42 protein-coding genes (1 of these 42 running past the window's edge) are annotated in these 57,671 nt (G+C 40.2%); 26 read left to right on the top strand and 16 right to left on the bottom strand.

The genetic code is table 11. From position 1 onward, the window contains the following. A protein-coding gene (locus ACO6UW_RS06300; RefSeq protein ID WP_017399397.1) for a pirin family protein crosses the window boundary here: on the top strand, positions 1–252 show its 3' end. It extends 471 nt beyond the left edge of the window; only the last 252 of its 723 coding nucleotides appear in the window; the start codon falls outside the window, past its left edge; it ends in the stop codon at positions 250–252. Positions 253–329: 77 nt separating this feature from the next. Here the strand turns inward: ACO6UW_RS06300 and ACO6UW_RS06295 are convergent, their stop codons facing one another. Further along, a complete protein-coding gene (locus tag ACO6UW_RS06295; RefSeq protein ID WP_002163161.1) occupies positions 330–950 on the bottom strand; it encodes a TetR/AcrR family transcriptional regulator in 621 nt (206 codons plus the stop codon). A gap of 524 nt (positions 951–1,474) precedes the next feature. Here ACO6UW_RS06295 and ACO6UW_RS06290 point away from each other — a divergent pair. The 4 genes from ACO6UW_RS06290 to ACO6UW_RS06275 all read left to right on the top strand — a co-directional run bounded on the left by ACO6UW_RS06290 (position 1,475) and on the right by ACO6UW_RS06275 (position 5,868). Then, positions 1,475–2,434 (top strand): metal-dependent hydrolase, encoded by a 960-nt coding sequence (locus ACO6UW_RS06290; RefSeq protein WP_057062412.1) that lies wholly within the window; start codon positions 1,475–1,477, stop codon positions 2,432–2,434. 65 nt (positions 2,435–2,499) lie between these two features. Then, complete coding sequence (locus ACO6UW_RS06285) at positions 2,500–3,333, top strand: SDR family NAD(P)-dependent oxidoreductase (RefSeq protein WP_017386375.1); 834 nt, start codon at positions 2,500–2,502, stop codon at positions 3,331–3,333. A 22-nt stretch (positions 3,334–3,355) separates the two neighbouring features. Continuing rightward, the gene (locus tag ACO6UW_RS06280; protein ID WP_057062413.1) at positions 3,356–4,879 is read left to right on the top strand and encodes a flavin-containing monooxygenase; all 1,524 of its coding nucleotides are present in this window, start codon (positions 3,356–3,358) and stop codon (positions 4,877–4,879) included. Between the two features lie 113 nt (positions 4,880–4,992). Then, entirely contained in the window at positions 4,993–5,868 is an 876-nt protein-coding gene (locus ACO6UW_RS06275) for a class I SAM-dependent methyltransferase (protein WP_057062414.1), read from the top strand. Positions 5,869–5,879: 11 nt separating this feature from the next. Here ACO6UW_RS06275 and ACO6UW_RS06270 read toward each other — a convergent pair whose 3' ends face one another. After that, complete coding sequence (locus ACO6UW_RS06270; protein WP_081037784.1) at positions 5,880–6,893, bottom strand: AraC family transcriptional regulator; 1,014 nt, start codon at positions 6,891–6,893, stop codon at positions 5,880–5,882. A 137-nt stretch (positions 6,894–7,030) separates the two neighbouring features. Between ACO6UW_RS06270 and ACO6UW_RS06265 the strand changes: the two genes are divergently transcribed. From ACO6UW_RS06265 to ACO6UW_RS06250, 4 genes are all read left to right on the top strand, one after another. Continuing rightward, the gene (locus ACO6UW_RS06265; protein WP_057062416.1) at positions 7,031–8,518 is read left to right on the top strand and encodes a flavin-containing monooxygenase; all 1,488 of its coding nucleotides are present in this window, start codon (positions 7,031–7,033) and stop codon (positions 8,516–8,518) included. 44 nt (positions 8,519–8,562) lie between these two features. Beyond that, positions 8,563–9,417: an SDR family NAD(P)-dependent oxidoreductase gene (locus ACO6UW_RS06260; RefSeq protein WP_039208380.1), complete on the top strand. Its 855-nt coding sequence runs from the start codon at positions 8,563–8,565 to the stop codon at positions 9,415–9,417. Positions 9,418–9,487: 70 nt separating this feature from the next. Beyond that, positions 9,488–10,381 carry an alpha/beta hydrolase gene (locus tag ACO6UW_RS06255; protein WP_057062417.1) on the top strand — a complete coding sequence of 298 codons (894 nt, stop codon included), beginning with the start codon at positions 9,488–9,490 and terminating at the stop codon, positions 10,379–10,381. Between the two features lie 27 nt (positions 10,382–10,408). After that, entirely contained in the window at positions 10,409–12,079 is a 1,671-nt protein-coding gene (locus ACO6UW_RS06250) for a GMC family oxidoreductase (protein ID WP_057062418.1), read from the top strand. Positions 12,080–12,143: 64 nt separating this feature from the next. Here the strand turns inward: ACO6UW_RS06250 and ACO6UW_RS06245 are convergent, their stop codons facing one another. From ACO6UW_RS06245 to ACO6UW_RS06235, 3 genes are all read right to left on the bottom strand, one after another. Further along, on the bottom strand, positions 12,144–14,342 hold the full coding sequence (locus ACO6UW_RS06245; protein ID WP_057062419.1) for an OsmC domain/YcaO domain-containing protein: 2,199 nt from the start codon (positions 14,340–14,342) through the stop codon (positions 12,144–12,146). A 252-nt stretch (positions 14,343–14,594) separates the two neighbouring features. Further along, positions 14,595–15,875, bottom strand: a complete 1,281-nt coding sequence (locus tag ACO6UW_RS06240; RefSeq protein WP_057062420.1) for an OprD family outer membrane porin — start codon at positions 15,873–15,875, stop codon at positions 14,595–14,597. Positions 15,876–15,906: 31 nt separating this feature from the next. Then, positions 15,907–17,253, bottom strand: coding sequence for an MFS transporter (locus ACO6UW_RS06235; RefSeq protein ID WP_032056764.1), 1,347 nt, complete (start codon positions 17,251–17,253; stop codon positions 15,907–15,909). 373 nt (positions 17,254–17,626) lie between these two features. On the opposite strand from ACO6UW_RS06235, the gene ACO6UW_RS06230 reads away from it, so the two are divergent. The 5 genes from ACO6UW_RS06230 to ACO6UW_RS06210 all read left to right on the top strand — a co-directional run bounded on the left by ACO6UW_RS06230 (position 17,627) and on the right by ACO6UW_RS06210 (position 23,756). Beyond that, positions 17,627–19,312, top strand: a complete 1,686-nt coding sequence (locus ACO6UW_RS06230) for an arylsulfatase (RefSeq protein WP_032056765.1) — start codon at positions 17,627–17,629, stop codon at positions 19,310–19,312. Positions 19,313–19,337: 25 nt separating this feature from the next. Beyond that, on the top strand, positions 19,338–20,291 hold the full coding sequence (locus ACO6UW_RS06225; RefSeq protein ID WP_080777042.1) for a formylglycine-generating enzyme family protein: 954 nt from the start codon (positions 19,338–19,340) through the stop codon (positions 20,289–20,291). Between the two features lie 12 nt (positions 20,292–20,303). Further along, on the top strand, positions 20,304–21,491 hold the full coding sequence (locus ACO6UW_RS06220; protein WP_057062421.1) for an OprD family outer membrane porin: 1,188 nt from the start codon (positions 20,304–20,306) through the stop codon (positions 21,489–21,491). A 231-nt stretch (positions 21,492–21,722) separates the two neighbouring features. Then, positions 21,723–22,799 (top strand): aromatic ring-hydroxylating oxygenase subunit alpha, encoded by a 1,077-nt coding sequence (locus tag ACO6UW_RS06215; protein ID WP_057062422.1) that lies wholly within the window; start codon positions 21,723–21,725, stop codon positions 22,797–22,799. Positions 22,800–22,811: 12 nt separating this feature from the next. Further along, positions 22,812–23,756, top strand: a complete 945-nt coding sequence (locus ACO6UW_RS06210; protein WP_057062423.1) for a PDR/VanB family oxidoreductase — start codon at positions 22,812–22,814, stop codon at positions 23,754–23,756. Positions 23,757–23,799: 43 nt separating this feature from the next. On the opposite strand, the gene ACO6UW_RS06205 is transcribed toward ACO6UW_RS06210, so the two are convergent. The 3 genes from ACO6UW_RS06205 to mhpT form a co-directional block, all read right to left on the bottom strand. Then, positions 23,800–24,492 (bottom strand): GntR family transcriptional regulator, encoded by a 693-nt coding sequence (locus ACO6UW_RS06205; protein ID WP_005802836.1) that lies wholly within the window; start codon positions 24,490–24,492, stop codon positions 23,800–23,802. 123 nt (positions 24,493–24,615) lie between these two features. Next, entirely contained in the window at positions 24,616–25,071 is a 456-nt protein-coding gene (locus tag ACO6UW_RS06200) for a MarR family winged helix-turn-helix transcriptional regulator (RefSeq protein ID WP_017386391.1), read from the bottom strand. 70 nt (positions 25,072–25,141) lie between these two features. After that, positions 25,142–26,374: a 3-(3-hydroxy-phenyl)propionate transporter MhpT gene (mhpT, locus tag ACO6UW_RS06195; protein ID WP_017386392.1), complete on the bottom strand. Its 1,233-nt coding sequence runs from the start codon at positions 26,372–26,374 to the stop codon at positions 25,142–25,144. Positions 26,375–26,622: 248 nt separating this feature from the next. On the opposite strand from mhpT, the gene ACO6UW_RS06190 reads away from it, so the two are divergent. The 8 genes from ACO6UW_RS06190 (at position 26,623) to ACO6UW_RS06155 (ending at position 36,274) form a co-directional block, all read left to right on the top strand. Next, positions 26,623–27,462 (top strand): p-hydroxycinnamoyl CoA hydratase/lyase, encoded by an 840-nt coding sequence (locus ACO6UW_RS06190; RefSeq protein ID WP_169538806.1) that lies wholly within the window; start codon positions 26,623–26,625, stop codon positions 27,460–27,462. A gap of 37 nt (positions 27,463–27,499) precedes the next feature. Next, positions 27,500–28,951, top strand: coding sequence for an aldehyde dehydrogenase (locus ACO6UW_RS06185; protein ID WP_057063014.1), 1,452 nt, complete (start codon positions 27,500–27,502; stop codon positions 28,949–28,951). Between the two features lie 82 nt (positions 28,952–29,033). Beyond that, a complete protein-coding gene (locus ACO6UW_RS06180) occupies positions 29,034–30,920 on the top strand; it encodes a feruloyl-CoA synthase (RefSeq protein ID WP_171252603.1) in 1,887 nt (628 codons plus the stop codon). A gap of 74 nt (positions 30,921–30,994) precedes the next feature. Further along, a complete protein-coding gene (locus ACO6UW_RS06175; RefSeq protein ID WP_057063012.1) occupies positions 30,995–32,134 on the top strand; it encodes an acyl-CoA dehydrogenase family protein in 1,140 nt (379 codons plus the stop codon). An 81-nt stretch (positions 32,135–32,215) separates the two neighbouring features. After that, positions 32,216–33,466, top strand: a complete 1,251-nt coding sequence (locus ACO6UW_RS06170) for an OprD family porin (protein WP_057063011.1) — start codon at positions 32,216–32,218, stop codon at positions 33,464–33,466. Between the two features lie 56 nt (positions 33,467–33,522). Then, on the top strand, positions 33,523–34,059 hold the full coding sequence (locus tag ACO6UW_RS06165; protein ID WP_057063010.1) for a DUF3237 domain-containing protein: 537 nt from the start codon (positions 33,523–33,525) through the stop codon (positions 34,057–34,059). A 40-nt stretch (positions 34,060–34,099) separates the two neighbouring features. Continuing rightward, positions 34,100–34,489, top strand: coding sequence for a PaaI family thioesterase (locus tag ACO6UW_RS06160; RefSeq protein WP_057063009.1), 390 nt, complete (start codon positions 34,100–34,102; stop codon positions 34,487–34,489). Between the two features lie 33 nt (positions 34,490–34,522). After that, positions 34,523–36,274 (top strand): tannase/feruloyl esterase family alpha/beta hydrolase, encoded by a 1,752-nt coding sequence (locus ACO6UW_RS06155; protein ID WP_057063008.1) that lies wholly within the window; start codon positions 34,523–34,525, stop codon positions 36,272–36,274. Between the two features lie 65 nt (positions 36,275–36,339). Here the strand turns inward: ACO6UW_RS06155 and ACO6UW_RS06150 are convergent, their stop codons facing one another. The 4 genes from ACO6UW_RS06150 to gudD all read right to left on the bottom strand — a co-directional run bounded on the left by ACO6UW_RS06150 (position 36,340) and on the right by gudD (position 41,425). Further along, complete coding sequence (locus tag ACO6UW_RS06150; RefSeq protein WP_000092887.1) at positions 36,340–37,053, bottom strand: FadR/GntR family transcriptional regulator; 714 nt, start codon at positions 37,051–37,053, stop codon at positions 36,340–36,342. 242 nt (positions 37,054–37,295) lie between these two features. Continuing rightward, the gene (locus tag ACO6UW_RS06145; protein WP_057063007.1) at positions 37,296–38,882 is read right to left on the bottom strand and encodes an aldehyde dehydrogenase (NADP(+)); all 1,587 of its coding nucleotides are present in this window, start codon (positions 38,880–38,882) and stop codon (positions 37,296–37,298) included. Positions 38,883–38,912: 30 nt separating this feature from the next. Continuing rightward, the gene (gene kdgD / locus ACO6UW_RS06140; protein WP_005077071.1) at positions 38,913–39,824 is read right to left on the bottom strand and encodes a 5-dehydro-4-deoxyglucarate dehydratase; all 912 of its coding nucleotides are present in this window, start codon (positions 39,822–39,824) and stop codon (positions 38,913–38,915) included. A 266-nt stretch (positions 39,825–40,090) separates the two neighbouring features. Then, positions 40,091–41,425, bottom strand: coding sequence for a glucarate dehydratase (gudD, locus tag ACO6UW_RS06135; protein ID WP_009387747.1), 1,335 nt, complete (start codon positions 41,423–41,425; stop codon positions 40,091–40,093). A gap of 285 nt (positions 41,426–41,710) precedes the next feature. Between gudD and ACO6UW_RS06130 the strand changes: the two genes are divergently transcribed. The 3 genes from ACO6UW_RS06130 (at position 41,711) to ACO6UW_RS06120 (ending at position 45,709) form a co-directional block, all read left to right on the top strand. After that, a complete protein-coding gene (locus ACO6UW_RS06130; RefSeq protein ID WP_000369462.1) occupies positions 41,711–43,069 on the top strand; it encodes an MFS transporter in 1,359 nt (452 codons plus the stop codon). Between the two features lie 70 nt (positions 43,070–43,139). Further along, positions 43,140–44,687 (top strand): galactarate dehydratase, encoded by a 1,548-nt coding sequence (garD, locus tag ACO6UW_RS06125; protein ID WP_057063006.1) that lies wholly within the window; start codon positions 43,140–43,142, stop codon positions 44,685–44,687. Positions 44,688–44,812: 125 nt separating this feature from the next. Then, positions 44,813–45,709: a DMT family transporter gene (locus tag ACO6UW_RS06120; protein ID WP_057063005.1), complete on the top strand. Its 897-nt coding sequence runs from the start codon at positions 44,813–44,815 to the stop codon at positions 45,707–45,709. 15 nt (positions 45,710–45,724) lie between these two features. Here the strand turns inward: ACO6UW_RS06120 and ACO6UW_RS06115 are convergent, their stop codons facing one another. After that, positions 45,725–46,795, bottom strand: coding sequence for an AraC family transcriptional regulator (locus tag ACO6UW_RS06115; protein WP_057063004.1), 1,071 nt, complete (start codon positions 46,793–46,795; stop codon positions 45,725–45,727). Between the two features lie 129 nt (positions 46,796–46,924). Between ACO6UW_RS06115 and ACO6UW_RS06110 the strand changes: the two genes are divergently transcribed. Further along, positions 46,925–48,385 (top strand): coniferyl aldehyde dehydrogenase, encoded by a 1,461-nt coding sequence (locus ACO6UW_RS06110; RefSeq protein ID WP_005077082.1) that lies wholly within the window; start codon positions 46,925–46,927, stop codon positions 48,383–48,385. A gap of 264 nt (positions 48,386–48,649) precedes the next feature. On the opposite strand, the gene ACO6UW_RS06105 is transcribed toward ACO6UW_RS06110, so the two are convergent. The 3 genes from ACO6UW_RS06105 to ACO6UW_RS06095 all read right to left on the bottom strand — a co-directional run. Further along, a complete protein-coding gene (locus ACO6UW_RS06105; protein WP_005077084.1) occupies positions 48,650–49,540 on the bottom strand; it encodes a DUF6882 domain-containing protein in 891 nt (296 codons plus the stop codon). A gap of 14 nt (positions 49,541–49,554) precedes the next feature. Then, the gene (locus tag ACO6UW_RS06100) at positions 49,555–56,055 is read right to left on the bottom strand and encodes a DUF637 domain-containing protein (protein ID WP_422406525.1); all 6,501 of its coding nucleotides are present in this window, start codon (positions 56,053–56,055) and stop codon (positions 49,555–49,557) included. A gap of 24 nt (positions 56,056–56,079) precedes the next feature. After that, positions 56,080–57,671 (bottom strand): ShlB/FhaC/HecB family hemolysin secretion/activation protein (locus tag ACO6UW_RS06095; protein ID WP_057062180.1); only part of this gene is annotated, 1,592 nt, incomplete at its 5' end.

Raw genomic sequence — 57,671 nt, 5'->3', positions numbered from 1 at the left:
TCGATCAAACAAGACATTAATATTTACTCAGGTCTTTTTGATGGTGAAGAAACTGCTGACTTTGTGATTCCTGATGGTCGTTATGTGTACCTACACGTTGCTAAAGGTCGTGTTGATGTAAATGGTAAAACCTTTAACACCGGCGATGCTGCACGTATTCGTGAAGGTGGAAGCTTATCGTTTACCAATGGTGATAACGCCGAAATTTTGATTTTCGATATGCGTCCTGAAGAAGTTCCAACCATGCCATAAGATCAATTAAGCCCTCACATAAACTTTATGTGAGGGCTTTTTATCGTTACTTGGACTTATAAAAATTCTAACTCTGCTCAGTGCTCTTCTGAACGAGCCATCTCTGTATTGATATAGCTCATAATCATCGTGGTTAGGCCCTGCACCATTTCATCAAAACTAATATAAGGGTTTGGCAAAATAAGATGCCGTGCGACATTAAAAATTCCACTATTGATACAAATATAGGTAATTACGGGCAAATTATTGATTTTTAGGTATTTTGGATTATGCATCATATATTTCATGATGACTTCCATTAAAGCCTGTTCAATTTTGGGAATGTATTTGTCGTACTGCAATTCTCCTGCATAACGCAAAACAGTCAAATAGCGGTCGTTATTTTTCTTTAATAAATCACTAAAAGTATAAAAAATCATTTCAATAACAGGCTCTAACTCCAACTGTAAAATTGTCGGTGTAAGCTCTGTAATCATGTCCAGAATTTCGCGAACAAAAAAGTGATTCATTGCATCATAAATTTCTTCTTTATTTTTAAAATATTCGTATAAAGACCCGACACTCACTCCTGCAATTTCTGCAATATGACGTGTCGTGGTTCCACTCGGCCCATGAAGTGCCACGGCAATAAAACCTGCTTCAATAATCGTGTCGACAGTGACTTTAGCTCGAGTTTGACGTGGTTTACGCGTAGTCATACGATCTAATTAATAATCCGAACATAAAGTCAGATTAGCATGTAATCTGAGTAGGTAGAAATAAAAAAACAAAATCCGAATAGTTGTCAAACTTAAGTGAAAAAACTGAGAAAAACAGATCTCAACTTATCAATCAATGGATGCTTTTATTTACTATTTTCAGAGATTAGGAATTAATTTAATTTATTATTTTTCAAAAAGATAAGTACAATTTATTTAAAATTATTATTACAAATAATGTCTATAAAATACTTTTATATATTTAAAAATTTACCCGAATTGAATCCGAACATAAAGTCAGATTAATATGAAAAAATTAAAGAAGAGTCATTCAGCAGCTCTTGTCTGCCTCGGTTCTTCTTCCGTTATTCAGCCAAATAATCAAACAAATAACGGAGCAACAACACCGTAGTCAATGCAGAGAATCATCTGTTTTTGAAAATGGAATTTTACAGTGCTTTGTTGATCATTGAGTTTATTGATTTTCATCAAAATGCACCACTACTTTGCCTCAGGGTGTCGCCATGATCTCGACCGCAGTTAAAAAATCATTCAACAAACTTAAATTTCAGCGTGAAATTGAGCTACCAGATTTTGCTAGCAAAAGCTCAATTCCAATCAGACATTTAAATATTGGTTTTGATGGTAAAGAAATTGATGTCAGATTCTATATGGACAATCAATTTGCTACTTTGTTTTTTGCCACACTTTCGGTGTTTTTAACTTACGGCGAAGATCTGGTGATTGAAACCGCTCGCCATCACCGTGAATTTATCAAAGATCCAATATTAAAGCAGCGAGTAACGTCGTTGATTGGCCAAGAAGCAATTCATTCTAAATTGCACAATGAATATAACGATGCCCTTCAAGATGCTGAATATCCTGTTGCGCTATATCGTTTTCTTGGCTCAAACTTCTTTAAGTATGTTTTCTTAAAGTTTCCCCAGCCACTCAAATTATCAATGATGGCGGGTATAGAGCATTTTACTGCGGTACTTGCTGAATACATGATGAAGCACGAAAAGAACTTCTATTATTCAGATGATGAAAAAAGCCGTGCATTGTGGATGTGGCATATGCTTGAAGAATCTGAACATAAAGATATTGCCTATGATGTCTATCAACTGTTAAATGGTAGTTATCCACTACGTGCGTCTGGTTTCTTCCTCGCGCTATTTACCATTTTAGGATTAATCCCTGCGACTACATTATTTGTCCCTGTTTTAAGAAAGCCACAAGAGATGCTGACTTTGAAATTCTGGAAGGACGCCCGTCGTGGTGTCGGCTTAATCTTTGGTCCAAAAGACGGAGTTTTCGGCAGTACGATTGGTCAAATTCTTGACTACTTACGCCCAGATTTTCATCCAAATGATCATGATACAACTGAATATCTTGAGTATTACAAAAAGAAATTGCTGACCGAAGGCGGCGCAATTGCTCCTTACTTTGTTAAAGAATTTACCCCACCAGTACGCATGTCTTAATCGTCCTGCATTTCCAGCTATCAAAGAGGTAGCTGGTATCTCTTCAAGCTACTTATGGATGAATCATGATTTTATTTGGCAAAAAGAAAGTTAAACCAAGCCAAAAAGCTTATGCCGTAGTGACGGGTGCAGGCAGTGGGATTGGTCGAAGTTTTGCAATTGAACTTGCGAAACGTGGTGGCAGCGTAGTGTGTGCAGATATTAATCTCGAAGCTGCTGAAGAAACAGTAAAACTTCTTGAACAAGAAGGTGCAAAAGCTTTTGCTATGCGCTGTGATGTGGGTAATGCTGAACAGGTTAACCATCTCGCTGAAACTGCTGAAATCTTGCTTGGGCACCCTGTAACTCTTGTCATTAATAATGCTGGTGTAGGTTTAGGCGGTAAATTTGACGAACTCAGCCTAGAAGACTGGAACTGGGTCATGAATATTAACCTTTGGGGTGTTATTCACGGTTGTCATGCATTTGTTCCCAAGTTTAAAAAGTTAGGTTACGGCGCGATCATTAATGTGGCATCTGCGGCATCTTACACGGCTGCCCCAGAAATGACTGCGTATAACGTGACTAAAGCGGGTGTGCGTGCGCTTTCAGAAACGCTTTCTGCCGAACTGCGTAAGTTTAACATTAAGGTGAACGTGCTCTGCCCGACGCTGGTACCTACCAATATCATTAAAAATGGTCGAATTCCCGGACGCTATTCAAAGCTGGCAGACCATGCACTGATGAACTATGCGCTGACCACAAGTGATGATGTTGCAAGATTAACCCTTAATCGCCTTGATCAGGATGAGATGTATACCATTCCTCAAATTGATGCGAAGTTATTCTGGCTAATGAAACGCGCATCCCCAAGCTTGTATACCAAGTTCCTTGGTACATCGTACAAATTATTTAAATAAGAAATTTATAGGTAGTACACATATGACTGCGCAAATGAAAACAAATGCATCAGCAAAAAAAGCTGTCAAATCACCAAGCCATATTTTCGATACTTTTATTGTGGGTGCGGGCATTTCAGGGATCGCTGCTGCCATTCGCCTAGATCAAGTTGGTTATACCAATTATAAAATTATTGAAAAAGCTAGCCGCGTGGGTGGAACATGGCGTGAGAATACCTATCCGGGTTGTGGTTGCGATGTACCTTCTGCTCTTTATTCTTACTCATTTGCACCAAGTGCAAAATGGAGCCATTTATTTGCACGCCAACCAGAAATCTTAAGTTATCTGGAAGATGTGAGTAACGAGTTTAATGTTACCTCTAAAATCGAATTTAATAATGAATTGCTGAATGCCGCGTGGGATGACTCACGTCATGTGTGGGTACTTGACACCACGACTGGTCAATATTTATCTAAAACCGTTATTTTTGCCACAGGTCCAATTACCGAAGCTCAAATTCCACGTCTTGAAGGCTTAGAAACTTTTAAAGGCGAAATGTTCCATTCAGCAAAATGGAACCATGATTATGATTTAACTGGTAAACGCATTGCCGTGATTGGTACTGGTGCATCTGCTATTCAGTTTGTGCCACAAATTCAACCAAAAGCGAAAGAACTGTTTGTGTTCCAACGTACAGCACCTTGGGTATTGCCAAAACCAGATACAGACTTGGGCGAATTTAGTAAATCAGTCATTGCTAAATATCCGGCTATTCAGGCGAGCTGGCGTAAAAGTGTAGCGTTAACACTGAATGCAATTAACTTTGGTTTACGTAATCCACTTGCGCTCAAACCAGTCAATGTATTGGGTAAGCAATTACTTAAATTGCAAATTAATGACCCAGTGCTACGTAAAAACGTAACGCCGAACTTTGACATTGGTTGTAAACGTATTTTATTCGCTAACAATTATTATCCAGCACTACAAGCACCAAACACGACCCTGATCCCTCATGGTTTAGTGAAAGTTGAAGGCAACACAGTGGTTGCTGCCAATGGTGAACGCCACGAAGTTGATGTGATTATTTGGGGTACAGGTTTTGAAGTATCTCACCCACCAATTGGTAAACGTGTCCACAATGAAAAAGGTCAATGTTTACAAGATATATGGAAAGATAGTTCACCAGAGGCTTACTTAGGAACCAACATTGAAAATGTACCAAATGCATTTTTAATTTTAGGACCTAACGTACTGGTTTATGATTCTTTCATTGGTTTAGCAGAGGCACAGCTCGACTATATCGTAGATGGCTTATTGAAAATTAAAAACAAAGGAATTAGCAAGTTAAATGTTAAATCTGATGTGATTAAAAAGCATAACGATTTAGTGCAAAAGCACTTACAAACAACTGTATTTAATAGCGGCGGCTGTAAGAGTTACTACCTTGATGCCAACGGGCGTAACTTTGCTGCATGGCCTTGGTCATTGAAAAAACTTAAACAGCGTTTGAAAAAAGTAGATTTGAAAGATTATGAAGTGACGTATCAAACGACAAAAACTCCCTAATTTGTAATTTCGATCAAATCCGTTGTAAGGAATAGGCAGTGTATTTTAGGTTTTTATGAAATACACTGCCTTCTTCGTTGAATATCTTCAAGAAATAAAAAAACAGGATAAAGATGAAAGAAGGACAATCAAGTCGTACTGCTGAAGCTGCTGCTGCCTTACGAGCCAATCATTTTCAAAATACACAGAACCCTGTATTTTCAGATCCTTATGCTTTTGAACTAACCAGTAAAGGCTGGAAAAAACTTCTCTCTAATTCACTGATTGTTAAAGTGATGAATTCTGCGGTTTTAAACCGTACTTTAGGTCTACTTACTGGACAAGTGGTCGGTCGCTCTCGCTATGCCGAAGATTTACTTGCTCAGGCAGTTCAACAAAATACTCAACAATATGTATTAGTGGGTGCTGGCCTAGACTCTTTTGCACTACGTGAATCACACCATTATCCTACTTTGAAAATTTTTGAAGTTGATCATCCTGATACTCAAGCGGCCAAACAAGACAAGCTAAAAAAGTTAGGAAATATTCCTACTACCGTTGAATTTGTTGCGATTAACTTTGAAAAAGAGTCTATTTCGGAAGCCTTGACCAGAAGTGTCTATGATTCATCTGCTCCTGCATTTTTTTCATGGTTAGGCACAACGCACTATTTAAATCCGCAAACGACGTTACAAACTTTAAAAAGTATTGCTGAATTTGCTGCAAACGGTAGCGAAGTAGTACTCGACTATTCGACCGATTTTCAGGAATTAAACGGTATTGAGCGACTTGGAAGTATGGGGGTTGCGCAGTTTACTCATTTGCTGAAAGAGCCTTTATTGGGCCAATTTAAACCAAGAGATTTACATCAGGCCGTGGAGCAGATGGGATTTGAAGTGATCGAAGATCTTTCAGGTGAAGCCATTACTGAACTATATTTTAATGCACGAATTGATGAAATTCGCCACACCTCAGCAACACGGTTATTGCATTTGCGTTTAAAGAAATAAAGATACCTTGATTATTGGTTGTTAAGTCGCATGGCATGAGGTGTTTTCCCATGCCATCTTTTATAAGCATGAATAAAACTGGCAGGTTCTGCATAACCTAACCACTCGGCAATCTGCTCAACCGAAGCTTTTGGTAATGCCAAATATTGCTCAGCTAGAACTTGCCTGACCTCTTCACGTATCTGAATAAAAGTCATCCCCTCTAATGCCAAATGACGGCGTAAGGTTCGTGCATTTAAATGCAGTCTGTCAGCCACGATTTCCATAGAAGGCATTTCCCCTCGCACGTTCATCAATTGCTGTTGCACTAAAGTTGTAAATTTATTTTGTGATTGGCGTTTCTCTAATATTTGTCGGCACTGTTCTTCGGCTGTATGTAGCACCAAATCATTTGCCATAAGCAACTTTTGGTCTACTTTTTGCGGATCAAGAATTACAAAGCTTTTCGCAGCACCAAATTCAGGCATCACGCCAAATAAGTCCTGATAAGGCTCGGCATCGCCTTTGAGTTGGAAAGAAAAAGCCAAATATTGGCAAAAATTATCTTGGACTAGATCGCGTTGTACCGTAATTAAAGCGGCGGCATCGCGTTCAATAATGAATTGACGCACTGAAGATGGGATATCTTGCTCATCAATTTCGATACGGATTCCTTGCGGTGTATCCGACACATCAAAGCGAGTAAAAGCAAAAGTTAAAGTGAAATAGGTTAAAGCCAAATCTAGTGCTTCACGAATGCTAGCACTACTCATCAGAGCCATGCCTAATGGCCCAAATGTGGTGAAATGATAGCGTGTGCCCACTTCTAAGCCTAATGTTGGTCTGTCTCCCAGTTGCTCAACCAAGTTATGAATCAGCTGTAATTCCTGATGGCCTGTCACCACCATATTAGGGTCGAGTAATTGTTGTTGGCTAAGCCCTGTCCCTTGCAAAATCGTCTGATAAGAAATGCCTGATTCCACCGCAAAATCAGCCATTAACCGAACACTATGTACACTGCGTTCAAAAGCCCATGCATACTTCACTGTATTGCTCAGAATGTCCTCGAATCACAATATTTTGTCCTCATCCATCCTCTAAATCAAGCAAATAAACGTCTATTCTGCATACAGGAAATTGCGATTTTTTTCGCTCACTGTTTTTAAGGATTTTAGAGCAGCCTATGTTTAATTCGTCGTCTAATTCAAATAAAAATGTACGCATTGCCATTATTGGCACTGGTTTTGGTGGTCTAGGACTTGCCATTCGTCTCAAACAAGCAGGTTTTGAACAATTTACTCTCTTTGAAAAAGCTGCTGATGTAGGTGGTGTCTGGCGTGACAATACGTATCCGGGTGCTGCCTGTGATGTGCCTTCTCATCTGTATTCTTTTTCTTTTGAACAAGAGCTAGGCTGGAAAAATCGCTACGGTACATCTCAAGAGATTTATCAATATTTACGCCACTGCGCCGATAAATATGATATTCGTCCGCATGTTAAATTTAATACTGAAATAGCCAATGCAGAATTTGATACTCTGCAAGGTGTATGGCACATCCAAAGTACGACTGGCGAACAGTTTGAAGCTGAATTTTTAGTGGGCGCGGTAGGCCAACTCAACCGCCCTGCCTATCCAAAACTTAAAGGTATTGAAAACTTTAAAGGTAAGGCATTTCACTCAGCACGTTGGGATCATGACTATGACTTAACTGGCAAACGTGTTGCAGTCATTGGCACAGGTGCAAGCGCAATTCAATTTGTACCTGAAATTGCTAAACAGGTTGCTCACCTAGACGTTTATCAACGCTCAGCGCCGTATGTTATTCCCAAACCGGATCGGGTTTATCAACCTTTAGAGAAAAAAGCTTTCCGCAAACTGCCAGTTTTGCAAAGTCTAGACCGCGCCTTGCAATATGGACACCATGAAATTCGCCTACTTGCTTTTACAACTTCACTCAATGAAATGCCGTTGGTGGAATATTTATTCCAGCGTCACATCCGTAAAGTCGTTAAAGATGGGAAGTTACGCCACCGTTTAATGCCAGATTATCCAATTGGTTGTAAACGTATTTTAATTTCGAATCACTGGTATGAAACACTGACCCAGCCTCATGTCGATGTCATTAATACTGGCATTCAAGAAATTACTGAAAACGGTATTTTAGATACTGAGGGAAATCTGCGTGAAATCGACACCATTATTTATGGTACGGGCTTTGCCGCAACGGAATTTATGGCGCCAATGCAGATTACAGGTCTTGATGGCCGCACCTTAAAAGACACATGGAAAGATGGTGCAGAAGCTTATCTCGGTTTAACTGTTAGCGGCTTTCCAAATTTCTTTATGCTCTATGGTCCAAATACTAATCTTGGGCACAACTCAATTGTGTATATGATTGAAAGTCAGGTGAATTATATTTTAGATGCCATCCAGACCACCCTACAAAACAAACTTTTGTTCACCAATGTTCGTGCAGAAGTTCAACATGAGTTTAATCAAAGCATTCAAGAAAAAATGAAAAAAACTGTCTGGGCACAAGGTTGTACCAGTTGGTATCAAACTGCTGATGGCAAAAATACCAATAACTGGCCAGGTTTTACTCTTGAATATCGTCAACGCACTCGTCGCTTTGACATTGAAAACTACACACAGGTTTCGGCTATTTCTTAAACAAGCTTCACCATAGGAAATGAGAAAAATAAACGGAGAATTTTATGAAGTCTTTTAAAAATAAAGTCGCAGCTGTGACAGGTGCGGGCTCTGGTATTGGACAAGCACTTGCCATTGCACTCGCAAAACAAGGTTGCCATCTGGCACTTTCCGATATCAGTGAAGCTGGGTTAGCCAAAACAGTCGAGCTGTTGGCACCCTATTCTGTCAAAGTCACCACTCAAAAAGTTGATGTGGCTAAGCGTGATGAAGTTGCAACTTGGGCAAAGGCAGTAGTAGATGAACATGGCCAAGTTAACCTGATTTTTAATAACGCTGGTGTCGCAATTGGTAGTACGGCTGAAGGTGTGAGCTACGAAGACCTTGAATGGCTCATTGGTATTAATTTTTGGGGCGTAGTTTATGGCACCAAAGAGTTTTTACCTTACTTAAAGCAAAGTGGTGACGGGCATATTATTAATATTTCCAGTATGTTCGGCTTAACAGCTCAACCAACTCAAAGTGCTTATAACGCTAGTAAATTTGCCGTTCGTGGCTTTACTGAATCATTGCGCCAAGAACTCGATTTACAAAATGCTGGAGTGAGTGCGACCTGTGTGCATCCGGGTGGTATTCGTACCAATATTGCCAAAGCTGCCCGCATGAATAATAGCGTCCAGTCTTTAGGAATGGACCCGCTAAAAAGTCAGGATGCTTTCGATAAATTACTTCGCACCCCTGCTGATGATGCAGCTCAACAAATTTTAGAAGCTGTTCGTAAAGACCGTCGCCGCTTACTAATCGGAGCCGATGCGAAAGCCGTTGATGTGATCCAGCGTATTCTTCCACAGGGTTACCAAAAGATTTTTGCAACTGCGACTGCCTTGCAAACTCGCCTACTCAACAAATCAGCAAAATAAAAACAGTGGTCAGCATACTCTTTATTTTAAGAGATGCTGACTGTCATTAGGCTTAGTATGAGTCCTTATTATGAAGCAGCTTCTTGCATGGACTATTCGTACCACGCTACGTCCAGCTTTATCCCCTAAAACCCCACTAAAGCTACAACGTTTTTGTAGTGATGCAGCCAGTGCAATTGTGCTTGGGCCACGTGGCTATAAAACAAAAAAGCAAACCATTGCGCAAGTACCGACAGTTCATATTCAGCCCAAAACGACTCAATCAGGACTCGGCATCTTATATTTACATGGCGGTGGCTATGTGGTGGGTAGCTCAAAAAGTCACACTAAGCTTGCTGCTCAAATCGGACATGCAGCTCAAGCACAAGTCTGGTTACCTGAATATCGCCTAGCCCCAGAACACACAAGCCCTGCTGCGATTGAAGATGTCATTGCTGTCTATAAAGCTCTACTTGCTCAAGGACAAGACCCGAAAAAACTCGTGATTGCTGGCGATTCTGCTGGCGGTGGACTGAGTTTAAGTGCTGTAATTGCGATACGAAATGCAGGGTTACCGTTACCAGCAGCATTAGTTTTACTTTCACCTTGGGTTGACTTAAACCTTTCTGGAAGCACGATGAAAACTCATGCTGCTCAAGATGCAATGCTGTCAGAAGACTGGTTAGCTTGGTGTGCAAAAAACTATTGCGGACAAAAATCGGCAACCCATCCAACCTGTTCCCCACTCTATGCCGACTTAACGGGATTACCATCTGTTTTAATTCATGTCGGTACCGAAGAAGTTTTATTAGACGATGCAAAACGTCTCGCTGAACAAACCGAAAAGTATGGTATTCCGACGAACTTAAGGGTTTATGACCGAGTCGGACATGTTTTTCAGTTCCACGCGGGTATACTAAACGAATCTAATGACTCGATTGAGCGCATTGGGCAATTCATTGATAAACATACACAGTCAATATAAAAATATCGCCAGAGAGGAGTCCTCGGCATGACAACAAACAATTATGACTATGATTACCTCATTATTGGTTCAGGCTTTGGTGGTAGTGTTTCTGCTTGCCGTCTAACCGAAAAAGGCTACTCTGTTGCTGTAATGGAAATGGGGCGACGCTGGGAAGCTAAAGATTTTGCTAAAAATAACTGGAATACCCGTCGCTGGATTTGGCGCCCGGGCATGAAACTTTTTGGTTATTTCAACATGCGTTTTTTTCGCCATGTCACCATTATTTGCGGTAATGCCGTAGGTGGCGGTTCAATTACCTATGCCAATACCCTACTGGTTCCACCTGAACATATTTGGGATGAAGGCACGTGGGCAGATGCCGCGGACTGGAAAAATGAAATGCCTCAGCACTATGCTGAAGCAGAACGCATGCTTGGCGTGACTGATAATAAAATTTTCGGCCCTGCCGACCACATGCTAAAGAAAATGGGTGAAGCAGTCGGCGTTGGCCATACATTTAAACCTACTCGTGTTGCCACTTTCTTTCCACCGGAAGGTGAAGAAGGTGGCAAGACCTACCCCGACCCTTATTTTAACGGCGAAGGTCCAGACCGTGGCACCTGTACCGCATGTGGCGGTTGTATGACGGGTTGTAAACACAACGCAAAAAATACATTAGATAAAAACTATTTGTACTTTGCCGAAAAAAATGGTGCCAAGGTTTATGAAGAAACCAAAGTAGTTGATGTTAAACCGCTCAATGGTAAAGCCGATGGCAGCGATGGTTATGAAGTCACGACTGAATGTTCAAGCTCATGGTTTAACAAACAACGTCGTACTTGGCGAGTTCGTAATGTGATTTTCTCGGCATCTTCTTTAGGGACACAAGAGATGTTGTTCCGTTTAAAACAGTCTGGTTCTCTGCCAAATATTTCTGATGATTTGGGTAATCGGGTTCGTACCAATGCCGAGTCGATTTTAGGTGTTCGCTTTTTTGGTAAAGATGTCGACATGAGTAAAGGTGTTGCTATTGGTTCAAGTATTTACATTGATCATGACACTCACATTGAAGCGACTCGCTACCAAAGTGGCTCAGATGCCATGGGCCTTATGTGTACTTACATGGCTAAAGGCAAACCGGGTTGGACACGTATTTTCTTTTGGTTATGGGCACTCATTTGCCATCCATTTATTTTCCTTCGCATGAGTAATCCTGTCAGTTTTGCACGTCAAACCTTAATTTTCTTAGTGATGCAAACTGCCGATGCCTCAATCAACATGCGCTTGAAACGTAACTGGTTCTGGCCTTTTGGCAAGGTGTTATCGAGCGAAGGTAAAAAGCTACCTGTGTATATTCCGCAGGCCAATGCATTTACCGAAAAAGTTGCCAAAATGTTTAATGGCCACCCCATGACGACCATTACCGAAATTTTGTTTAACGTACCTTTTACAGCTCACTGTATGGGTGGTTGTGCGATTTCTTCAAGTCCAGAGCGTGGCGTAGTAGATGGACAAAACCGTGTCTTTAACTATAAAAACTTATACGTTGTAGATGGTTCAATGTTAGGTGCCAATTTGGGCGTTAACCCAAGTCTTACCATTACAGCTCTTGCGGAACGTGCAATGTCTTATATTCCCGCTAAACATACTTTGGATGAACATCAGGATGATACAGCAGAGGCAGAAACCATAGAGATCACCAAAGCTTCTGCTTAAACTAGCAAGTTGTTTTATAAAAAAAGCCTATTTAAAAATAGGCTTTTTTTATTTCGCTTTTAAATTACATCGCTACGGCTTTCGCGCGAGCTGCATGCAACTTTTTATAGCTCTCGATCAGACGTAAATGGCGATCAAGTCCTTCTAGTTTCATGCTTGTTGGCGTTAAACCATAGAAACGAACGCTACCCTCTACAGAACCTAATACTGCATCCATTCGTGTGTCACCAAACATACGGCGGAAATTCGTAAGGTAGTCTTCAAGCTCTAGTTCTTCATCCAACATCACTTCAAGCACCACGTTCATGCACTGATAGAACAATCCGCGCTCAACGGTGTTGGTGTTATATTGCAAGTAAGTTTCGACAAGCTCTTTTGCTTCTTCAAACTGTTGTAAAGCAACATAAATCAGCAATTTCAGTTCTAAAATTGTGAGCTGTCCCCAAACTGTATTGTCATCAAACTCAATACCAATCAGCGTGGTGATTTCTGTGTAATCGTCTAACTCGCATTCTTCTAAACGCTCAACCAATGCCTCAAGCTGTTCATCATCCAAACGATGTAGATTTAGAATATCTTCACGGAATGAAAGTGCTTTATTGGTATTATCCCAAATCAAATCTTCAACAAGATAAATTTCTGAATAATCTGGTACTAAAATACGGCAAGCAGTCGCACCTAAATGCTCGTACACTGCCATATATACTTCTTTGCCCATCTCTTCGAGAATGCCGAACAATGTTGCAGCTTCTTCTGCGTTCGACTCTTCGCCTTCGCCAGAAAAATCCCATTCAACAAAGTCATAGTCAGATTTAGAGCTAAAGAAGCGCCAAGATACCAAACCGCTTGAGTCAATAAAGTGCTCAACAAAGTTGTTCGGCTCAGTGACCGCATTACTTTGGAAAGTTGGTTGAGGCAAATCATTTAAGCCTTCAAAACTACGGCCTTGAAGTAATTCAGTCAGACTACGTTCTAACGCAACTTCAAAACTTGGATGCGCACCAAAAGACGCAAACACCCCACCCGTGCGCGGGTTCATTAAAGTCACACACATTACAGGGAACTGACCGCCTAATGATGCATCTTTAACTAATACAGGGAAGCCTTGCTCTTCTAGACCTTTAATACCAGCAACAATACTTGGATATTTTGCTAATACGTCTTCAGGAACATCTGGAAGTGCGATTTCACCTTCTAAAATTTCACGTTTAACAGCACGTTCAAAAATTTCTGATAAGCATTGAACTTGGGCTTCTGCCAAAGTATTACCCGCACTCATACCATTACTTAAGTACAAGTTTTCAATTAAATTTGATGGGAAATAGACAACTTCACCATCAGACTGGCGCACAAAAGGTAGCGAGCAAATGCCACGCTCTACGTTGCCTGAGTTGGTGTCATATAAATGCGTGCCCAGTAACTCATCATCTGGGTTGTAAATCTCAAGACAATATTCATCTAAGATTTCTTTAGGTAATTCACCATTTGGACCCGGTTTAAACCATTTTTCATCTGGATAATGCACAAATTCAGCATTCGCAATATCTTCACCCCAGAACTGGTCGTTATAGAAGAAGTTACAGTTTAAACGCTCAATAAACTCGCCCAATGCAGATGCCAAAGCACTTTCTTTAGTTGCACCTTTACCATTGGTAAAACACATCGGAGACTGGGCATCACGAATATGTAGCGACCATACATTTGGAACAATATTACGCCAAGACGCAATTTCGATCTTCATGCCCAAATTTGCCAAAATGGCAGACATATTGGCAATGGTTTCTTCTAATGGCAGGTCTTTACCTTGAATATAGGTATGGTTTTCAGAAGTTAAGCTTGGCAATAACAATGCTTGTGCATCTGCATCAATGCTTTCCACTTCTTCAATAATAAATTCAGGACCCGTTTGAATCACTTTCTTAACAGTACAACGGTCAATCGAACGTAAAATCCCTTGGCGATCTTTCTCTGAAATATCGGCTGGTAATTCAATTTGAATTTTAAAGGTTTGCTTGTAACGGTTTTCAGGATCAACAATATTATTTTGCGATAAACGAATATTATCGGTTGGGATATCTCGAGCGGCACAATACACTTTTACAAAGTACGCTGCGCACAATGCTGAAGATGCTAAAAAGTAGTCAAATGGGCCCGGTGCCGAACCGTCACCCTTATAGCGAATTGGTTGATCGGCAATTACCGTAAAGTCATCGAACTTAGCTTCCTGTCGAAGATTGTCGAGATAATTAACCTTGATTTCCATGCTGGCACCTAAATATTTTTATGTGTCAGCACAGACACATAAAATTCTAAATATTGAAAAATAAGCCGAATCACAGCGAAGAAATTGACTTAAAAAAATCAGAGATTAAAGCCATGTGTTTAATGAGCGACTCAATTGGCTTTAATAAGATTGGCGGTATTATAGAGGGATTTTGTGAAGTTGATAACTAAAGTTAAAACATTGCTGCTCACAATGTTTTAACTCGTCTTTAATTTAGTTAAATATTAATCATTAAAATTTAAAGGTGTAATCAACATTCAACCGTGTTTCATTTGCCGAATGAAAGGTCATATTGGTAGGCATATCGTTACGATAGTGAGAAAAACGGGCTCGCATTCCCAAACCTTTTAACTTACCTTCAGGAATTTTATAGCCCAAATCAAATTCCATCGACTCCTCTTTAAAACGCTGATCGCCATATTGCAGTAAATCAATGTCTTCACCTTTTGCATAGCGAGTCATAAAGCGCAGTCCGTTTAATGAAACATCACCTACCCGCGCATTTTTAAAGTCATATTCATAACGAATCGAATAGACTTTTTCGTCTTTATTTGAATAGTCCGAACTCATAAAATCAAGCACAACCGGACTTTCGGTTCCCGACAAAAATGGTAAACCAGTCGAGCCAAATGACTGCATGTAGCCCAAAGAAACTGTATGGTTTTGATAGTTCAAACCAAATAAGCCACTAATATGGCGGTTATTGACCTCTCCTATTTTTTTGCTTCCAGTTTCCTCACTATTAAAAAAACGCACGTCGCTTAAAAAATTAAGTTGATCATTTAAAGGTTGTTTGCCGTTAAAACCTAAAAATTGTTGCAGGTAAATGTCTTTGAGTTCAGCATGGTAAGCCCGTAGACGATAATCCTTTAACTGATAACTTCCTCCCAACGTATAAAAAGAATCGGTGGTTGCCGCTTTGTCAAAACGATGGTTGATATTGTCTGTTCCAACATCGGTATAGCGAATCGAATCACGTTGCCGTACTTCGTCGACATAAAAGCCTTCGAGTTGAAGATTTGGAATTTCATTTGAAACAAAGCGGATACCACGATAAGTCTGAGGGAACAAACGCGCTGGCGATGAAAAAATGGTTGGTAATTGTGGAACTAAATCCCCCACAAAAAGCTCATTTTTTCTAAATTTAGCCTTTCCTGTAATACCTATTTTTCCATAATAATCATCACGCGAGTTATCGGTATTCACTGGTAATAAACCACTACGTGCATAGTCATCAGCTCGGCTTCCCATTAGGTTAAAACCTGCCATTGCCAGTACATCAACACCAAACCCAACTGTTCCTTCGGTATAACCAGACTGTCCTTTAAAAATTATACCCTGCGCCCAATCTCTACCTGCTGTATAGGGATATGGATCCTTTTTATAGTCTCGGTCAAAGTAAAAATTACGTAGTGTTAGCTCAGCTTTACTGTCTGCAAGAAATTCGGCATGCACAACTTGACTAAATAATGGGCACAAGCATACCCCCACCCACAATGGTGTCTTTTTCATTTTTTATCTCAACTATTTAATTTTTAATGGATTAAGGTGCTGTTTTAAGAGAGTAGTTTTGCTCTTTTTGACTGCGGTAAAAAGCATTACCCAAACTTAAAATCAGGAAAATAGCCAAAATAAACACCACACCGTAATAGGCATACAGCGTTGCGGGTGCTATACCTTTATCCAGAAAAATGCCTGCGACCGTTGGCGATAAAATTGCCCCAATTCGTCCAAAACCAATGGCATAGCCCACACCGCGACTACGAATTTCGGCATCATAAATTGTTGGAGAAATCGAATATAAACCTGCTACACAGCCATTGATGAGAGTGCCAAGTAATAACCCCACCATGAGTGCAATACTGACTTGAGATGAGACTGCGACAAATAGGAAAACACATGCCGAGGTTAGCCCTAAAAATAGACTTAAGGCATAGAAAATTTTCATGCGTGATGCCAATAAACCAATAATAGCTGCCCCGAAAATACCGCCAATACTAATTAAAATACCGGTACTTACGCCTTGGTGTGGAGACATCCCCATTGAAATAAGAATTTTTGGTGTCCAGCTCATCACAAAGTAAAAGCCAAACATCACTAAAAAGAATGCAAACCACAAACAAAGTGTTTGAAATCCAAGTTGTCCAGTAAATAACTTGCCCAGTTCACTACCATTTTGCGTGCTGATTTTTTCATAATGCGGCATAACTGGTAATTCGTTTAGCCCCATACGATTTACAGTGGCATTAATTCGTTCTAGTGCCTGTTTTGGTCGTTTCGCGAGTAAGTAATCTAAAGATTCTGGTAATAACCATGCGCTGATTACCAGCATTGCAATGGTAGTAATGCCACCTGCTAAAAAGATTGAGCGCCAACCTAAATGCTCAATCAATGCCAGTGATAGTACTCCGCCCAGTGTCGCGCCAATTCCATAACCAGTAGACATTAAACTCACTGCAAGACTGCGCCAGCGAGCATTGGCATATTCACTTGCCAACACATTACTGCTAGCAAGGATGCCGCCCACCCCAATTCCTGTAATAAACCGAAGTGCAGCTAACATGCCATGGCTTTGTACAAAAGCACAGCCCAGCATGCTCAGACCTGCAATGACAAGACAAACTAAGATGAGTAAACGGCGACCGATTTTATCGGCTAAAGGCGCGAGAAAAATGGAACCAGCAGCCATTCCAAAAAGACCTGAACTCAGCAATAAGCCAATTTGTGCGCCTGAAAGTGACCATTCTGCTGACACGGATGGAGCGGTAAATGCCATTACCATCACGTCAAAGCCATCAATAATATTGAGACAAATACAGATCAAAATGACGAACCATTGGTAACGGCTCATGTTGTTTTGATTGATCTCACTTAGAACGTCTCTTTCCATTTGTGTATCTCCCTTGGATAAGACATACACACGACATTGCTGATATGAGCGATTGGGTGGTTATGCATATCCGTATCCATAATGACCTAGAGGAATATTTATTTCTTGAGCATCCTGCTCTTTTTCTATACTGAATATTTGGATCCAAAAAATCAACTAAAATTATAAATGGATTATTAAAAAGTATATAAACACATAAATTATATAAGTATAAAATTATTAAAAACATAAAATTAGAATGCTTGAATATTTTTATGGATCCATATTAAAAAATCCATTATGATCGATTCCAGAGCATTTTTTAGCCAAAAAATACTTTATTTATCTCCAAGAAATGCAAGATGCATTTATAAAACATCAAAGGATTGTTGTTATGAAACTCAAAAGAGTAAGTCAGCTTACATTAGGACTTTTTTTTGCCAGCCAATTGTTTTACACAACGCAAGCAGCACCTCCAAAAAATCAACAACCACCTAACATCATGATTATTTTGGCCGATGATCTTGGATTCTCAGACATTAGCGCTTATGGCGGCGAAATTAAAACCCCTCATATTGATAGCCTGTTAAAGCAAGGAAAAATGCTTTTTAATTTTCATGCTTCATCAATGTGCTCACCTACTCGTGCACAGCTTATGACAGGTGCCGATAACCACTTGGTAGGTTTAGGTGCGATGTATGAAACTTCAAAACGACAAGAAAAATTGGTTGGCGCCGATAGCCCGCTTGCACTACTCAAAATTGATGGCTATTCAGGACACTTAACGCAAAATGCTTACACACTCGCAGAGATTTTAAAGACAAAAGATTATTACACCTTCATGGTCGGTAAATGGCACTTAGGCTATGCTCCCGAACAAAACCCTAAAGCCCGTGGTTTTGATCAATCTTTTGCTCTGCTCGATGGCTTCGATTTACACTTTAAAGACCAACCTAAAAACTATCCGCGCAATACTCAATACACTGAAAATGGTCAAAAGACCACTTTGCCTGACAACTACTACTCAACCGACTTTTTTACACAAAAAGCTTTTGAATACTTAGACAAAAATAAAGCGCAAAAACCATTTTTTGCCTACCTAGCCTATACCGCTCCACACTGGCCGCTACAAGCACCTTCTCATTATAGAGACTTATATAAAGGTAAATACGATCAAGGCTACGATGCAATTCGTAAACAACGCTTTCTTAGACAAAAGCAATTAGGATTAATTCCTGCAAATGCAGAATACCCAGTCGAGCGTGGTAACCAAGCTTTAGGCACCAAAAGCTGGAATGAACTCACCCCACAAGAGCGCAAATATGAAGCGCGTAAAATGGAAGTTTATGCGGGCATGGTTACCCAGTTAGACGACCGCGTGGGTGATGTCATTCAATATCTTAAAAAGCATCATTTATATGACAACACTTTGATAGTGTTTATGTCAGATAACGGCGCTGAAGGTGGTGATCACAATTTCCCAATGGGTGATGCCGACAATCGCTATGAAAATATAGGCAACGCCAGTTCATATGTTTATATGGGTCCACGCTGGGCCGAAGTGAGCAGCACACCATTTACCCACTGGAAGTCAGCTGCTTCAGAAGGCGGAGTACGAGTTCCATTTATTGTTAAATCGCCTGTGCAGATTTCCAAACAACGTGGAATTAACAATAACTTTGCGACAGTCAGAGATATATTCCCAACTGTAATGGAACTAGCGGGTATTCAAAATAATCAGGTTTATCCAACTTCAAGCACCAGAATTAAACCATCTGGTTTTAGTCTGATCCCTGCGTTTAAAGATAATACTGCCCGTATTCGACCTGTTAATTATTATGACTTTAAAGAATTGCATGGCAGCCGCTACGCCAAAACTGACCAATGGAAACTTATTGAAAACTCACCTTCTAAATTTAAGAGCCATGGCTGGGAGCTCTACAATTTAAAAACAGATTTTAATGAGCAACATAATGTTTATGCAGCCCATCCTGAAATCGTCAAAGTCTTAAATGACAAATATTTAAGATATGCAGACGAAAATGGTGTCGTGGATTTTGAGCAATACAATAAAAAGTAGGGAAAACCAGATGAAACAGATCATGATGCTTTCATCGTTCCTCTTACTTTGTGCATGCCAAAAAACCACACCTCAACTAGAACAAACCACCTTACCCGATTTAGGCACTCAAGCTAAATGTTCTTCTTATTCGGGCCTTCCTTCGGGTTGGCCCAATAATAAAGAAGCCGGCATGGTCAAACTTCCTCAAGGAAAAATTGTTTTAGGCACCACACAAGGTTATGAAGATGAACGCCCATTAAATTTACAGGCAACTTCAGTTCCCGCTTTTTTAATTGATGCGACTGAAGTCACCAATGCTCAATTTCAAGAGTTTGTTAAACAAACGGGTTATGTCACCGATGCAGAGAAGCAAGGCGGCGCAGCTATGTTTGTACAGCCAGATCATCCAGTTGAAGAATTACAGTGGTGGAAATTTGAAAAAGGGGCCAATTGGAAACACCCATGGGGCCCAAACAACCCTAAACAACCAGCACCTCACGAGCCTGTTCGCATGGTGACATGGAATGATGCCTACGCTTATGCAAACTGGCTGGGTCATGACTTACCGACCGAACTTGAGTGGGAATATGCAGCCAAAGGTTTTCAGCAAAACTCCGATATTGGCCCTACTCATGAAGGTCATATTGCAGCCAACTTCTGGCAAGGTGAATTTCCTTATAAAAATGTTCAGGAAGATGGTTTTAAGGATGTAGCTCCTGTTGGTTGTTTTAGCAAAAACCCATTTGGCTTATACGACTTGATTGGCAATGTATGGGAATGGACGCAAACACCCTATACAGGTCCAAGAGATCATCATATGGGAGATCCATCGAAATATCGGCAAAGTCACGAACAGATTTTGCAATACACGATTAAAGGTGGGTCTTATTTATGTGCAACCAACTATTGCGCGCGTTATCGTGCTGCCGCGAGGCATCCACAGGAACTCGACCTTGCAACTAGCCATGTCGGATTTAGAACAGTAAAACGCTTTTAAACGGATTTAAAAATGAAGCATATTTTTATTTATGGGATTTTCTTCTCAGGGACAACCCTTGCCTGCTGTTTAGCTCATAGTGAAGTAGATGTTAATTTTCAAAATACACTCATACTAAAAACATTCAACTTCGACAGACAATATGAAAATGATACTAGTCCCGATACTCATAGCTTGAGTCAAGGCGTGATCTATGGTGGTGACTGGTCAACCAAGCTTAATGATGTTCAGCTACACCTCAATCCAAGCATTCAATATGCTTATCGCCTAAGTAACGACCAACACACCAATGATATGGTTATACCCTTTGACCCTAACACCAAGAAACAAGCACAAGACCAAGTTAAATATGGCTTAGGTGCTGGAGTTGAATATCAAAACTTTCGCATGAATATAGGTGAAATCACTCCCGACTCACCACTTACTCCACAAGTGGATACACATCAATTACGCGTAAACTATAAAGGTTTGGAATTAAAATATAAGACGCCGCAACAAAATTTCGAGCTGGGTTTGATTAACCGTTATTCACCAAAAAATGAGGAGGACTACCACAAACTTGCCATCTCAAAACATGAATCTGATGGGCTTTACTTTTTCCAGTGGGATGGGAAAACGCCTAGATATCATTGGAAATTTTATAATGGTTACTTAACAGATCTCATCAATCAAAGTTACTTTGCTTTTGATTATCAATGGACAAAGCAGCACACCACAAAATTACGTGTGTTTCGCCACGATGATGTCGGCAAATCAAAACTTGGAGAATATGACAATACATCCGTAGGCGCTATACATTTCATTAAACATGGCAACTTTACAACCGGAATTGGCTACCAAGAAAACTTTGGCAAAGATGGTATTCCAAAACTCGACAATATGCCCATCCCCCATATGGTGAACTGGACCTTAGGCGCGTTTACCAAAGCAGACGAAAAGTCGTATCATTTCGTTGCCTCGTATGACTTTAAAGACTACATCAAGGGTCTAAAAGTGACCTATAAATATATTTATGGCGATTCATTTCAAACAATGAATCAAAATGATTTTGAGCAAGAAAGTGATGTGTTGATTCAGTACGACCTAAATGCTTGGGTTAAAAATCTTAAGTTTCTTTTCTTAAATATTAACTACGACACCAAACATGGCAAAAGTCTGGATGAACAGCGCATGATGCTGCACTACACGGTTAATTTCTAATTCTCACTCTCCATAATGGCTTAACCACAGCCATTATGGATCCAAATTAGGATCAATAAAAATTTAGCCTCTAAAATTCAAAGTAAATACAAAAGTCTTTAATAGCAATTAAAAATCTACAAAACAACCTAACCTAAAGATCAATATTTTTGAAAAATATACTGCCTATCAATTGACCAATATTTTTATTTATTATAAATTGGATCCAATAAGTGATAAGGAGTCGTCACAATGTTTATTAAAAATGCTTGGTATGTTGCCTGCCGTCCAGAAGAAATCCAAGACAAACCATTAGGTCGCACCATCTGTGGTGAAAAAATTGTTTTTTACCGTGGTAAAGAAAACCAAGTTGCAGCCGTTGAAGATTTTTGCCCACATCGCGGCGCCCCACTTTCACTTGGCTATGTAGAAGATGGCAACCTTGTCTGTGGATATCATGGCTTAGTTATGGGCTGTGACGGAAAGACTGTTTCAATGCCAGCCCAACGTGTAAATGGTTTCCCTTGCAACAAAGCATATGCAGTTGTCGAAAAATTCGGCTTTATTTGGGTATGGCCAGGCGAGAAAGCTTTAGCAGATGAAGCAAAACTGCCAACTTTAGAATGGGCAGATCATCCTGAATGGAGCTATGGCGGAGGCCTGTTTCACATTCACTGTGACTATCGCCTGATGGTCGACAACCTGATGGATTTAACCCACGAGACCTATGTTCACTCAAGCAGTATTGGGCAAAAAGAAATTGATGAATCATTACCAGTCACTAAAGTTGATGGTGATCATGTCATTACCGAACGCTACATGGAAAATGTGATTGCACCTCCATTTTGGCAAATGGCCCTTCGCGGCAATCATTTAGCAGATGATGTACCTGTTGACCGTTGGCAACGTTGTCACTTCTTTGCGCCAAGCAATGTGCATATTGAAGTAGGTGTAGCACATGCTGGACATGGTGGTTATCACGCACCAAGTGACAAAAAAGTTTCCTCAATTGTGGTTGATTTTATTACACCAGAAACTGAAACCTCACACTGGTATTTCTGGGGAATGGCGCGTAACTTCCAGCCAGATAATGCTGAACTCACCGATCAAATTCGTGAAGGCCAAGGCAAAATCTTTACTGAAGATTTAGAAATGCTGGAGCAACAGCAGCAAAACATTTTAAACAACCCACATCGCAAATTACTGATGCTCAACATCGACGCAGGCGGTGTCCAGTCCCGTAAGGTGATTGAGCGACTACTTGCCGAAGAAAATAAAACGCCTCCTGAAACGTCCGCACAGAAGTTTCCAAATATTCGGATTATTTAAAGGAGCATGAACATGGACGTTATTATTCAGAAAATTCACCAGCTCACCCCAACTATTCGTGCTTTTGAGTTGGTCTCGGCAAATGGCACAGCGCTACCGAATTTTGAAGCAGGTGCACATATTGATGTGCATCTTAAAAACGGCCTCACCCGTCAATATTCACTTTCAAACTGCTGTACTGAAAAGCATCGTTATGTGATTGGTGTTTTACATGATGCCAATTCACGCGGTGGGTCACGTTGCATCCACACCGAATATCGTGAAGGCGATCATTTAAAAATTGGTGAGCCGCGTAATTTATTTGAGATTCACCCTCACACAAAGCAGGCGGTTTTATTTGCTGGTGGGATTGGTATTACCCCTATTTTGTCGATGGCGTATTGGCTTAAGTCGGCCAATATTCCTTTCGAATTGCACTACTTTGTTCGTAGTCATGAAATGATTGCCTTCTATGGCAATTTAACCGAGCACTTTGGTAAGCAAGTTCATTTTCACATTCAAGACCAACCAGACACCGAATGTAATATGGCAGAGGCTTTGGGCCAATCTTCACCTGATAAACACTTATATGTATGTGGACCTACAGGGTTTATGCAATTTGTCATGAGCTCGGCCGAACAAGCAGGTTGGCATAGCGAACAGTTACATCAAGAGCATTTTGTTGCTCAAAAGGTAGATACGTCCAACGATGAAGCTTTCACGATTGAAGTGAAAGGTACGGGCCGCCGAATTGAAGTATTACCAGAGCAAACCGCAACAGAAGCATTAATTGCAAATGGTTTTGATATTCCTGTTTCCTGTGAACAAGGTATTTGTGGTACCTGTATTACACGCGTTGTAGAAGGCACTCCAGATCATCGAGATATGTTTATGACAGATGAGGAACATGCACTAAATAACCAATTTACGCCCTGCTGTTCTCGTTCAAAAACTAAACATCTTGTGATTGAGCTTTAATACTCAAGTTTCTTTATTCAGAAGTAAAGGAACTTATTTTACCTTAGGCGCTGAGAACATTTCTTAGCGTTTCACCCAAAATCACCACACTACTGTGTTCACGCATTAAGGTTTCAGCACGCCCTGCCTGACGATGTACCAATGCATCGAAAATCGAACAATGCTGTAAATGTGCATAGTGCAAACGACGATATTCAGACAAAGCTTGATTCTGGTCATAGGTAATGGCTTGGGCAGACGCCATCGGCAATTGATTGTTTTTCGCTAAGGCTTGGATGAGTGCAACGTTTTGCGCACCTTCAATAATCGTGTCATGAAAAATGACGTTGAAATGGTGATAACGTTCTAATTCAGCATCACCAAACTCGTCTGTTTCATTAAATAGTTTTTCAGTTTCTTGAATACAATGCTGCAGCGTCTTTTTCTGCTCTTCGCTTAAGCCTTGTTCTGCCAAAGTTTTTGCAGCCAACCCTTCGAGTACGCCTCGCACTTCGAGCGCATCATGAACGAGTTGTTCTGAAATTTCACGAACCGTGTAACCACGAGTTGGGTTTTTAATGAGGAGGCCTTCTTGCTCGAGCAACCTAAAGGCAATACGAACCGGCTGGCGTGAAACGCCAAGTAACTCGGCAGTAGGAATCTCGGCAATTCTGGCACCGCCTTCAAGTTCCCCTGAAATAATCATTTTTCTTAGTTTTAGTAAAACTTGTTGTCCTGAAGACATTCGTTGCCACACATCATCAAAAACGTCACTTCGATGCTAGCAAGTTCATTTGCAAAATGAAATCAATTTTCTGTTTGAATCAGTGCTTAAGCATTTCTGTAGATTTTAAAAAATTAATTTACAAACCACATTCAATTAAAGATTTTTAAGATTATTGACCATAATATCGAGATTATTACGAATTAAATAAGCCAAGTTAATATCAATGCCCTCAAGCATTTTTTCTTCAACTTTCAAAACCACTTCATTACATTTATTTAGCTTATCAATACCACTGTCTGTCAGTGTAATTAAAATACGGCGGCCATGTGTTGGGTCAGGTTTTTTCTCAATCCAGCCATTCACCAGTAAATCTTGCAAAATTTTGTTGGCAGATTGCGGCTTTATAAAAGAGCGCTCAGCAAGCTTGGCATTGGATAAATTACTTTTTGAAGCTAAAACAGAAAGTGCAGTAAATTGCGGCAAGGTAATTTCAAGCTCTTTTAAATGTTCTGTTAAATGTTTACTAATAATTCGGTCAACACGAGCAATCATATAACTTAACTTAGGCTCATCTTCTACTTTTTTTGGAACTAAATTCGAACGTACCATAACCTTTCATTCATCATAAGAAAATCTGTAGTGAAAGTATGAGGCTCTAACCCCATACTTTCGTTAAAACTTAGCGAGCACCTGAGCTTTGTACTAAATGTACAGGCTGTTTAGGTTTTTTGACAAGAAGTAATGCAGAGATCGCTGCAATTAAAATCACTGGAATGCTTGAACCAATCACGATGGTCGAGCTTTGTCCAAGCGAGAGTAAAAAACCAGCCATTAAAGGCCCAGCAAAAGAACCTATACGCCCGATTGCAACTGCTGCACCGACTCCTGTTCCACGCATTTCAGTTGGATAATACATGGCTGCCAGACCATACAACGCCGATTGTCCCCCCACAATGAATAAGCCACAACCCACTGCCGAAAGTGCAAGTAAAGCCACGGTTGGAGATATTGCTAAACAGCAAAGCGAAAATAAAATGCCGAGATAAATCAGCTTAATCACAAAACTCATGCGTAATTTATCAAGCAATACACCCATGAGGATTGAACCTAAAATTCCGCCAACGTTGTAGCCCATCTGTACATAGTTTGCTTGTAGTTTTGATAGGCCTTGTGCACCCATCAGTAACGGCAACCAGTTCAATAAGAAGTACAACACGACTAATGTGCAGAAAAAACTGACCCAAAGCTGAATCGTCGACATACGACGCTCTTTCGCAAATAAAACTTCCAAAAATGGCGTCGTTTTTTGCGCTTGAACTTTACGTTGCAGATAGTCATTTGACTCAGGTAAAAAGCGCATAATAAGTGGGATTAGTAAAATAGGAGCAATCCCACCAATATAGAAAATATGACGCCACTCTGCATCGCCTGCCAACGACATAGCGACAACAGAAGTGAGTAATCCACCAAAAGGAATGCCACTATACATAATGCTCACTGCGGTCCCTTTGTGCTGGTCAGGTACAGCTTCAGAGGCAAGCGTAATCATCATTGGTAATGCCCCTCCCATTCCTAAACCTGTACAAAAACGAATGAGTAATAGCAAACTGAAGTTAGCAGCATAGGCGGTTAGCAAAGACATAATTCCAAAAAGTAAAATACTAAAAATTAGAATTTTCTTACGCCCGACGATATCGGCAAACCGACCGCCTAATATCGCACCTGGTAACGTCCCTAAAATTGCAGCACTAAATGCCCACGCCATCTGGGCATTGTCTAACATAAACTCAGCCCGCATTCGTGGAGCGGCTACCCCCATTGATTGAAGATCAAACCCTTCAAAAATTGCTATGGCAAAGCACAGTAGCAACGTGATTTTTGCCCTTGAAGGCTGTCCTGATATTTTTTCCATTGTGTTGTCCTTTATTGACTAGTCGTTCCATTTAGCCCTTTGTGTATTATTGCTTAAACACACCAAGAATATCAGTTAAACTTACTAAAAAATCAACATATTTTTATATTAAATTAATTTAAATAATAATTAATAATTAAAATACAATGAATTAAAAAATATTTATGAAATTTTATAAAAAAGACTTGAATGTAAGTTTAACTGATATTAGATTAAATCCCAGAACAGCTAAAAATCATTCAAGGAGTATGAAGATGAGTTATGAAAACCGCTGGGAAACAGTAGATGTCAAAGTTGAAGATGGAATTGCATGGGTAACACTAAACCGCCCAGAAAAGAAAAATGCCATGAGCCCAACACTCAATCGTGAAATGATTGATGTGCTCGAAACTCTTGAGCTTGATCAAGATGCACGTGTTTTAGTTTTGACGGGTGCTGGTGACTCTTGGACAGCGGGTATGGATTTGAAGGAATATTTCCGTGAAGTCGACACTCAGCCTGAAATTTTCCAAGAACGTATTCGCCGCGACTCATGTCGCTGGCAGTGGCAACTTCTTCGTATGTATTCAAAACCAACCATTGCTATGGTCAACGGCTGGTGCTTTGGAGGCGGTTTCTCACCTTTAGTGGCTTGTGACCTAGCAATTGCAGCAGATGAAGCAACTTTCGGTTTATCTGAAATTAACTGGGGAATCCCACCGGGTAACCTTGTAAGCAAAGCAATGGCAGATACCGTAGGTCACCGTGCATCTTTGTACTACATCATGACGGGTAAAACCTTTAGCGGTAAAGAAGCTGAAACCATGGGCCTTGTGAACAAAAGCGTACCGCTTGCCCAATTAAAAGCAGAAGTGACTGAACTTGCAAATTGCTTACTTGAGAAAAACCCTGTGGTTCTTCGTACCGCTAAAAATGGCTTTAAGCGTTGCCGCGAACTGACATGGGACCAAAACGAAGACTACTTATATGCCAAACTTGATCAATGTATCCACCGAGATACTGAAAATGGCCGCCAAGAAGGTTTGAAACAATTTTTAGATGAAAAATCAATTAAACCGGGTTTACAGAGTTATAAACGTACTGGTTAACTTTTGATACTTTAATGGCAATGTAAGGACGCAACCCATGCAAAATGTACAGTTACTTATTCACGGTCGATCTGTTGATGCATCAAATCAGGCAACTTTTGAGCGTATTAGCCCAATTGATGGATCAGTAGCCAGTAAAGCTGCTGCCGCAACACTGGAAGATGTTGACCGTGCAATCGAATCGGCACAACAAGCTTTTAAAGTATGGTCGAAACTCTCGCCTACCGAACGTCGCTTACGCTTATTAAAAGCAGCCGATTTAATGGACCAAAAAACCGAGCAATTCATTGAAACTGGAATGCAAGAAACAGGTTCAACTGCAACATGGTATGGGTTTAACGTTCATCTTGCTGCCAACATGTTACGTGAAGCCGCAGCCATGACCACACAAATTGACGGAAGTCTGATTCCATCAGATGTGCCGGGCAATCTTGCGATGGGTGCGCGAGTTCCTTGTGGTGTGATTGTAGGAATTGCACCTTGGAATGCGCCTGTCATTTTGGCAACACGTGCACTTGCTATGCCTTTGGCTTGTGGCAACACGGTTGTGTTAAAAGCATCGGAAGCCTGCCCAGCAACACATCGTCTCATTGGTGAAGTGTTACATGAAGCAGGTCTGGGTGAAGGTGTGGTCAATGTGATTACGCATGCCGCCGAAGATGCACCACAAATCGTAGAGCGTTTAGTCTCTCATCCAGCTGTGAAGCGCATTAATTTTACGGGTTCAACCAAAGTCGGGAAAATTATTGCCGAGACTGCTGCTAAATATTTAAAACCTGTTTTACTCGAACTCGGTGGTAAAGCCCCTGTTGTGGTTTTAAATGAAGCTGACATTAATGAAGCCGTAAATGCAGTCGCTTTTGGAGCGTTCTTTAATCAGGGTCAAATCTGTATGTCGACCGAACGTGTTTTGGTTCAAGACAATATTGCCGACCAATTTATTGAAAAACTGATTGAAAAAACCCGCGCTATTCGGGCAGGTAATCCAACTTCAAAAGACAATGTGCTCGGTGTTTTAGAAAGTCGTCGCGCTGCAAACCGTATTCAGCATTTGCTGGAAGATGCTCAAAACAAAGGTGCTGACTTACCTTTAGGCATTCATATTGAAGACACCACCATGCAACCGACACTGGTGCTCAATATTAAACCTGACATGCTGCTTTACCGCGAAGAATCATTTGGACCTGTATGCACAGTTCAACGTTTTTCAAGCATTGAAGAAGGCGTAGTACTGGCAAATGACAGCGAGTTCGGCCTTTCTTCGGCAGTGTTTAGTCAAAATATTTCACAGGCATTAGAAGTCGCTCAACAGATTGATTCGGGTATTTGTCACATTAACGGCGCAACCGTACATGACGAAGCTCAAATGCCATTTGGCGGAACAAAATCGAGTGGTTACGGACGTTTTGGTAGTAAAGTCTCTGTTGCCGAATTTACCGAACTACGCTGGATTACCATTCAAACCCAATCACGTCATTACCCGATTTAGTCAGGCTAATGCGGATAACAACATATTAAATAAAAATTGCATGATGCAAAAAAATAAAGCGCAGTGATGCGCTTTCCATGGAGTGAAAGAAATGCAAATGAATGCCACTCAATCACAAGACCGCGAACGGTTCGTAAAATTAGGGCAACATGATATTCATTATCACTATAAAGATGACACGCTCTATATCAGCCCAAAAGAGCAATTAAAACCGTATCCACAAAAACTGACAGATCGTTTAATTCATTTTGCACAAACTAAACCAGACCATATTTTTGCAGCAAAACGCAATGCTCAAGGTGAATGGGTCAAACTGAGTTATGCAGAAGTTTTACAACGTGCATGGCACATTGCTCAAGCCTTACATGAACGTAATTTGAGCCAAGAAAGACCTCTGGTCATTTTAAGTGGTAATGATCTCGAACATTTAACACTGTCTATGGCTGCCATGTTGGCGGGTGTACCTTTTTCAGCAATTTCACCAGCCTACTCTCTGATTTCTCAAGACTTTGGCAAACTCAAACATGTGTTTGAAGTGCTTACACCTGGTATGGTCTATGCCAGCGATGGACAAGCTTTTGCCAAAGCGATTCAGGCATGTATTACACCTGACATTGAAGTGGTGACCAATAAAGGAATTGTAGGCGATCAGATTTGCACATCATTTCAGTCGCTGTTAGATACACCAGTTTCAAATGTTCAAGAATTTTACCAAACTCTTGATGAAAACCAGATTGCCAAATTCTTATTTACATCAGGTTCAACCAAATTGCCTAAAGCTGTGCCGACCACGCATTTAATGTTGTGTGTTAATCAGCAAATGTTATTACAAACTTTCCCTGAGTTTGAAGAAACGCCGCCTGTCCTACTCGACTGGCTATCTTGGCACCACACATTTGGCGGCAGTCATAATGTCGGCATCGCACTCTATAACGGCGGTACGATTTACATTGATGATGGCAAACCCGTTGCAGGAAAATTTGACGAAACCATTCGTAATCTCAAAGAAATCTCTCCAACCGTTTATTTAAATGTGCCAAAAGGTTGGGAAGAACTCACCGAAGCCTTAGAAAAAGATGAAGAATTAAGAGACCGCTTTTTTGCCAAAGTTAAAATTTTATTCTTTGCAGGTGCAGCGCTTTCAGAAGCGGGCTGGAACAGACTCGATAAAATTGCTCAGCAACATTGCGGAGAAAAAATTCGTATCATGAGCGGATTGGGCATGACTGAAACAGCACCATCTTGCGCTTTTACAACTGGCCCACGCGTAATGGCTGGCTTTATTGGCTACCCTGCTCCGGGATGCGAAATTAAGCTAGTGCCATGTGGTGACAAACTAGAGTTTTGTGTTCGTGGCAAACATGTCATGAAAGGTTATTGGCGTTTAAAGGCAGACCAACAAAGCACTGTGTTTGATGATGAAGGCTTTTTCCATACGGGCGATGCTGTTCGTTTGGTCGATGTGAATGATCCAACTAAAGGCCTGATGTACGACGGACGAATTGCTGAAGACTTTAAACTCAATACAGGCACTTTTGTGAATGTGGGCACACTACGCAACAAAGTACTCATTCAAGGTAATTTACTGGTTCAAGATGTTTGTATTACAGGTTCAAACCTGAATGCTGTGGGTTTTCTGATTTTTCCAAAATTAGAAGCGTGTGCTCAATATGCAGGTCTTAAGCTTGGTGAACATTCTGCAACAGAGATACTACAGCATCCTAAAGTCCAGCAATGGTTCCGTCAATTTTTAACGACCTTTAATAAAGATGCGACTGGCAGCTCAAATACAGTCTCAATGCTTTATTTAATGACCGAGCCACCTCAACTCGATGCAGGTGAAGTGACCGACAAAGGCAATCTCAATCAAAGCAGTATTACCAAGCGTCGTGCCGCTTTAATTGATGAGCTTTATCAAAAGCAGACTGATAACCCGCTGATTATTCGGGTGCCCACCTTAAAACAATAAGCAATTGAAATAGAAAAGGAAGCTCAAATTTCGGTTTGAGCTACAGCCTCACTTTTGCCTAAAAAAGGTTCAACATGCCACACGATACAGAATTTGAACTATTTCGGGATAGCTATCGCAGGTTCTTAAAAGAACAGGTTGCTCCGTATTATGAACAATGGGAACACGATGGCCTTATTCCACGTGATCTATGGCTTCGTCTTGGAGAAAATGGTTTTTTGTGTGTTGATGTGCCTGAGGAATATGGCGGCTATGGCGCTCCTGTGCACTACTCACTCATGTTGGTTCAAGAAACTGCTCAAGCTGGCTTTGCATCTTTAGCTGTCGCCATTGGCGGGCAAAATGAATTGGTTTCTCCTTACCTGCAAAATATCGGAACTGAAGAGCAAAAACGCTATTGGTTACCGAAAATGGTGACAGGTGAAGTCGTCACTGCAATTGCCATGACCGAAGCAAATGCTGGTTCAGACTTACAAGCCATACGCACTCAAGCCATTTTAGAAAATGACCACTATCGTGTGAATGGTTCAAAAACGTTTATTTCAAATGGTTTGCACGCCGACCTGATCGTTCTAGTGGCGAAAACCGATCCACAAGCTAAAGCAAAAGGTATTTCGATTTTACTAGTCGATGCCGCTTTAGACGGCGTTAAAAAAGGCCGCTCTTTACAAAAAATCGGGCTGCATGCCCAAGATACAGCCGAACTGTTTTTTGATGATGTCTGTGTACCTGCAACTCAGCGTTTAGGTGAAGAAGGACAAGGCTTTGCCTATTTAATGCAAGAGTTACCTCGCGAACGTTTGAGTATTTCCATGATGGCTTTGGGGTCAATTTTAGGCGCCATCGAACTGACCAAAGACTATGTATTAGAGCGTAAAGCTTTCGGACAACCTTTAAGCCAAATGCAAAACACGCGATTTGTACTCGCAAACGCGCAAATCAAAGCAAAAGCCGCACAAGCCTTTGTAGATCAATGTGCAGCGCTATATCAACAACACCAGTTAAGCGTCGCTCAAGTTGCCGCATTGAAGTGCTTTATTACCGACACTCAATGTGAAGTGATTGACCAATTACTTCAGCTTTTTGGTGGCTATGGTTACATGCAGGAATACCCGATTTCACGCTTTTTTGTGGATGCGCGGGTACAAAAAATTTATGGGGGAACTAATGAAATTATGAAAGAAATCGTGGCCCGAGAACTGCTCGGAAAATAATTCGATTTAAAAACCAAACAAGGCAGACACAACAACTATGCCTTGTTGAAAATAAAAAATGATATTTCAGGAAGAAATGCTATGTCGAAATTATGGATGTACTCTACCCTTATGCTCTCAGGTTCAGTGTGGGCTGGCAGTTTTATTGACAACAGTTCAGTAGAACTCACCACACGAAATTTCTATTTTGACCGCGACTACCAAGAGCAATCCGCTTACCCTGCTGCCAAGGACTGGACACAGGGGTTTATTCTTAAAGCCAATTCAGGTTATACCGAAGGGACTGTCGGTTTTGGGCTGGATGTGCTTGCAACGGCGGGTTTCAAACTTGATGCCGATGCAGAGCATGGAGGTACAGGTAACTTACCTAGAGACACGCGCACCAATGAACCTGCTGACTCTTATGGCGAAATTGGGGTCACAGCAAAAGCAAAAATGAGCCAAACCGAGCTACGCATTGGTACGCTCATGCCAATGAACCCTGTTTTAGTGGCTTCACCCGCGCGTTTACTTCCTCAAACTTATCGAGGAATTTCACTGACCAGTAAAGATATTAAAGATTTTGATTTACAGGCAGCCTACCTCGATAAAGTGAATCATCGGGATTCAACCAACTATGAAAAAATTAAAATTTCTGGGGTGAATGGACGATTTAAAAGTGCCGAAACTGATGGGCTTTATTATTTAGGTGGAAACTATCAGTTTAATCCTGCACTCAAACTCACCGCTTTTTATATGGATGTTGATGATCTTTATAACCAAACCATGGTCGGTGCTTTACACCAATTTAAAATTAACGACACCACCAACTTTAGTTCGCAATTACGTTACTACCGCAGCCGAGATGACGGACAAGCAAAAGCAGGTTTAGTCGATAATGATCTTTATCATGCGCATTTCGAACTCAAACATCAAAACCATAAATTTATTTTTGGCACCTTCCAACATCACGGCGACACCGCTTTTCCGTATTTGACGGGAGGTGAAACTGGACTTCTCATTGACACATGGCCGGGCGAGTTTTTAAACCCAAAAGAAAAAGCCTATAGCTTCCGTTATGAATATGACTTTAAAGATTATGTACCGGGTTTACGTTTTATGACCCGTTACACCACAGGTCACAATATTTATGCACCCAACTTAGGTGGGACCAATTTAAAAGAACGCGAAACAGACTTTGATTTAGGCTACACCGTTCAAAGTGGCTGGTTAAAAAATCTAGGGCTACGCGCGCGCTACGCCATTTATGACAACAACATGCTCTCTACAGCCAATATCAAACCTGTAAACGAAACCCGTATCAACATCGACTACACATGGAAATTTAAATAATTAAAACCAGAGGTTCTGTCACACATAGAACCTCTTTTTATTTCGGGAAATTCATCATGAAGAAAGTTGTAACGCTACTCTGCGGAATTTGTCTCATTGGCCTGACTCATGCAGAAACGCAACATAGCCCACCACCCATTCAGCTTGAGCCTTTAGCAAAATTTAGTGTTGATTTAAATGCGCCTGTTTGGGAATTAGGCACGACCAGTGATGCAGGTAAACGCCGAATTATTCCCATTACAGGTGGGACATTCGAAGGGAAATCACTTAAGGGCCGCATTTTAAATAATGGCGCAGATTGGCAAATTGTCGACAGTAAAGGATTGGCAATTATTGATACGCGATATTTGTTAGAAACCGATGATGGTGCGCTTATTTATCTTCAAACCAAAGGTTACCGACATGGCTCAGCAGAAACACTAAAACAGCTTGCTCAAGGCAAAGATGTCGACCCGAAAAATTACTATTTCAAAATTACCATGCAGTTTGAAACCAGCTCACCTAAATACTCATGGCTTAACCAGACCGTTGCAGTAGGTAGTGCAATGCGTTTGGGTAAAGCAGTTATTTATGATGCCTACACCTTGAAATAATAATTTTTATAACACTTACAAAAAGGATGGAGCCTTCATTATGGATCAAAAAACTTTAGAACACTTACCGCCCATCCACCACCATTTGGGCGGACACAATATTTATTGGAATGATAAGAACACTGAACTCACTATCCATTACATAGCCCTAGAAAGCTTTACCAATCCACGCGGCACCGTTGAAGGCGGCATGATCTGCGCCATGCTTGACGATGTGATGGGACTTTTTGCATTTCTCGCCAATGACCATAAACCCGCTACCACCATCAACTTAACAATGGATTTTTTAAGGCCCTGTGCTGTGGGTGAAGTCATTACAAAATGCCGATTCATTAAACAAGGCAAAACCGTACTGAATCTCGAAAGTGAAGCTTGGCAAAACAACAAAATGATTGCACGAAGCACAGCTAATTTTCTGGTTTTAGATTAATTGCGACCATTCATTCAATAAGGATATGAATAAATGAATTACACCAAAAATAAACGAATTTTGACCCACTCCGCTTTAGTACTTGCCATGCTTGGTTCTTTGGCAGGCTGTGGAAGTGATAGTGATGACACAACGATTCCCTCAACAACCAAACCACCGCAGTTATCTCCTGCTGTAGGCGCAAAACTAACTGGAAGCTGTTCAGACTTACTTGGATTTCAGTACAACAATACCGTTATTAGCTCAGCTACCCTTCAAGAAGCAGGTACATTGACTGTCGCCAACAAACCGATTGGCGCACATTGTTTGGTCAAAGGTTATATGGACCAACGGGTAAGCCCTGTCGATGGACAAACTTATCAAATTGGTTTTGAAATGCGCTTACCAATAGACTGGAACGGCCGTTTCCTCTATCAAGGTAATGGCGGAACCGATGGTAATTTAGTTCCTGCAACAGGTCAGGTTGGCAGCGGTGGTCCACTGACCAATGCTCTACATGATGGTTTTGCTGTTATTTCCTCCGATGCCGGACATAACGCTTCACAAAATCCAATGTTTGGTTTAGACCCTCAAGCCAGAATCAACTACGGCTATGGTGCAATTACCAAACTCACGCCTATGGCAAAAAACTTAATTAAAGCCGCATATGGTAAATTGCCAGACCGCTCCTATGCAGGCGGCACATCGAACGGCGGCCGTCATGCCATGATTGCCGCAACCCGTTTGGGCGACCAATATGATGGCATTTTGGCAAGCACACCAGGTTTTCACCTACCTCGTGCAGCCGCGGCTCAACTCTATACAGCGCAGCAGCTTCGTCGTGTCGCAACAGATGAAAATGACCTAAGTACCGCTCTTACTCTTTCAGAGCGTAAAGTTTTAGCAAAAGCGATTTTAGATCGATGTGATGCTTTAGACGGTGTTGCAGATGGCTTGGTTCAAGATGTCGAATCTTGTCGTACAGCTTTTGATATTCACAAAGATGTACCCATTTGCTCAAGTACAAGAGATGGTACTTGTTTAAGTACCGAACAAATTGATGTATTAGCCAATATTTACCGTGGTCCTGTAAATTCGGCTGGACAAGCCCTCTATGCAACCCAGCCTTTCGACCCCGGTTTAGTCGGCAGTAACTGGGCAAGCTGGAAATTTGAATCTTCGGTGGGAACAGCACGTGACCCAGTTGCTGTCGGCATTCTTTTTCAGGTTCCACCAGACCCAACTGTGACTCAAAATTCTAGACAATTTGCCTTTAATTTTAACTTCGATACCGACTATCCAAAACTCTCGGCAACCAATGATGTTTATACTGAAAGTTCGATGTCTTTCATGATGCCACCTGATGAACTTAATCTAGATAAACTCCGTAATCACGGTGGAAAAATGATTGTGGTACAAGGCACAGCAGATGGCGTTTTCTCTGTAGATGACACTCAAAATTGGTACGATCAACTGCTACAACACTATAAAAATGATGCAAAAGGTACAGCACCTGAATTTGCACGTTTCTTTAGAGTTCCGGGCATGAACCATACCCGTGATGGTATTGCGACTGACCAATTTGATGCGCTGACTGCTTTAGTCAACTGGGTGGAATATGGGCAAGTCCCTGACAAAATCATTGCGACCGCACGCGGAGCTGGTAACCCAAGTGCTCAAGTGAATACTGAACTTCCACAAGACTGGGCACCAGACCGTACCCGTCCACTTTGTCCTTACCCACTGATTGCCCGTTACAATGGTCAAGGTGATAGCGAAAAAGCTGAAAACTTTAGCTGTAAATAACATCCTATAAAATTAAAAGAGAGCTTAAATAAGCTCTCTTTTTTATCTTAATCTTAGCTCAAGTTTTACTGCTTAAACTTTTTAATACTTTTAGACAAATGAGCTCGCATCATTTGTCGAGCCAACAAACCATCCTGATCAACAATTGCGTTATAAATATTGACATGATCATGATGAACCGCTTTTAAATATTCTTCGCGGTTTTCAGGACTTTGCTCAATAGATTTAACACGTGCACGCGGAATAATTTTTTCGCCAAGATACTTTAGAAAATCAACGAAATATTGGTTTTCAGAAGCTTCAGCAATGGCAATATGGAAATCATAATCAGCTTTTACTGTGCCATCATTTGCATCTGATGAAATATGACGTTCAAAGTCTTCAAGCGCAGCTTTCATTTTATCGATGTGGATTTGCTTACGGCGCTCAGAGGCTAAAAAAACAGCTTCAGACTCAAGGCTAATCCGAAGCTCAAGTAAAGAAACAATATCGTTAATGGTTTCTAAACTGGCATTAGACAGCAAAAAATTCTGTTCAACCGTCTGCTCTTTTACAAAAGTACCAATCCCGTGACGAGTCTCGACAAACCCTAAAGAACGCAACTCAGTGATTGCTTCACGAATAACAGAACGGCTTACTTCAAAAGTTTCAATTAATTCAAGTTCGGTCGGAATTTTCTCTCCGACTTGGAAGTCTCCAGACTGAATTTTTTCGATCAGTTGTTCTACAATAATCTGGCTTAGTTTTTTTGTTGATCTAGGTTTAATTGCGCTAGACATAATCTGAAGAACTCATGAAATGTTGAAAAAAATTATAAAATTCATTTTACTATAAACTTAGCCGATAGTCATATTCGGTTTTTATACCTCTAAGTTATTAAAATCAAAATATTTTATCTCTGTTATCAAACCCTCACACATATTTAAAAAGTAAGCAATTTGTGCTTATTTAAATATTTAACAATTCGTTGAATAAGTTAAAAAATATGCAGCTCAATAGCGTTGATTGAGCTGCATAACTTTTAAATTTTGGCCTGAGTTAATTGCCCATTAACCAGACGAGTAATCTGTAATGGATTACTATCTTTTAATGCATCGGGTAATAAAACTTGTGGTGTATTTTGGAAACATACCGGACGCAAGAAACGCTCAATCGCTCCCGTACCCACCGAAGTTCCGCGTGCATCACTGGTTGCAGGGAAAGGGCCACCATGCACCATGGCGTCAGACACTTCAACTCCTGTCGGGAAACCGTTAAACAATACACGGCCAGCTTTACCAGTTAGCAAATGAAGAAGTTCGCCTGCTTCGGACAACTCATTTTCATCACCAATAATGGTTGCCGTGAGCTGTCCACCTAAAGCCTCGATCCCTTTTAACAAAGTCGCTTCATCCTCTACGCCAATCACAATCGACATTGGCCCGAAAACTTCATGTTGTAGTTTTGGGTTGCCTGACAATAAAACAGATTGGTCCGCTTTAAACAGATGTGCTTTTGCTTGAGAAACTAACTCGGCCTCTTGACCTGTCGCAACTACTTCAAAACCAGCTTCACTGTTTAGAGCATCAATACCTTGTCGGTAGCTTTTTAAAGTACCTTCATTCAGCATGACCTGAGGCACAGCTTTTTGCGTACTTTCAGCTAAAGCTGCTACGAAACTGTCAAATTCAGGTCCTTCTACACCTAAAATTAACCCCGGTTTTGTACAGAACTGGCCACATCCCATATTAAATGAGGCAACCGTATCCTGAGCAATTTGTTCACCACGAGAACTCAGCGCTTGAGATAAAACCACTACAGGGTTCACACTCGACATTTCAGCAAAGAATGGAATTGGCTGAGGACGGCTCTGCGCAAGGTTATAAAGTGCCATTCCGCCTTCAAGAGAACCCGTAAAACCAGCTGCCTGAATCAGTGGATGTTCTACCAAGTTTGCACCAATACGGCCACCAAAAATCATATTGAATGTGCCTTTAGGCATACCGCAAACTTCAATTGCTTTTTCAATGGCTTCTGCAACAAGCTCAGCAGTCGCCATATGGCCAGAGTGTGCTTTAAAGACAACCGGACACCCTGCTGCTAAAGCAGCTACGGTATCACCGCCTGCAGTTGAAAATGCAAGTGGGAAATTACTCGCGCCAAACACAGCAACCGGTCCTACCCCAACTTTATATTGACGCAAATCGACACGCGGCAAAGGCTTACGTTCTGGTAATGCCACATCAATACGAGCACCATAAAAATCGCCACGGCGTAAAAGTTCAGCAAACAGTCGAAGCTGACCAGTAACACGGCCTGTTTCTCCTTGAAGACGAGCAAGTGGTAAGCCTGTTTCAAGTGAAGCGACTTCTTGCAGGTTCGCACCTAATGCTTCAATTTGGCGAGCAATCTCTTCTAGAAAAGAGGCACGTTGCTCTTGAGAAGTTTGGCTATAAACTAAAAAAGCGTTATGTGCAGCTTGAGCAGCTTGATCCACTTCTTCAAGGGTCGCCTGACTAAATACATAACCTGTTGGCTCATAGTCTTTTGCAGCTATACTTTCTAGAGCTGGCGCATTTGCAGCAACACGTTGACCATTAATAAACTGCCGACCGTTATTTTTACTCATTTTAAAGCTCCAATACCTAAATAGTTAGAATTATTGCGGACCAAGTGTCGCAATGAGCGCAGCCAAATCTTCATAGTCTGCTTGAGTTAAATCACTTAATGGCGGACGTACTGGACCTGCATCATGTCCAATAATTTTGGCACCTGCTTTAATCATGCTTACCGCATAACCTGATTTACGGTCGCGAATTTTAATCAATGGCAAGAAGAAATCTTTAATCAAACGATTGGTTGTTTCAAAGTCATCACTGCGAAGCGCGTTATAAAACTCCATAGCAGTCTTTGGAATAAAATTAAATACAGCTGATGAATAAACTGGGCAACCTAAGGCTTTATATGGCGCTGCAAAAACTTCTGCTGTTGGTAAACCACCTAAATATGACAAACGATCACCCATAGTCTGAGTCACTGCTGTCATCATATCGATTTGACCAGAGCTGTCTTTAAAGCCGATTAAGTTCGGGCACATCTCGGCTAACTTTTGGATTGAATCGAGATTTAATCTTGAAACGCTACGGTTATAAAAAATTACGCCAAAGTCTACTGAGTTACATACTTGCTTAACGTGTTCGATCAAACCTTCTTGGCTTGCTTCAGTTAAGTAATGCGGCATTAACAAAATACCGTGTGCACCTAAGCGCTCTGCTTCTTTTGCCTGTTCAATCGCCTGACGTGTCGGACCACCTGCCCCAGCAATAATCGGTACACTACCTTTACAAGTATCGACAGCTGTTTTAATCACGTCAGAGTATTCACTTCCAGTTAACGAGAAAAACTCGCCTGTACCACCCGCAGCAAATAATGCACTTGCACCATAAGGCGCTAACCATTCAAGACGTTTTGCATAAGAAGATTTATTAAAGTCCCCATTTTGGTCAAAGTCAGTAACCGGAAAAGAAAGAAGGCCATCAGAAACAATGTTTTTTAACTCAAGAGCATCCATTAGAAAATATCCATACATGTTTATGTTGTCAGACATCTTACATCATAAATTTTATTTTAATCAATATATTTTTCCTCTGGAAAATTAAATTTTTTAAAAAGATCAAAGTTCATTATCTAAAATAATTTAACCTATTGTTTTATAAAACATCTTTAAAAACTCTCAATATTAGGACTAATCGTTAGACATAAAAAAAGCTGCCCATATGGACAGCAAAGCATTAAGAAAACTCAAAAAGCGAATTTTTCAAAGATATCGGTAAAACATTAACGAACCAAACACGGCTTTTTATTATTAAACGACCAATTTGGTATTAAAAATTGCATCGCATCGGCATCATTACGAGCTCCTAAACCTTTTAATTTATACAGTTCATGGGCTTGATTAATTCGATCCCAGTCCAGCTCAACCCCAAGTCCTGGTGCTGTTGGCACCTGAATTTTACCGTCTTTAATTTCAAGCGGCGCTTTCGTTAGCTGATCTGTACCTTCTTGCCAAATCCAGTGTGTATCAATTGCCGTAACCTTACCTACCGCGGCTGCAGCAACATGGGTAAACATCGCAAGTGAAATATCAAAGTGATTATTAGAATGCGAACCCCACGTTAAATTGTACATATTGCAGAGCTGCGACACTCGAACCGAACCTTCCAATGTCCAAAAATGTGGATCAGCCAAAGGAATATCAACAGCTTGCAATTGAATACTATGCGACATTTCTCGCCAGTCCGTAGCAATCATATTGGTTGCAGTGGGTAAGCCTGTTGCACGTTTAAACTCGGCCATAATTTCACGGCTTGAATAACCTTGTTCTGCACCGCATGGGTCTTCTGCATAGGCCAGCACCCCTTTAAGGTGTTTACCTAAAGCAATGGCTTCATCTAAAAACCATGCTCCGTTTGGATCAAGCGTTACACGCGCTTCTGGAAAACGGCGCGCGATGGCTGTAACAGCTTCGGCTTCTTGTTCGCCCTGTAACACGCCACCTTTTAGCTTAAAGTCTTTAAATCCATAACGATCATAAGATGCTTCTGCTAAACGCTGTACAGCCTCAGGTGTTAACGCTTTTTCATGACGGACTTTATACCAGTCATGGTTATGCTGAGGTGTAGTCGCATAGTCTAATGAAGTCTGTTTTCGGTCACCGATAAAGAATAAATATCCTAAAACTTCAACTTCACTACGTTGCTGGCCTTCACCTAGTAAGCTTGCGACATTCACATTTAAATGCTTGCCCAGCAAATCAAGTAATGCTGACTCATAAGCCGTTACAACATGAATTGTGGTACGTAAATCAAAGGTTTGATTGCCTCGACCACCGCTGTCACGATCAGCAAAAGTTTGCTGAATTTTTTTGAGCAAGTTTTTATATTCACCAATCGGCTGCCCTTCTACCAAGGCTTTAGCATCATTTAATGTCGCTAAAATTTTCTCTCCGCCTGGAATTTCACCTACACCAATATTTCCAGAGTTATCTTCAATGATGAGTATATTACGAGTGAAATAAGGTCCATGGGCACCACTCAAATTAAGCAGCATACTATCATGCCCAGCAACAGGGATTGCTCGAATCGATTTAACAATAGGTGTAGAGGTCGCCATTAAAATACTCCTTGGCATACTGATACTATTCTTTCATCACCAAAACTTATAAGACATCAGACAACTTGTCAATATAAACTCGTACAAAAATTATTTTTCGAGCCTACTTGCCAAAATAATATTTTTAATCATATGATGTCATACATCTAAAGGCGCGGTTTTAGAATTAGGACTATAGAGTAGATACATCATTCCGTTTTCTCATCTATTCTATCGATGAATTTGACATGACGTCACCTATTTCACGGATATGCAAATAGGTCGATTATTAAAAAGAGTTTGTATATGGATAATCTGCAAACAAATATTGCTGTAGTGACTCAGCAAAGGGCCAAGCATACAAAAACTCGCTATTACATTCTTGCGATGATTTTTTTGGTCACGGCTTTTAATTACGGTGATCGTGCAACTCTCTCAATGGCAGCAACGCCAATGTCTCATGAACTGGGAATTGACTCAGTCACTATGGGATATATTTTCTCGGCCTTTGCATGGGCCTATGTGATTGGTCAAATTCCAGGCGGCTGGCTACTCGATAAGTTTGGTGCTCGCCGTGTATATTTCTGGAGCCTGTTTTTATGGTCTTTGTTCACTGTTTTAATCGGTTTTACCGACATTTTAGGTGATACTGCCACCATCATTACTTCGCTCTTTATACTCAGATTTTTAGTCGGTCTGTCTGAGTCACCTGCTTTTCCGGGTAACAGTAAAATTGCTGCTGCATGGTTTCCAACCAAAGAACGTGGAACTGCCGCTGCCATTTTTAACTCATCCTCTTATTTCTCAACCGTACTTTTTGCTCCCCTCATGGGTTGGCTTGTTGCAACCGTCCACTGGCAGTCTATTTTCTGGGTCATGGGTGGTCTTGGAATCATTCTTTCCTTTATCTGGCTCAAGGTCATTTATAGCCCGACCAATCATCCAACAGTAAATCCTGAAGAAGTAAAATACATTGCTTCAGAAGGTGCTTTACTCGATATGGGCGAAAACAGCCAAAACGCTAAAAAAGAGAAAATTACTTGGAGTAAAGTTAAACAACTTCTTGCTTCACGTATGATGCTCGGTATTTTTATTGGCCAATATTGTGTAAATACACTGACCTATTTTTTCTTGACTTGGTTCCCTGTTTACCTTGTCAAAGAAAGACATCTCAGCATTTTAGAAGCGGGTTTTGCAGCGGTTGCACCAGCACTCTGTGGCTTTGTAGGCGGAATTTTAGGTGGCTTAATTTCAGATAAGTTAATTCGAATGAATTACAGCTTAAGCTTTTCGAGAAAGCTCCCTATCGTAGTCGGCTTCTTGGTATCAACCTCAATTATCTTATGTAATTACGTAGATTCTCAAGCAGCAATCGTATTCTTTATGTCCTTATCATTCTTCGGTAAAGGAATCGGCTCTTTAGGCTGGGCAGTGATGTCTGACGTTGCACCAAAAGAAATGGTGGGTTTATCAGGTGGAATGATGAATGCATTTGGTAATACGGCAGGAATCGTGACCCCAATTGTGATCGGCTATATCTTGGCAAGTACTGGTTCTTTCAACCTTGCATTAACTTATGTCGGTGTACATGCCATCGCAGCTGTCATTTGCTATACCGTTATTGTCGGCAAGATTCAGCGCTTCGAGTTAAAACCTACCTCTTAAACCTTTACACCATAACGCTTAACTAACTTAAGCGTTATGACCTCTCTTCAAATGTATACAAGGAACGATCATGCTGAAGCCTCTCCTCATAAAAATTAGTCCTCTTGATAATGTAGCCATTGTAGTCAATGACGGTGGCTTACCATCCTCTACATATATTGAAGAATACCAACTCACCTTGGTTGATGAGGTACCACAAGGACATAAGGTTTTATTGGAGCCGTTAAAGCAAGGTGAAGCAATTGTTCGTTATGGCGAAATCATTGGCTATGTCAACAAAGATTTACCCGCAGGTTCTTGGGTAAATGAAGCCGTTACCCAAATGCCAGAGGCACCTGAGCTAGATGCTCTTGAGTTAGCAACTCGCCCCGATCCTAAGCTTCCTCCACTGACCGGATATACATTTAAAGGTTATAAAAATAAGGATGGCAGTGTCGGTACAAAGAATATTTTAGGTATTACGACCAGTGTTAACTGTGTAGAAGGTATTGTCGATTATGTCGTTAAAATTATTGAACGTGATTTACTTCCTAAATATTCAAATGTAGATGGTGTAGTCGGATTAAACCATTTATATGGTTGTGGTGTGGCAATCGATGCCCCCGCTGCAATTGTTCCTATTCGTACCATACATAACCTTGCACTCAACCCTAATTTTGGTGGAGAAATTATGGTGGTGAGTCTGGGCTGCGAAAAAATGCAACCCGAACGACTTTTAAATATTCCTAAAGAAAACAAATATATTCCTCTAGCAAATGAAGATATTATTCAGTTGCAAGATGAACGCCACAACGGTTTTGAAAGTATGGTGAACCATATTTTAACCGTGGCAGAACAACACCTTGAAAAGCTTAATCAACGTACTCGAGAAGAAGTTCCAGCTTCTCATTTAGTTGTAGGCATGCAATGTGGTGGGAGTGATGCATTTTCCGGAGTTACCTCTAACCCTGCCGTTGGTTTTGCAGCTGACCTGATTGTGCAATGTGGCGGCACCGTCATGTTTTCGGAAGTTACAGAAGTCCGCGATGGTATTCACCTACTTACTCCACGTGCAGCAAATGAACAAGTTGCCAAAGATCTAATTCGGGAAATGAAATGGTATGACGATTACTTAGCAGCAGGCCAAGTGGACCGAAGTGCCAATACCACACCAGGTAATAAAAAAGGTGGACTGAATAACATTGTAGAAAAAGCGATGGGATCAATTGCAAAATCGGGCCGCTCACCGATTGTAGAAGTTCTCGCACCGGGTCAAAGACCGACTAAAAAGGGTTTAATTTTTGCGGCCACCCCTTCGAGTGACTTTATCTGTGGTACGCAGCAAATGGCATCTGGTATTACCGTTCAAGTCTTTACCACAGGTCGCGGTACACCCTACGGGCTGGCAGCCGTACCTGTCATTAAAATGGCAAGCCGAAACAATATTGCAAACCGTTGGTATGACCTGATTGATATCAGTGCTGGCGATATTGCGATTGGGAAGAAAACTATTGAAGGAGTGGGCTGGGAACTTTTTGAAATGATTTTACGCGTGGCTAGTGGTGAGCAGCAAACGTGGTCGGACCGTTGGGGTATTCATAACTCACTCGCTGTATTTAACCCTGCACCAGTGACCTAATAAGGTTTAGAAGATGAGGTTATATCACCTCATCTTTCTTATTTCCCCTATTAATTACGACACATTTCACTAAAACTTAACAGCGCTGCTAAAATAACATCGAAAATTAAGAACTGTATTTCTCTATGCAAAATCAAACTGCTTCAAACCTCCCCTCTACACAACTTGGAAAAGCACTGCTTTGTCTTATGACGTCGGCATTATTGTTTTCCATTATGGGAGTGTGCATTCGTTTTGCTTCACAAACGGTGGACAATGCGACCGTCGTGTTTTTTAGAAATGCAGTAGGTTTATTTATTTTTATTCCGATGCTCTTTAAACAGGGGCTAGATTTTATTAAAACCGATAAACTCTGGATGCATACTTGGCGAAGCATTGTCGGGCTAGCCGCTATGTATGGTTTTTTCTATGCCATTGCGAACTTAAAACTATCGAACGCCATGGTTTTTAGTTATTCATCTCCTATCTTTATTCCACTGATTGCATGGCTTTTCTTAAAAGAAAAAATTACCAAGTCTATGATTTTTGCCGCTGTGATTGGGCTCATTGGAGTTTTATTTGTCGCTAAACCCGATCAAGGTCTATTTAACGCATTATCTTTTATTGGCTTGGGTGCATGCTTTTTATCAGCAATGGCCTTTGTCACCGTAAGAGCTTTAACCAGTACAGAGCCACCTGAACGTATCGTTTTTTACTTCTGTGTTTTTGGTAGTTTAATTTCCTTTATTCCGATGTTTTGGCATTGGCGTATTTTCACTTGGCATGAATTAGCATTACTCATTGCCGCAGGACTTTTAGCTAATATTAGTCAACTGTTTATGTCTTATGCCTACAGCTTAGCGCCGGCAGGACAAATTGGCCCAATGAATTACATTGCTATTATTTTTGCAGGAATTTGGGGATTTGTTTTTTGGCATGAATTACCGGATCTATTCAGTATTATCGGCATATTTATTATTTTATTTGCGATTTTGCTCTGTAATCCATTTTTGCAGAAAAAGCTACTTTCTCGATTTAAATAACAAACAAACTTTAACCTAATTTAGGTACTGTATTCGATACTCATTTGGTGAAATGCCTGTCCAATGGCGATAGGCTTTTCTAAAATTAGAAGTATCTGAAAAGCCAATTCTTTCGGCAATTTCATCTACGGTTAAAGTTGTTTCTCGCAAATATTCATCCGCAAGACGGCGCCGAGTCTCATCTAACAACTCTTGGTAAGTCAAATTAAACCCTGCCAAGCGTCGATGTAAGGTCCTCTTTGACATATGTAAGCGTTCGGCCATTTCTAGAGCCGATGGAAAAAGCCCTGTTCCATCCAATAATATTAGACGGATTGTTTTCACCAACTCAGGCTCCTCAAGTTCAGCAGCACCTAGCATCCGCTCACAAAACGATTTACACATATCAGCGGTAATCGGGTTGGCATTTGGGCAAGGCACATCGAGCCATTTTAAATCAAAGTGCCATTGCATCACCCCAGCATTAAACTGAACGGGACAATGAAAAATTTTTTCATATTCTTCTGCATAGTCAGGCGCTGGATAGGGCAACAAAAGCTTCTTCGCTTGAAATGGCCCTTCAAGCACCCGTTCAATTAAGGTTTGCATTGAGCTAAACCAAAACTCGCACACTAAAGGCAAAAGCTTGCCAAGTGTAATAATGTCATGCCCTTCAAAAACGGCAACATCATCTCGAATATAAAAAGACTTCTTTAAAATAGGCCCCGCAAGCTTAATGTGTCGAATGCCAAGCTCTACCGCTTGTCTAAAATTACGTGAGGAATATAGCGCATAGCCATATACACCAAAATCTGACAGTCGCTGCTTTTGTCCTGCACGTAGTCCGATGAGCGGATCATGTGAAAAACGTTGAATATTTTGAAATAACTGAATTTTTTGAACTTGAGAAATATATAAAGAGGATTGATTCATCGCATCTGGCGAAATATTTGTGCCAGATAGAACATCTGATATTGAATGGCCTTGCAAACCCATTTCATCAAATAAACTGGTCAAACCTAGCAAATATGTATTGGCACCTAAGGATGTATTATCATAATTTCCTTCGATAATAGCATTTGTATCTTTATAAAGATTTTTAGGCATTTAACTCACACCATCCCTAGAGTGACATGCATAATGGCACTAAACTACCTCTTGTTGTCTCAATTTAACATCGACCATACAACGCTTCAAGCATAAAGTATGATAAGCAAAAGTATGGAAGGAATAATAATGGAACAGTCCACCTTAAAAGAATATAGCGGCTCTGCCACTGAACATATGGAACTTATTTTTTCCAAACAACGTGCCAATTTTGAGGCAGATCCCTATCCAAGTCTTGAAGCACGTCGCACAAAACTGCATCAACTTAAAAAACAAATTATCCGTTATCAAGATGCTTTAGCTGCCGCGATTAATTCCGATTTTAGTTCAAGATCACTTGATGAGTCTAAACTATTAGATTTGCTTGGCTCTGTGTTAGAAGCCGATCATGCGATTCATCATTTACGCCGCTGGATGCGTCCAAGTAAACGCCGTACCGAGCTTTTATTTTTATCAAACCGTTTAAGTGTGCAATACCAACCTAAAGGCGTGGTTGGTGTGATTGTACCTTGGAATTTCCCAGTTTATTTAGCACTTGGCCCACTCATTGCCGCATTAACTGCAGGCAACCGAGTCATGATTAAACTCCCTGAAATTACACCAAATACCAATGCCATGCTAAGACGCATGCTTGCCGAAGTCTTTAACGAAGATGAAGTAGCCGTGTTTGGTGAAGAAATTACAGACCCAGCAAGATTTACCTCTTTGCCATTTAACCATATTGTATTTACAGGTTCTCCTGCCATTGGCAAAGTCGTCATGCGAGCTGCTGCTGAAAATCTAACACCTGTTACACTTGAGTTAGGTGGCAAATCACCGGCCATTGTGAGCCGTAATTACCCACTTGCCGATGCGGCAAAACGTATTACCCATGGCAAAGCAACTAATAGTGGTCAAATCTGTGTAGCGCCTGACTACGCGTTGGTTCCCAAAGAAAGTATTGATGAATTTGTTGAAGCTGCGAAATCAAGCTTTATAAAAATGTTTGGTCAAAACATTGAAAATAATGAGAATTACACATCCATTGTGAACGGCCGCCATTTAAAACGTATTCAAGATATTTTGACCGATGCGCAAGAAAAAGGTGCCCTTATTATTCCTTGCGATACTTATAGCTTTGACCAACAAGGTCGCAGGATGCCTGTGCACATTGTGCTGAATTGCACGCCAGACATGCGGATTATGAAAGAAGAACTCTTTGGCCCTATTTTACCTGTGGTGGCTTATGATTCTTTAGATGATGCGATTACCTATGTGAAATCGGACGAACGGCCTTTAGCCCTTTATTGCTTTACGCATAGTTCAATAGAACGTGATCGTATTTTGCGTGAGACTCATTCGGGTGGTGTGACCATCAATGATTGGGGTTGGCATGTAGTTAACCATGATGGTCCTTTCGGTGGTATCGGCAACTCAGGCATGGGGTCATATCATGGTGAGGAAGGTTTCCGCGAACTTTCACATGCTAAAACAGTTTTTATTCGTCATCGGTTTTTCCCGACTCAGCTTTTCCACCCTCCTTATGGAACATTCCTTCAAAAATTAGCGATTCGCTTTTTCTTGAAAAAAGGCGATCCAAGTATTAAATAAAGAATATAAAAGAAAGCCTCGTAATGAGGCTTTTTGGTTAATTATAGAATTGATTAATGCAATAGAGTTATATCCCAATTACTTATAGACCAATTCAGAATTTTTAGTACCAAAACCTAGTATGAGTAATAGCTATACTGTTCCTATTACAGTAGTCAATAAAATGGTACATAATTAAAAAAAGCTTGGATTACCAAGCTTTTTTTAATACTAATAAAATATCTATATTTAAATAAATAATTGTCTACAACTAATCATCAAAGTTTATTGACTGTCATTTTTAAAAACAATATAAATCCAATTACCATTCACTTTACCTCGATATGCTCCATCAGCTTTTGCCAAATGTGCTGCTAAAGCAGTAAAGTTCCATGCTTCTTCTTCACTACAATAAACTAATTGTTGTTGTAACTCAGCAATTTCATATTGTTCTCCGTACTTTTTAACAATTAAAGCCACTTCTTGCAGATCCTGTGGAATAGAAGGATGTTCCCATGCCCACATAAATGTTTGGTTTCTCTCATCATAAGTTCCTATCACATTAATTTCAAAAAACTCTTGTCGATCACCAATATTAAATGTTATGCCCCCTATAACAAGATCAATATCCCACTCATCTACAATATTCATACCCCAATCATTTGATGCTTTTAAAGTCTTTAGCTCTAACTCTTTACGACATGCTAGATAAATAGATTGAATATTTAAGCTTTTGACACCATCTTGATATGTATTCGACTGAGTATTACTATCTGTTAAGGTTTCTTTTTTAATTTCTTCTTCAAGGTCAATCGTAGGATTACCCTCATACCATTCAGGTATTCTTGGATTATACTCAACTTTTATTTCTCCATCAAAATGCAAAGTAAAAGTAATACCCCAAATTATTTCTTTTGTTCTTATATAATTCTCTTTCTGAATTTCAATAGCCCTATCACACAAACTACTAGAAATACTATTAAAGGGATCTTCTCCATCTGCATATATATCCCCTGTTTCATCTATATTTCCATCAAAAACAATAAATTGCTCAAACTTAGAAGAGTGAATAAACATGCCAATTTTTGTAACAATTGAATCCCATGGCCTATTTTTAACAAAAATTAAAGATTGCTTTTTAAATAATTCTATATCGGAACTTAATAATTTGTACATTCATTTAATCCCTATTACTGTGAAAATTGATAATTAGTGGATTTTCCATTAATAGTAGCAGTTACTATAAATTTATTAGGTCTACTACTGCCAGTGGGATAACCTACTGCAACTTTCATATTTACATCCTTGCCTAGTTTAACCGCATTTGCTAACTCACTTTCCATAGCTTTCCAACTACCGTTATTTAATGTTTTGGCCATAGGAACTAAATTAATACGATCCCCTGAACCACCAAGAGATGCAGCTATTAAATGCCCTCCTTGATCTCCTGAAATACCACTTTTACCAGCAATACTTTGTTGATAATTATTTCGATCCATTAAAATATTTCTTAAATTGGCAGTAACCTCTTTAACATTCCCGCTATTATCGGTAACGTATGCAGCACCATTAGGTAACAAATAAGCTGAATTTGCTTCAAGCTTCCCATTGGCTTGCTTAGCCCAGCCACCTTTTGCTCCCACATCTATTTGATGAATTTTTTTAACATCCCCCCGATTTACAAGTTCCTCTATTTTTTTATCATCAAAAAATTGACCGTTTTTAATATTTGGTAAACGCTTCGCAATAGTATTCCTATCTTTAAGAAGATCCTGAACAATCTTGACATCTTTTTTATCAATTCCAGTTGCAAGATCAATTAATGCCCAAGTTCTTTCAAGAGGAGTTGAACCAGCACTAAATGCTGTTTTAAAAGAATTCAACATATCTTGATATTCACCTGTAGCAGTATCTTTTAAAATATCCTTCCAAACATTGGTATCATTTAAGTTCTTGCCAGCTTTTTGTAATTCAGTAGCTTTTTTAAAAATCTTATAGGCAGCTTTACCAGTAGATGAAAGTACTTTACCCCAATTGTTTTCTATAGCAGTTGATGCGGATTGCGAAGCAACAGTTACATCATATCCTGCTGAAGCAGCAACTACACCCGAAATCAATTGGCCAACATTTCTAACTTTATTTAGCTGAGCTTGACTATAATCTCCGTCATTTTCAGGTTCCATATCAAACGATCCAGCAACCATTTCCCCAACTACCGCCCCAATCGCTCCAGCTTCGCATTTTTCTTGTAATGAACTAGCAATACAACCAGCTGCAGCATGAGCTAGTTTATGCAAAATTTGGTCAGAAAGTTCTTTACTACCAAGATCAAGATTTTCACCAATTTCTCCAGCTAAAGAACCTTGTAATGCTACACTCAATCCTGCCACAAGACTTGCACTTAATTTTTCACTTAGACTACCTCCATTAACTGCCGTATCAACACTAGCACTAACAGTAGAATTAACTAAAGCTTGTCCCACTCTACCTGATAAATTTGTAAAGAATTCTCCAGACTTAGTAGTTTCCTGCAAAGCTTTCATCTGATCAATTGATGCAATTTTACTTAAAACTCCTGCTGTAACAACAGATGTTGCTAAACTCTTAATTGAATCTTTACTTCCTAAATCTTTAAGCGTCTTACCAATATCTCCACCATTATTAATTAAACTAACGCCTGCTTGAGTTGCTAAACTTGTAATAGCAGCATTTGCCATAGCACCAAGTGTAGAAACACCTGTAATTGTGGTTACACCTCCAACTGTTGCTGTTGTAACGCCTGCTGAACCAATCATACTTGCGCCCAAACCAACAGTAGTTCCACTTGCTGCTGTTCCGCCAGCAGCACCTGCAGCTGCAGCCGTTCCTGTGCCCATAGTTACAATCGTTATAATAATCACAATAATTGCAGCACCTGCAGCTGTAAGACCTTGCTGTTTATAGTCCCAATCTTTTTGAGTTAATAAAACTTTTTGCCAATCTACATCTTTTCGATTAACAAACTCTTTTAAATATTCATTTCCCGGTTGCTTAGCTAAATCAAGAATCGCATCACGTAGCTCTACCTTATTAGCATCTTTTTCACTAATTGGAACTTGCACACTCAAACCACCAGCAGCTTTAAAGGTAGGTAAAACTGGACCGTTAAAACTTGGTAATTGAGCGGTTTCAGTAATAGAACCTTTATCTTGCATTGACTGCCAAGCTAATGAGCTTTTTTCTTTTTTTAAGAGCTCTGTAATAGATGTCTTTGCTGCTATTAACTCAAGTGTTCCTCCAGTTTCAATCGTTGCATTTTTTAAATAATCAAACTCTGTTCCCACAAGTTTCGTCTTATCAACCGCTTGCGTATTAATATAATCTGCTTTTAAATTTGCAGGTAATTCACTAATCTGAGTTCGTGTTGTATTAGTAGTAGTTTTTGATGAACCTAAAAGTGAGATAAGTTTAGAATATGAGGTTTTCTTTGTAACATCTACTGTACTGCTAGAAGATTCTTCCACAGTGTAAAAGTTAAGATTTCCCCCCGATTTAATCGAAATTGTTCCACCCTCAGCAGTAAAACGTCCAGAATAAATATCAATATTATTATCTGGAGTTTTAACATTCACTGACGTATCTAGTTTCTTCGTTTCAATAGAAATATTCTTTGCAGAAATATCAACTGAAGCTGCATTTGTGTCATTATTTTCAGAAACAGTCGTAATATACTTTTTCTTTAAACCACCCCATGATTTTTTCTTTTCAGTCGTAGTGGTCAGGTCATAGCTTTGCTCAATAGCTGCATCAAATAAAATACTTTTATTTGATTCTATTTTTACGTCACCATTTTTTGAAGTAATACCAGTAGCTTGTAAAACCAAGTTATCATCTTTAGTTTTTCCTACTGTTCTTATGTTAACCCCTTTGTCACCATTAATAATGGTAGGACTGACTAGTGTTCGGAAACTATAATTTCCTTCACTCTCAGTACCTTTTTCATAAAAATCTGTATGACCATCAACAATAATACTTGCATTTAATGATTTTGGTGGCTGATTAACCCCACTACTAATTGAAGATTTATACTGTTCGGCTAAAACACCACTTGCTTCTAAATTAACTTGTCCTAATTGAGCAGAAATATTTCCTCCACTTATAGATAAACCTTTAGCAGAAGTAATATTTATATTTCCTGATTTTGAAGTTAACTTAGTTTCAGCATGCTCAGATCCGTTTAGACTCTCCTTATAGAATAGTTCATTTTTTTCGACATCATTAATATAATCATTATCATATTTAAAACCAAAAACATAATCTACAGCAAGTGGAGTATTATTTCCACCAAGCAAGAACGGAAGCTGCCCAGGAACTGGATAATTTATTTTTATTGGATACTTATCTTTAAATACATTAAAATCTCTTTCATATTCTTTATATGCATTAACCCATATTTCTGAATTTTTATTTTTGGTTTGATCTAAAAGTTCATAATCCCAATATTTAAGAAACATATCATTATAATTGCGATATTTTTTCACCAAATTAGAGTAATCATTAAAATAATCTTGTGACTGTAGCTTTAAACGTTCCTTATTCATTTCTTCTATTTTTAAAGTATAATCTTTTGCTAAATTTAATTTTTGTAAACTAGAAAAATTATTTTTAACTCCATCAATTAACACATCATCTTTACTTGAAACAATCTTAATATCTTTTTGTGCTGTTAACTGTGAACCTTGAATATCAACTTTAGCACCCTCTAAATTGATTCCCCCATTTGCTGTATCCAACTTAACAACTTGTTCCGATCCATTACCGGTTGTTCCACCATAGCCTTTTAAAGTCAACGTACCAGTTTTAGAAACGAGTTCAATATCACCTACCGCCTTTAGGCTATAAACTTTTGGATCAATCGTTAAGTTAGAATTGGTTTGAATAGTTAGGTCACCATTTAAACTATTTAACTTTGTATCATTCTTGAGTAAATCACTTCCGACCGCATTCAAGTTCAATCCAGTCTGGCCTAAAATAAAACCACCCGCCTCTAATAAAACAGCCCCACCTGTTAAATTTGTATTTTGTAATACTTGGTTTCCTGTAGCCGTTATAGAAGTCACGCCCTTAGATGTTAGGTTTGTTACTTTATCCGCAATCCATTTGGTCGCTGGCGTATACTCAGCATTGCTATAAACCGTACGACCAGAGCTTACCGCCAGATGCTGGTCTGAAGTAGCATTCACCCCCTGTAAAGTCAGTAAATCTTTTGCATAGAGTTCGGTATTACCTTTTGACGTTAATACGCTGTCGATAATTGTACTCATGCCCGCTCGACTATTGATCGCAAGTTTACCAACCGTAGAGCTGAGGTCTGTATTTTGGATTTTAATATCCGATTTACTATTTTCTATCGAAACAGTTTGTCCTTTTAAAATATTATTTACCGTTTTAAATCGGCCCGTATCCCCAGTAACAACTACATCATTATTAGCCTTTAGATTGATTCCATTATTACTCGAAACTAATATATCGCCCTGACTTGCATTAACTTGTACCGATTGCAAGTTAACGGTGCCATCACCAATCGAGCCAAGTGTTACCCCTTTTAAGCCACTAATAACCGTCTGATCAGTTGTTAATTCATCTTTATCAGCCGAAGGCATCGCCTTGGTTGTTTGGGTCGAGTTTAAACTTATATTTTTATTCGCGAGTATAGAAATCTTTCCAGCCGAAGATGTGGCCTTTAAGCTATTTGCAGTAACTCCACCAGCAAGTGCGGTTAGATTAATATCACCTTGAGCCTTGAGTGCCTGACTTAAAACAAGGTCAGCAATTTCAGAACTCACATCAATATTTTTTTGTGAAGTCAGTGCACTATTGAGTGCTATTTGATTGGCATGTAGTTGAATACTGTCTTTATTGGAAATTTCTTTTGCTGTAACAGTTAAATTATTGGCTGCATCCAGCTGAACCAGACCTGTAATAAGCGGAAGTGCCTTGTCAGCATTATTCCAGACCAGATCACGTCCACTATAGGCTTTAATGTTTTTGACACGTGTTGCAGCGTTTTCAAGTGAAAAACCAAGATTCTTTAGGTTTAGATCTCCTGAACTATACAGGTTGAGATCTTTACCCGCATAGATCGTCCCACCTTGAAGATCAATCAGGTTTTGAATATTAGCCGAATTTGCTTGTAGGTTGATTGAACCTAATGATGCCTGTATATGGTTCTCTGTAAGTGATAACTTACCATTACTTAAAACATTTAAATCTTTGGCAGCAATCAGTTTTGCGCCTTTGGCTGCGACCAAGTCTTTTTGTACTTGTATGGTTGCTGTACCACGGTTACTTTTGAGTTCCGATCCAGCGGCAAGATTGATATTTGCTGCATCAATATAGACATCCCCTCCTTGTGAATCATCCATAATGCGGGTATCTGCTGCCAGATTGATATTACCTTTGGCATTAACAATTAAAGGTGACGAAGCTAAGCTGCCGTTATTAATAATAATTTCTTTAGCATTTACATTCAGGTTATTGCCTGAATCGATATTTAAGGCACTATTACTGTTAATACTGCCTGATGAGTTGATATCGGCAGCTGCACCCGTACCCGTTGTTTGTATGTTCACTAAACCTTGGGTTTTACTGGTCGAACTGATTGTGCCACTGTGTTCAATTTTTCCGGCACTGGTAATCACCAGATTGTTAACTGCCTGAACAGTCCCTGCGTTAGTCACGCCTAAGCCTTTTTCAGTTCCCATCAAATAGATATTATTGGCATACATCCCACCTAGCGCTTTAACATCTACCGCCAATGTCGGTGCAGTTCCAGTACCTGTTTTAGGTGTAACATCCTGTAAATCTGCACTGACATTATTTGCTCCAGCAATCACCTGAATATCATTTTTAGCACGTAGCTCAGCACTAAGTTCTAATGCACGCGCATAGAGGTCTACATAATTTGCATCGTTATTATTTCCGCCTAGTCCAAATTTAGAATTAGGGTTTGCTGAAACCGTAATTTTTCCTTGGTCAACCGTAAACTGCTTGATACTGCCATCAGCATTTAACTGAGGTTTACCTGTGGTGAAAATTGCCTTGTTGGCATTAATAAAGCCGCCACCTTTAATACTAATACCAGACGGGTTAGCAATAATCACATCTGCCATTTGCCCTGCGACTTCCAAGTTCCCCTCAAAGCGTGAAGCAGCTGATGAATTTACTTCATTTAAAATAACTCGCGCTTCGCCTGTGGCTAAAAATGGGTTGGCTGCAACGTTTCCTACTGTTTTTGTCGTAGCACCCTGACGACTGTTATTCAGGACAGCACCTTCAGCCAGTACATCAAACTGTTTATAAATATTATGGGATATCCCATTTTTTGGAGTTTGAATATTGACTACCGGAACAACTGTACCTGCCGAGTTCTTACCAGCACCAATCACTGCTCTATTCGCAGCATTTGCAGCACTGTCCGCTACAATACCCGCATAGACAGGTGCTAAAGGCATCCACAGACTTATACTGGCAACCAGTGCTTTCACTTGCCAGAGTTGATGAAATGCCTGAGATTCAGTGTTATCAATATTGTTCTGGGTACTTGCTTCACTTTGACCTGATGTCTTGGTTTGGCTTCTTACATTTTCAGCCACGGCCACAAACATTTGACGTGCTTTGCTATAAATAATGCGATAACTATTCTTGTTCATGAATAAAGTCTTTTCTAAAGTAAATTAATAAGAAAGGTTGATACTAAAACCGGTAACCCAGTCTTTTTTTATGCTGTCAGGTGCAATCAGCCCCCGACCTGTAAAGGCATCCAGATAAAAACTATTTTGATAGGTGCGTAACCCTAAAACACTTCCGAGTAAATAACGCTGACCCGGTATGCTATTGCGGCCATTGACCCAGCCCTGATCAACTGCCATATAAAACTGGGTATTAGGAATTGGTGCATTCAAGCTGATTTCTTGCTGTAGATACTGACCGTTATCTCCGGAAAGCATGAGCTCACCATCAAAACCTCGTACGCTATAGCGCCCGCCAATATAGAAGCGGTCATTCGGTACTAAAATTTTCGGTGCATATTGTCCACGCCAGTTAAGGCGGTATTGGGCAGGTTTTTCAAGCAAAAGGAATGGTGTGGTATAACGCAGATCTGCACTTAAAAGCGGAGCACGGGAGTAACCTTCAACAGGAAGATGTTTTCCTTCAATATTGGTAATATTTTCTTCTGGTGCAGTTCGGGCACCTACCCCCATCCCACGACGGTAATCGATGCTGCCGTCTAATACCGCATTTCCTAAATATTGACGGTGCTGAAACCCTAAATTCCAGCCTGAGGTTCTTCGGTGTAAGACATTAATTTCAATATCATCAATAAAACTTTGGCTTTCCTTATGATAAAGCTTTCCATAGACACTGGTTTTATGTTGTCCACTACGGCTAATGACACGAGATAAATTTAGGTTGGTTTGTTGGCTGTTACCATGGTAAAGCAGTGGACCATTCCCCCCTAAGACTGTTTGCTTGTATTGATAGTCATTATAGCTAAGACCTAAATCATAATAACCAACAGGCAACTGATAACTAATGAAATAACTTCGGTTTAAGTCTTCATGAAAGTCATCTAATGAGTGACTCACGTTTAACGATAAAATATCATTTAAATGAAACGGGTTATTGATACCTAGCCCAATATTCCCCATATAGGTACCAGTGTCCTGATTACCCGAGTCATCTACACTTAAATTGAAATTAACTTTTTGTAGGGGTTGAAGTTTGAGTATTAAATCGCTATAGCCCGTTAATTCTTTATCTTGAACACTTGCAGGAGTAATTTGCATATCTACTGCGTAGACACGCTTTAGATTTTCCAGCCCCTGATCGAGCCTTTTTAGATTCACAATATCGCCCGTTTTAAATGGCAACCCAGTCTTAAGCTGTAATGATGAGATTTTCCCTTCTTGTATAACAATCTTATTCAAGCGTCCGATTTGCACACTCAGGTTTAAATTCCCCTGATTTAAGTCTTGCGGACTCACGACAATTTGACTGGTAATAAAACCCTTTTTTAAAAGTTCATTTTGGGCATAGTTCACGATGTTATGTAAACTTTGGGTTCCAATACATTTACCCAAAACATTCTGTGGGTGTTTTTTTATAGCTTTAACCACAAAGTTAAATTGCTGTAGTTCAGACTCAGACTGATCATTTAAAGGGATAAAACTAATTTTTTTAACCACTACGCATGGGCTTTCTTTAACAACTAAATGCTTAAAATCCTGTAATGGCTTGGTGTTTTGGTAAGGAGTTTGCTGAGCAA

The sequence above is a fragment of the Acinetobacter sp. JADD-222 genome (assembly GCF_049310645.1).
Note: the sequence above shows the minus strand (reverse complement) of the source record. Positions and strands in the feature narration are given on the sequence as shown.

Bases quoted from the DNA above. Each gene is read 5' to 3' on its own strand.
- ACO6UW_RS06295 (WP_002163161.1), bottom strand. From the start codon at position 950: ATGACTACGCGTAAACCACGTCAAACTCGAGCTAAAGTCACTGTCGAC.
- ACO6UW_RS06290 (WP_057062412.1), top strand. From the start codon at position 1,475: ATGATCTCGACCGCAGTTAAAAAATCATTCAACAAACTTAAATTTCAG.
- ACO6UW_RS06285 (WP_017386375.1), top strand. From the start codon at position 2,500: ATGATTTTATTTGGCAAAAAGAAAGTTAAACCAAGCCAAAAAGCTTAT.
- ACO6UW_RS06280 (WP_057062413.1), top strand. From the start codon at position 3,356: ATGACTGCGCAAATGAAAACAAATGCATCAGCAAAAAAAGCTGTCAAA.
- ACO6UW_RS06275 (WP_057062414.1), top strand. From the start codon at position 4,993: ATGAAAGAAGGACAATCAAGTCGTACTGCTGAAGCTGCTGCTGCCTTA.
- ACO6UW_RS06265 (WP_057062416.1), top strand. From the start codon at position 7,031: ATGTTTAATTCGTCGTCTAATTCAAATAAAAATGTACGCATTGCCATT.
- ACO6UW_RS06260 (WP_039208380.1), top strand. From the start codon at position 8,563: ATGAAGTCTTTTAAAAATAAAGTCGCAGCTGTGACAGGTGCGGGCTCT.
- ACO6UW_RS06255 (WP_057062417.1), top strand. From the start codon at position 9,488: ATGAAGCAGCTTCTTGCATGGACTATTCGTACCACGCTACGTCCAGCT.
- ACO6UW_RS06250 (WP_057062418.1), top strand. From the start codon at position 10,409: ATGACAACAAACAATTATGACTATGATTACCTCATTATTGGTTCAGGC.
- ACO6UW_RS06245 (WP_057062419.1), bottom strand. From the start codon at position 14,342: ATGGAAATCAAGGTTAATTATCTCGACAATCTTCGACAGGAAGCTAAG.
- ACO6UW_RS06240 (WP_057062420.1), bottom strand. From the start codon at position 15,875: ATGAAAAAGACACCATTGTGGGTGGGGGTATGCTTGTGCCCATTATTT.
- ACO6UW_RS06235 (WP_032056764.1), bottom strand. From the start codon at position 17,253: ATGGAAAGAGACGTTCTAAGTGAGATCAATCAAAACAACATGAGCCGT.
- ACO6UW_RS06230 (WP_032056765.1), top strand. From the start codon at position 17,627: ATGAAACTCAAAAGAGTAAGTCAGCTTACATTAGGACTTTTTTTTGCC.
- ACO6UW_RS06225 (WP_080777042.1), top strand. From the start codon at position 19,338: ATGCTTTCATCGTTCCTCTTACTTTGTGCATGCCAAAAAACCACACCT.
- ACO6UW_RS06220 (WP_057062421.1), top strand. From the start codon at position 20,304: ATGAAGCATATTTTTATTTATGGGATTTTCTTCTCAGGGACAACCCTT.
- ACO6UW_RS06215 (WP_057062422.1), top strand. From the start codon at position 21,723: ATGTTTATTAAAAATGCTTGGTATGTTGCCTGCCGTCCAGAAGAAATC.
- ACO6UW_RS06210 (WP_057062423.1), top strand. From the start codon at position 22,812: ATGGACGTTATTATTCAGAAAATTCACCAGCTCACCCCAACTATTCGT.
- ACO6UW_RS06200 (WP_017386391.1), bottom strand. From the start codon at position 25,071: ATGGTACGTTCGAATTTAGTTCCAAAAAAAGTAGAAGATGAGCCTAAG.
- mhpT (WP_017386392.1), bottom strand. From the start codon at position 26,374: ATGGAAAAAATATCAGGACAGCCTTCAAGGGCAAAAATCACGTTGCTA.
- ACO6UW_RS06190 (WP_169538806.1), top strand. From the start codon at position 26,623: ATGAAGATGAGTTATGAAAACCGCTGGGAAACAGTAGATGTCAAAGTT.
- ACO6UW_RS06185 (WP_057063014.1), top strand. From the start codon at position 27,500: ATGCAAAATGTACAGTTACTTATTCACGGTCGATCTGTTGATGCATCA.
- ACO6UW_RS06175 (WP_057063012.1), top strand. From the start codon at position 30,995: ATGCCACACGATACAGAATTTGAACTATTTCGGGATAGCTATCGCAGG.
- ACO6UW_RS06170 (WP_057063011.1), top strand. From the start codon at position 32,216: ATGTCGAAATTATGGATGTACTCTACCCTTATGCTCTCAGGTTCAGTG.
- ACO6UW_RS06165 (WP_057063010.1), top strand. From the start codon at position 33,523: ATGAAGAAAGTTGTAACGCTACTCTGCGGAATTTGTCTCATTGGCCTG.
- ACO6UW_RS06160 (WP_057063009.1), top strand. From the start codon at position 34,100: ATGGATCAAAAAACTTTAGAACACTTACCGCCCATCCACCACCATTTG.
- ACO6UW_RS06155 (WP_057063008.1), top strand. From the start codon at position 34,523: ATGAATTACACCAAAAATAAACGAATTTTGACCCACTCCGCTTTAGTA.
- ACO6UW_RS06150 (WP_000092887.1), bottom strand. From the start codon at position 37,053: ATGTCTAGCGCAATTAAACCTAGATCAACAAAAAAACTAAGCCAGATT.
- ACO6UW_RS06145 (WP_057063007.1), bottom strand. From the start codon at position 38,882: ATGAGTAAAAATAACGGTCGGCAGTTTATTAATGGTCAACGTGTTGCT.
- kdgD (WP_005077071.1), bottom strand. From the start codon at position 39,824: ATGGATGCTCTTGAGTTAAAAAACATTGTTTCTGATGGCCTTCTTTCT.
- gudD (WP_009387747.1), bottom strand. From the start codon at position 41,425: ATGGCGACCTCTACACCTATTGTTAAATCGATTCGAGCAATCCCTGTT.
- ACO6UW_RS06130 (WP_000369462.1), top strand. From the start codon at position 41,711: ATGGATAATCTGCAAACAAATATTGCTGTAGTGACTCAGCAAAGGGCC.
- garD (WP_057063006.1), top strand. From the start codon at position 43,140: ATGCTGAAGCCTCTCCTCATAAAAATTAGTCCTCTTGATAATGTAGCC.
- ACO6UW_RS06120 (WP_057063005.1), top strand. From the start codon at position 44,813: ATGCAAAATCAAACTGCTTCAAACCTCCCCTCTACACAACTTGGAAAA.
- ACO6UW_RS06115 (WP_057063004.1), bottom strand. From the start codon at position 46,795: ATGCCTAAAAATCTTTATAAAGATACAAATGCTATTATCGAAGGAAAT.
- ACO6UW_RS06110 (WP_005077082.1), top strand. From the start codon at position 46,925: ATGGAACAGTCCACCTTAAAAGAATATAGCGGCTCTGCCACTGAACAT.
- ACO6UW_RS06105 (WP_005077084.1), bottom strand. From the start codon at position 49,540: ATGTACAAATTATTAAGTTCCGATATAGAATTATTTAAAAAGCAATCT.
- ACO6UW_RS06100 (WP_422406525.1), bottom strand. From the start codon at position 56,055: ATGAACAAGAATAGTTATCGCATTATTTATAGCAAAGCACGTCAAATG.